This window comes from Demequina sediminis (assembly GCF_039545075.1).
In the GTDB taxonomy this organism is placed as follows: domain Bacteria; phylum Actinomycetota; class Actinomycetes; order Actinomycetales; family Demequinaceae; genus Demequina; species Demequina sediminis.
Window position 1 is genome coordinate 1 of sequence record NZ_BAABRR010000010.1, and the last position, 54723, is coordinate 54723.

Here is a 54723-nt window from a genome sequence, read left to right on the forward strand (position 1 = left end):
GGGGTACTGGTTGTGCCCCGACGCGCGGGGGTGGGGGGGGAGGTCGATGTTGGGGGGGGGTGGTTTTGTGGGGGGGGGGGGGGGGGGGGGGGGGGGGGGGGGGGGGGGGGGCCCCCCCCCCCCCACGGGGGGCGACGACGAGGCCATGAGGGCATCTTAGGCGCACTCGGTGCCACGTGATCAGCGCAGATGCTCTCCGGTGACCTCCGCGAGGCGCGCGATGAGTCGCGCGCGCAGGGCGGGGTCGTGCGCGGCCGCCGGTGCGGCCTCGGCCCGGCGCCGATGCACGTACTGGCCCCCTCGCCGCGCGATCGCCTCGTCCGACGTCGCCAGCCACACGGGGGTGTCCGCGCCGTCGGACAGCGGGAGCGCCGCGCGCGGCCCGCCCATGCGGGTGCGCACCCATCCCGGGTGGACCACGTTGATCTGGCGATCCGTGTGGCGGTGGGCAAGCTCGAACGCGAGCATCGTGAGCAACAACTTCGAGCCCGCGTAGGCCGCGTGGCCGTCCCACGGGTCGGGCGGGGCCAGGTCGACCGCTGGGCTCCCGGAGAAGGCCGCGTCCGATCCGACGAACACGATCCGTTGCGGCAGGCTCAGCATCGTGCTCAGCAGATACGGAGCGACCACGTTGACCTGCAGGATCCTCTCCAGGCCGTCCTCGGTGAGGATCGCGCGATCCTGATCCGGACCCAGCGCCGCGTTGTGGACGATCACGTCGTACGGCCCCCTGCCGCGGGCATCGTCCCCGAGCAGTCGCGTCGACGCGAGCGAGTCCAACCTGCCCGTCACCGAGGCGACGGCACCGGGGACGCGCGCCCTCGCGACCTCGGAGCGGGCGGCGTCGCGGCCGTGCACGACGACCTCGTATCCAGCCTCCGCGAGGCGGCGAGCGACCTCGGTACCCAGCCCCTGAGAGGCTCCGGTGACGAGGACGCGTGGCATGGGCTCATGGTGCCACGCCGCGGGCGCGTGGCCATAGGCCTGGCACCTTAGGCTGTGCCCACACGGCATCACTCACACGGCTGTACCCACACGGCTGTGCCCACACGTCGGGGAGGACACATGGGAATCGCGGACGAACTGCTCGCTCACAACCGCGCGTATGCGGAGACCTACACGCCGGACCGGCCGCTGCCGCCGCGCCGTCAGCTCGCGGTGGTCGCGTGCATGGACTCGCGACTCGATACGTTCGCGATGCTGGGTCTCGAGGTGGGCGACGCGCACGTCATGAGGAATGCGGGCGGCGTCATCACGGATGACATGATCCGCTCGCTCGTGATCTCGCAGCGCAAGCTTGGGACGCGGGAGATCATTCTCATCCACCACACCGACTGTGGCGCGCTCACCTTCACGGACGACGAGCTGCGCAACCAGCTGCTCGACGAGACGGGCCTCAAGCCCACGTGGAGCCCCGAGTCCTTCCGCGACCTCGACGCCGACCTGCGCCAGTCGATGGAGCGGATCCGCCGCAACCCGTTCATGGTGGACACCTCGCAGGTGCGCGGTTTTGTGTTCGACGTGCACTCGGGGGAGCTGCGCGAGGTTCGCTGACGCATACTGGAGGACATGTGGTGGTCCTTCCTCAAGGCGGTACGCAGCGGTGAGCACCGCGTCGCGCCCATGACCTGGGTCGCGGCGGTGGGCGCCCTGCTCTACGGCCTGTGGCCGGTCGACCTCATCCCCGAGCTCGTCCTGGGCCCCCTGGGGCTGGTGGACGATGCCGGGGTGTGGGGCATCCTGCTGGTGCTGGTGACGCGCGAGAAGCAGCGCTACGAGGCACGCGTGAGGGACGAGGCCATCAACGTCGCCGGGACAGTGCGCTGATCGTGCCGTAGCGTCGGAGGCATGGCTCCCGATGCTTCTCAAGGAACCGACTTCTCCGACCTCACCGCCGTGGTGGTGAACTGCACGCTCAAGCCCTCGCCCGCGCTGTCCCACACGCAGGGGCTTCTCGACAACGCGATCGCGATTCTCGAGGCCCAGGGCGTGAGCGTGGACGTCATCCGGGCGGTCGACTTCGACATCGCTCCCGGCGTCTATCCCGACATGCGTGAGGACGTGCCGGGTGGCAACCGCGACAGTGACGACTGGCCAGCGCTCGCGGACCGCATCCTCGCGGCGGACATTCTGCTGCTCGGCACCCCGATCTGGCTGGGCGACAAGTCGTCCGTGGCGACGCGCGTCATCGAGCGGCTCTACGGGCTGTCGGGTGAGACCAACGGCCGCGGCCAATACCTCTACTACGGCCGCACGGGCGGAGTGGTGGTCACGGGCAACGAGGACGGCGTCAAGCACGTCGCGATGAACGTCCTCTACTCGCTGCAGCACCTGGGGTACACGATCCCGCCCAACGCCGATGCCGGGTGGATCGGGGAGGCCGGCCCGGGGCCGTCCTATCTCGACGAGGGCAGCGGCGGTCCCGAGAACGACTTCACGCGCCGCAACACCGCGTTCATGACGTGGAACCTGCTCCATACCGCCCGATGGCTCAAGGACGGCGGCGGCTTCCCCGCGGGGGGCAACTCCCGCAAGGAGTGGGATGCGGGAGCGAGATTCGACCACCCGAACCCGGAGTACCGCTCATGACCGATTCGCCCGCCATCCTCACTGAGCCTCGCGAAGCGCTGCGCTACGTCGCCGAGCCGCTGGTGGCCTCCATCGAGGAGATGCCCCAGGTCGTGGGCGACGCGTTCGCGCGCGTCGAGGCGTGGCTGGGCGCGCGGGGCACGGCGCTGTCGCCGGGCGTGCTCCGCTACACGACGGCACGCGCCGACGGCAGCTTCGCGATCGAGGGGGGGCATATCGTCGAGGGTGACGTCGCGGTCGAGGCCCCGTTCGTCGCGGGCGAGCTGCCCGCGGGCACCTACACCGTCGCACGGCATACCGGACCGTACATGGCGGTGGGTGACGTGACCCGCGCCCTGATGGAGTCGTGGGGGCCGGCGGGCGTCGAGCCCGCCTCCGCGCGGACGTCGACTGGCGACGACTACGCGTCCTGGTACGAGCTGTATACGGACGTGCCGACGATGGGTCCGACCGGCCCCGAGGGCACGGTCGAGGTGTGCGTGCTGGTCCTGCCGGCGTCGAGTTAGGCGGCGAGCGCCCAGAGGTCACGGGCCGCCATGTCGCCCTCCTCGTCCGCCTCGCGGTAGGCGAGGGCGGTGCCGGCGATGTCGCAGCGGCCCGAGCCGTGATCGGCGACCACGAGTCCCACGGAGAGCGCAGCCGTGGCGGTCGCGTGGACGCGCCACAGGATGATCGCGTCGCCGTCGGACATCAGCGCCCAGTCGCGCCCGACCTCCATGACCGTGCGCAGCAGCGGTCGAGTGCCGTGGACGAGGACGGGCGGGTTCACGATTGCCTCCGATCGGTCGCGGCGCCCCGGGACGGGGCTCAGCCGCGCTGGTCCTCCGACTGTAATCCCTCCCGACCGGGACCTACCCCCTCGCCCGCCAGGACTTGAACGACCCCACGTTGAGCAGCCTGATGAGCCGGTCCAGGCTCGCGAGCGTGAGCTTGCCGCCGCTGGCCATCGCGATCATGCGCAGCGGCGCCTCGCGGGTCGCGGCCTCGAACATCGCGATCGTGGTGGCGTCCGCATGGGTGGTGTCGAACTGCTTGCCGGCCTCCTTCGACAGCATCGCCGCCGCCGCGCGGCCCGCGGCGGTCTCCCTGAGGTCCGCCGCGGTCGAGTCGCGGTGGAAGGGAACGCTGCGCTCGGGGGTGGGGATTTCGCCGCCCAGCATGGTGCGGAACTCGTTGTCCGTGGCGACGAAGGCCGCGGGCCCGTGGGAGGGCGACACCGCGGTGCCCTCGGTGATCGAGACCGTGCGGGTCGAGCGGATGTCGGTCGACGAGGATCCGACCCGGATCTCGAAGTCGCCCGGCTCGGTGCGCCACTCTTGCGAGCGCACGTCCCACACCGCGAAGGCACGCTGGTCGAGCTTGATCGTGACCTTTTCCGACGCGCCTGGCGTGAGGTGGACCTTGGCGAAGCCCTTGAGCTCCTGGTGCGGGCGGTAGGCCGCCGACTGCGGATCGCGCACGTAGACCTGGACCACGTCCGAGCCCTCGCGCGGCCCCGCATTGGTCACCGTGAGTGTCACGGAGTAGCCGTCTCCCGACTTGCGCACCGTCGGCGTCGAGTGGTGGAAGGCCGTGTAGCTGAGTCCGTGGCCGAACGGGAAGCGTGCGGGCATGCCAGCGGAGTCGTGGAAGCGGTAGCCCACGTAGAGGCCCTCGCGGTACTCGACCTGCTTGGGGTGGCGCGCGAAGTCGCGGTCGGAGGGCAGGTCGCTCGCGGCCATGGGGAAGGACTCGGCGAGGCGCCCGCCGGGAGCGACGTCGCCCAGGATGACGTCCGCGAGCGCGGATCCGCCGGCCTGGCCACCCAGGTAGGCCTCGAGGATCGCGGCGGGCCGGTCCGCCCACGGCAGCTCGACGGGAGAGCCGTTGAGCAGCGCGACCACGGTGCGCGGGTTCGCGTCGAGCGCCGCGTTCACCACGGCCGTGTGGCCGTCGGGCAGGCGCAGGTGCTCGCGGTCGAAGCCCTCGGACTCGAATGAGCTGGGCAGACCCGCGAGCACGATCACCACGTCCGCGCGGGACGCGACGCGGCGCGCCTCGTCGAGGAGCGCGTCCTCGGTGGCGCCGGTGGTGGGGTCGTAGCCGGGCGCGTAGTGCACCTCGGCGGCGTCTCCCACGGCAGCGCGCAGCGCGTCGAGGAAGGTGTCGAGCTGAGTGGGGTTCACCAGCGAGGACCCCGCGCCCTGATAGCGCGGTGTCTTCGCGAATGCGCCCACCACGGCGATCGAGCCGGTGCGCTCAAGCGGCAGGATGCCGTTGTTGGTGAGGAGCACGGTGCCCGCGGCGGCGGCGCGGCGGGCCAAGCGGTGGTGTGCCTCGGGGTCGACCTGCGAGGTCGCGGTGTCGTTCTGCGAGCGCAGCGCGAGGTCGATCACGCGGGTGGCCGCGAGGTCAAGTTCCGCGGTGGTGAGCAGCCCCTTCGCGTGCGCGTCCGAGACCTCCGCGTCCCACGTGCCCTTCGAGCCGGGCATCTCGAGGTCCAGGCCGGCGCACAGGCCCAGCGCGCGGTCCGACACGGCGAACCAGTCGGACATCACCAGCCCGTCGAAGCCCCACTCGTCGCGCAGGGTCTCTGTGAGGAGTCCGCGGCTGACGTCGGCGTGCTCGCCGTTGATCTTGTTGTACGAGCACATCACGGTCCACGGCGCGGATTCCTTGACCGCGATCTCGAAGCCGGTGAGGTAGAGCTCATGCAGCGTGCGGTCGTCGACGATCGTGTCGACCGACATGCGGTAGAACTCCTGGTTGTTGGCCGCATAGTGCTTGAGGCATGCGCCCACGCCCTGCGACTGGATGCCGCGCACCATCGCGGCGGCGAGTTTGCCGGAGACGAAGGGGTCCTCGGAGAAGTACTCGAAGTTGCGTCCTCCCGCGGGGTGGCGCTTGATGTTGAGTCCCGGGCCGAGCAGGACCGCGACGTCGTTCGCCCGGCACTCGCGGCCGAGCGCCGCACCCACCTCCTCGATGAGCGCGGGGTCCCACGTCGACCCGAGCGTGACCGCCGGGGGGAAGCACGTCGCGGGCACGGACTCGTTGATTCCCAGGTGGTCCGTGCTGCCCTTCTGCTTGCGCACGCCGTGCGGCCCGTCGGTGAGCATGATCGAGGGCACGCCGTGCTCGTCGAGCGCCTCGGTAGTCCAGGCGTCCCGGCCGGACACCAGCCTGATCTTCTCGTCGGTCGAGAGGCGCGAGACGATCTGCTCGGCCTTCTCATAGGTGGCGCGCATGGGGCTCCTTGATGCGGAGAGGGGGGACGTCGTCGTCGGGCAGTTTCATCCTATCCATGCAGGGTCAAGGGGCGATGCCCATGACGAGTGGGCTGTCGGGCCCGGTCCCTTCAGCGGCGCGGCGCATGCTGAGGCTTCGGGGTGCGTGGAAGCGGGCGCGTCCTCCTTGGCGGGGTGTCTGGAGCGGGTCGATGCTTGCGGGTGGGGTGAACCAGACTTCGGTGGTGGTGGCGTGGATGGTCCAGCCCTGGTGGTGGATCGTGTGGTGGCAATGGCGGCACAGCAGGACGCCGTTGGCGATCGACGTGATGCCGAGGTCGCGGCTCCACCATTCGATGTGGTGGACCTCTGCCCAGCCTGGTGGAGCTCCGCAGAAGGCGCAGCCGCCGTCGCGTTCGATGAGGGCGAGCCGTTGAGCCGTGGTGAAGAGCCGACGTTTGCGGCCCCAGTCGAGCAGTTCACTGTGGGAGCCCAGCACGGCGGGGATGACGTGAGCGTTGGCGGCCATGCGCCGTGCGGTGGAGATGTCGATCGCGTGAGAGGTGCCGTCGATCTCGGCGTTGCCCAGCCCGGTGTGGAGGTCTGTCTCATGGACGCGGACGACGACCGTAGTCGACGCGAGCGGGAGGTCGGTGGCGGTGCAGGCGAGCGCGTGGCGGGCGAGGTCCGCGAGGGCATCGGCGCGCATCTGGGCGGCTGTTCTGGTCGTGGCGGTTGTGGCGGCGAGTGGTCCCGCGCCGGCGCTGGTGCCGGTTCCTGGGTTGGCGCCGCCGGTGCCTGGGTCGGTGGCAACGTTGTCGCGGGCGCGGCGCATCGCGTCGTTGACGAGTGCGTCGAGGGCGGCGCGGACGGGGGCGGCGGTTTCGGGGTCGAGGCGTGCGTCGATCGCGAGCATGCCGTCGCGGTCCTCCCACACGTGGAGGTAGCGGTTCGCGCGCAGGCGTTCGAGGGTGGCGGGCGTCGTGTCGACCGTGAGCGCGGTGCGGAAGTGGGTGACGATGCGGCCGAACGTGGTCGCTGTCAGTCCGGGCGCGCGAGAGACGAGGTCGAGTTCGGCGCTCCGAAGGTGCTCGGTGGGGATCGTCTCGGGAAGGGCATCGAGCATGGACGTGATGGTGCTCGCGCAGTCGACGGAGAGTTCCCGAGAGTTCAGCGCCTCCGCCACGTGTGGATGGTGGCCGGGTTCACCGTCGGGCGCGGGCTCCTGTGTGAGCACCCGTCCCACGTCGAGCAGCCGGCCGGCGTGGGCGCGCGTGGAGCCCAGGACGGAGGCGATCATGTCGACGGTCCCGCGGTGTCCCAGGCGGCGCGCCACACCGCCACCGGGCTCGGTGTCGCCGTGGCGTTCGATCGCGCACGCTACCTCGGCCAGGAGGAGGTCGACCTCCCGGGCGAGTTGCCCGGCGATCTGAGCCCGCGCCGCGAGCACCGCCGCATCCACGCCCACGCCGTTGTGCCCGTCCCGCCCGTCCCGCCCGTCAGGCCCGCCAGACCCCCGCGCGGCATCCCGCACCCCGGCCACCGCCGCGATCGCCACCGCGCACGCGGCCGAGAACGCATCCACCACGACGGCAGCGCCGCCGGGTTCGCGATCGAGAAGGCCCGAAATGTCCATGGCTTCATCCCACCACCAGGGTCCGACAATCAGGACAAAAGGTACCCAAGGAGCCTGGGAATGACTCGGAAATTCCTCATTTGCCAGGCATGACGCCCGCAGGCCGACGGCTCAACTCCCCCCGGCATCGTCCCCATGCACACCACACAAGGCGCCCCTACATCTCCTCGTGACGCTCGGGATCGCCGTCGAACAGTCGCCCGTCCTCGCGCGCCAGCGCGGTGATCGCGGCAACCTCCTCGGGCAGCAGCGTGAAGCCGTCCACGGCCAGGTTCTCGGCCTGGCGCGAGGGCGTCGCGGACTTGGGAAGAGGCAGCGTGCCCCGCTCGAGGTGCCAGCGCAGGATCACCTGTGCGGGGGTCACGCCCAGGCGCTCCGCGGCCTCGACCACCACGGGCTCGCCGTACGGTGCCTGACGCTTGCCCAGCGGGCTCCACGCCTGCGTGACGATCCCGAGCTCGGCGTGCTTGGCGAGCAGGTCGACCTGGGGGAAGTAGGGGTGAAGCTCGACCTGGTTGATCGCGGGCACCACGCCGGAGTCCTCGATGATCTCGTCGAGCAGGCGCGGCGTGAAGTTCGAGACGCCGATGGTTCGCACCACGCCGCGCTCGCGCAGCTCGACCAGCGCGCGCCACGCCTCGCGGTACTTGCCCGTGATCGGGTTGGGCCAGTGGATGAGCAGCACGTCGATCCGGTCGAGCCCCAGCCTCGCGCGCGACTCCTCACCCGACGCGAGGGCGCGGTCGAAGTCGTGGTGGCGCCCGGGCAGCTTGGTCTGCACGGTGACGTCGCCGCGTGCCACGCCGGTCTCCGTGAGGAAGCCGCGCAGCGCGGCGCCGACCACGCCCTCGTTCTCGTAGTTGACCGCGGAGTCCAGCAGCCGGTAGCCGTGGTCGAGCGCCGCGCGGATGGCCGCGCCGCCCGCGTCTCCCACCAGGGGATAGGTCCCGAAGCCGAGCGCGGGAAGGGTGTGGCCGTCGTTGAGCGTGACTGTGGGAAGCGTCATGGTGTCACCCTACGACCGCCATGCGACGGGACGATGCCGGTGTGAGTGCGGATGCCGGGTCTAGGGTGGAGGAGGAAGGGAGCCTCGCGATGGCGCGCCTCATCTACTCCATGATCAGCTCGCTGGACGGCTACGTCGCGGACCAGCACGGCGGCTTCGACTGGGCCGAGCCCTCGCGTGACGAGCACGAGTTCTTCAACGAGATCTCCAGGGGAATCGGCACGTACCTGTTCGGGCGGCGCATGCACGAGGTGATGTCCGCGTGGGAGACGATGCCCGACGACCCCGCCCTGCCCGGCTACCTGAGGGAGTTCGCGCGCCTGTGGCGCGACACGGACAAGATCGTGTTCTCCTCCACGCTGGCCGCGCCCGGTACCTCGCGGACCACGCTCATCCACGCCTTCGATGCCGACGCCGTGCGGGCGCGCAAGGCCCACGACCAGCGCGACCTCGCGATCGCCGGCCCCACGCTCGCGGCACACGCGCTGCGCGCGGGCCTGGTCGACGAGCTCCAGGTGATACTCATCCCCGTCGTCGTGGGCGGGGGACTGCGCCTCCTGCCCGGGGGCGTCCACCTCGAGCTGCACCTCCTCGAGCAACGCACGTTCCCGTCCGGAGCGGTGTTCCTGCGGTATCGGGTGGGCTGAGCCGTCCGCCGGCTCTACGCCAGCCCTAGTGCGACCCGTAAGCGTGGGGCGCTCATCTGGGTCGGATCCTCGGTCTGGGGGAACGAGTTGAGCAGGCGGACCAGGTCGTCGCGCCGCGTGGGATCCGCGGCCGCCTCTCGGGGTGTGAGGCCGTCGAGCGCCGGGATCTGCTCGTCGAGCCACTGTGCCTCGTGTTGCGCCATGACCTCCGCCAGGACGGCCTTGACCGTGGCGTCTTCGACGCCGGATCCCCCGGTCGCCGGTCCACGAAGGGAAGCGCCTCCCGGCGCATCGAGCATGTCCGCGATCGGCACCCGGCGGTCCGAGAGGACCGTCAGGCCCGGGATGGCCGCGCGGAGCAGATCAAGCGCAGCGTCCAGCCGGTTGGCGCTGGAGGCCTCGAGCGTGAGGAGGTCACCGTTGAGAGTCATGCTTGCGAGGACCGTGCGCCCTCCAGCCTTGCTGCCCGAGCCCAGGTGGAGCCATGTCGGCGGGGCGTCATCGGTCCGCTCGAATCCGCGATCGAGCGCGGCCTCGGCATCGCCTGTACGCGTGACGCGCATCACGATCTCCCCCATCACCATGGCGTCGCCGTCCGAGGTCACGAGGCGTGTCGGGGCTAGGCGGACGCTGAGCGCCTCGACAAGCGCAGCGGGATCGGTGGGATCGTCAAGCAATGCCAGCACTGCGGCGCGCTGGCCCATCGCGACTGGCTCGACACCTCCGAAGATCTGCCAGGTCTCGCCCGCGGGGAGGACCCGGCAGCACACGAAGTCGCCCGCCTTCAGTGTGCGACTCGCGGTGGCCTCGCGGACGTCGACCTGGTCACCCGTCCGGACATCGCGCATCGTCATGCCGCGCGTGGGGCGTGACTCCACCACCTCCCACAGCGACCGCTCAATCATCAGCCACTGCTCCGCGAGCGCGAGCTCGTCCTCGGGAAGTAGGTCCCGACGGTCCCGGAGGAACCGCGAGAACCCACCGCCCTCGACCAGTGCGACGTCGGTGACAAGCGGGTCCCGCAGCCCATCGAGGAGCCCGCCGGGCAGGTGGCGTCCTCGCGCCACTGCGAGCGGAAGCACCGTCTCCCGACCCGTACCGCGATCAAGGTGCATGCACGCCTTCTGATACGTCCACGTCGCGCGCTCCTCCAGCGGCAAGTCCTCCAGGCCCTCGTGGCACACCTTGTACTTCTTCCCCGACCCGCACCAGCACGGCTGGTTGCGCCCCAGCGAGCGCACGCGGATTCGGCCGAGGTGGGCCAGCACGGCTGCCAGAGGATCATCGAGCGGGAGTCCAGCCCTCCGTGCCAGGGCGGTACTTTCGGCAAGCATTCCGCGGTCGGAGGCGTAGTACGCCAGGTCCGCGAGAAGGGGTGCCCACTGAGGAGACGCCTCGAGACCCTCGCGAAGCTCGTACTCGGCCTCTTCGACTGCGCCCAGGCGCTCCGACGCACGGGCGGCGAGCCATGAGATCGCGGCACGCGTATCGGCCGTCGCGGCTGTCGCTGGCTCATCGGCCGCGACGTGCATCGCCTCGGTGAGGATGCCAAGCGCGACGGCGTCGAGACCGCCACCGGTCGCCATGGTTGCGCCCAGCACGGCGGTCGCGACGTCGGGATCCGCGATCCAAGGCAGCGAGGCGATCACCGGCGCGCGCAGGTCGGCATCCCATCCGCCGGTGGCGGCGATGTCATTCGGGTCGCTCCCGAGGACGTCCTCCGTGTTCTCGAGTGCTTCGACGATGTGACGGTACGTGTCGGCCACGGCGACCACGGCCATCGCTGCGTCGAGCGAGATCCGATGATGCGTCGCGACGCTCCGCGCCTCCTGCTCCGACCGCCACGCCTCGGGGTCCGTGCCGGGAGGCAGGAGGTGCTCGCCCCAACTGACCGCGCCGGATTGCGCGACGAGGTCACTGAAGGGCGGCGTTGGCGCGCTCCACAGGTCGGCGAAGCGCGCGGCCATGGCCCACGCGGCACCCTCCGCCTGGACACTGCCGTGCCGCGGCTGCGAGGCGATCTCGCGCAGCGCATCGATGGTCTCCGAGGGATAGGGGGCGACCTTGGTGCGTGCGGTCAGCCGCGTCACGCGCATCCCTTGCGGGTGTGCCGCGACGGCCACGATGTCGCCCTCGCGCCACGCCGTCCGGCCCCGCGCTGAGGCAGGAACGGGGATCGCGCCGTCGTCGGGCAGAACCTCGGCCGGAATGCCCCAGTCGCCGTCGTCGGCCCACTCGGGATAGACCACCTCGACGGGCGACCCGTCCTCGAACGTGCCGATGGCTTCGAACGCTGCGAGCAGCGGCGCCATGTCGGGAAATGCGGCGATGAACCCGTGTGCGGCCTCCGTGGCGGAGAGCCGATGGGTGGCCACCCGGTTTCGCATGAGCTCGGCGACATGACACCACCTGCCGTCGGGAAGATGGCCCACGGCGTTGAGGAGGTTGCTGTCGAGGAGATCGTCGAGGAGGAGTCCAGCATCGATGCCGCGCAACTCGGGGCGGCGGCTGAGCGCTGTCGCGAGCGACGTGCCGGTACTGGGTCCGCTGCGTGCCAGGGTGTCCAACACGAGGTCGGCGGCCTCGGTGCGTGAGAGAGGTAGGACCATGGCACAAGCGTAGGGGGAGGCCAATGCGGGGTGACGGTCTCCACAAGAACCGCGCGGCCGGGCGCGACACGGCAGACTCGGGGGATGACCGCGCCCGCCCCGAGAGCCCCGAGAGCGCCGCGTTCCCCTCAGCCGCCGCGCGACCGCGTCACGCTGGTGGCCGACCCCTCCCGCGCGGTGCTCCCCGTGAGCGACATCCTCCTGGGTGCCTTCCTCGAGGACATCAACCACGCGATCGACGGCGGCCTGTCCGCGAACCTCATCGCGAACCACTCGTTCGAGGGCGCGTACGTGAGCCGACGCCTCCACACGAACACCATCGCGGCGGTGACGCGGCGTCGCCCGCGGCCCGTCAGCGATCCGCTCCGGCACTGGCGCGTCAGGAGCGGGACGCTCGCGGCGCCCGCCGTGGATGAGGCCGGGACCGGGGACGATGCCTCGACGCCCTTGGTGCCCGGCGCACGTTTCGCTCGCCTCACGTCCGAGGGAGCGGCGGTGGTGCGCAACGTCGGGCACGCGCGGCGCGGTGCGGGAATCGGCGCGCGGCGCGGGGTGGTCTATCACGTCGACGCGCGCGTGCGGCTCGGCTCCTTCGACGGATCCCTTGTCGCCCGACTGGTGGACAGGCGCGGACGTGCCTTGGCATCGTCCACTCTCACCCTCACCCCGGACCCCGACCACCCGGGCTGGCACGTGGCCACGGCGGCCCTGCGGCCGCCGCGCACCGCGCTCGTGGCGTTCGAGATCGCGGCGCGCGGCGCCGGGACGCTCGACCTGGACGAGGTGAGGCTGATCCCTGCCGATCACTGGGGCGCGGGCGATCCGCGGTGGAGCCAGGGCGTGCTGCGCAGGGACCTCGTGGAGGCCATCGCGGAGCTGAAGCCCAGGTTCGTGCGCTTTCCCGGCGGGTGCATCGTCGAGGGCCTGGACTGCGCCAACGCGTACGACTGGAAGCGAACCGTGGGGCCGCTCGCGGGGCGCAGGCCCGACTACAACCTGTGGGGTCTGTCGACGCGCGGAGGCGACTATTCGCAGTCCTTCCAGGTGGGGTACTACGAGTACTTCCTGCTGTGCGAGGACCTGGGGGCGAAGCCCCTGCCCGTCGTGGGTGCGGGGATGGCGTGCCAACTGCGCGCCACCGAGGTGCTGCCGCTCGACTCGCCGGAGTTCGCGGCCGTGGTGCAGGACGTGCTCGACATGATCGAGTGGGCGACGGGGGATCCGGCGAGCTCGCCGTGGGCGCGGCTGCGCGCGGAGGCGGGCCATCCCGAGCCGTTCTCGCTCGACATGATCGCCGTGGGCAACGAGAACGCGGGGCCGCAGTACCTGCACCGCTTCCGGGCGATTCGCGAGGCGGTGCGCGCGCGCCATCCGCACATGGACGTGGTGCTCTCCGCTGGGGCGCTCGCGTGGGGTGTCGAGTTCGAGCAGGCGTGGGAGGAGGCGCGGCGTGATCCGCGCGGGCTCATTGTCGACGAGCACTTCTACAAGAGCCCCTCGTGGGTGATCGACGCCGCCTCGCGCTACGACGCGTACCCGCGGGACGTGCGCGTGGCGGTGGGAGAGTACGCCGCCAATCTGCCGTCGGGGCTGGTGCCTGCGCCCATCCGGCCGGTGCCCAACACGTTCCGCTCGGCGCTCGCGGAGGCCGCGTTCCTCACGGGGGTCGAGCGCAATGCCGACGTGGTCGCGATGGCGTCCTTCGCGCCGCTGCTCAACCTGGTCGGGCACGGGCAGTGGGAGCACAACCTCATCGACTTCAACCCGTTTGCGGTCATGCCCACCGCGAACCATCATGTGCAGCGGATGTTCGCCGCGACGGTGCGCGAGAGGATCGTGCCGCTCGATCGCGACGGACTGCCGCCCGGCTTGCTGGTGTCGGCGACGGCGGGGGCCGGGCTGTCGGGGGAGGTGCCGGTGAGGGACGGACTGCCGGCGGACGATGCCGTGGCGGTGAAGCTCGTGGAGGTCGCGGGGCGCGCGGCGCGGGTGCGGCTGCGGGTGCCGGGGGCCGCCGAAGGTGCGCCGGTCCGCGTCGAGGTGCTGGCCGCGTCGGACGAGGCACGCAACCGGCTGCGGTGGGTCGGGCGCGGCAGGCACGAGGTCAGGCCGCGCGTGTCTCGGCGCGTCACGGGTCCCGACGGAGTGGTCGAGGTCAAGGTGCCGGGACGGTCCGTGACGATGGTCGAGGTTGACCTCAGCGCACCGTCACGTACGGCGGAGTGATGAAGGCATTCCTGATTGTCCTGCTCATTGTCGCCGTCGCCATCGGAATCGTGGGGTTCCTCATCGAGGCGCTGCTGTGGCTCGCCGCGATCGGAATCGTGCTGTTCCTGCTCACGAGCGCGTACTGGTGGTTCACGTTCCGCTCCTCGCGGGGCGACGCGGCGGAGGCCGGCGCCGGGAGGTAGCGGCGAGACGGAGCGGCGGGCCGTGGGCACGAGGACGAGCGACTGGCTGGCGGGTTACATCCGCGCCTGGGAGTCGAAGCGCGAGGAGGACGTCCGCGCGCTGTTCACGGACGATGCCGAGTACTGGTTCCGTCCCGACGACGACTGCCCCGCGGTGGGCATCGAGGCGATCGTCGCGAAGTGGGGCGAGCCCGAGCCGAGCTTGCCCGTGCACCACCTCAGCGTGCTGATCGAGGACGAGCGGCTCGGCATCATCACCGGCACCGTCGACTACCCCGGGCACGAGCGCTACGCGAACCTCTGGGAGGTGTGGTTCGCGCCGGATGGGCGGGCGCGCAAGTTCGTCGAGTGGTACATGACGCGCGGCGGTTCATGACGCTGACCGCGTAGCCTCACTCGCTACATGTCGCAGGCGCAGACCTCGTTGTAGGACACCACCTGCTCGCCGTCCTCGGGGCGCGCCCATGACTCGGCCTCCTCGCGGTTGGCGAAGGCGCGTGGAGCGAGACGCCCGTTCGCGAGGAGGACGCTGAACTCGATCTTCTCGCGGGGGTCCGACCACGCCGTGGGGGCGGGGTGCTCGGTGGTCATGCTTCGAGGGTACGCCTGTGGTGCGGGGGCTCTGGGGTGGGGGACTCCTGTTGGGCGGCCCGGGTGCGGCGCACGCTGTGTTCACGTTCCTGGCCATTAGCGCGCTTAATGGCCACGATCGTGACCATAGCGCGGGTGGCGCTCGGGGGGTCTGCCGCAGGAGTAGGTCACATCTGATCTGCCTTGCTCTTCGGGGCGGCCTGGGAGGATGCTGTTGTGCCTCAGCCCTACCCCCAGGAGGTCCGCGACGACGTGGTCCGCGGCCGCGAAAGCGGCGCGGCGCTGGGCGCGTGCCTCCGTGACTCCTCGGGAAGCCCTATTCCTGGTAAATCCTGGTGGGCCCCGTGGGGCTCGAACCCACGACCTACGGATTAAAAGTCCGCTGCTCTGCCAACTGAGCTAGAGGCCCGCCGCCCATGGTAGCCGCGCCGCCGCATCGGCCCCACGCCTGGCCCGCCCCACGCACACCCCCACGCCCACTCACGGCGCGGCGACCACCGCGTCCCTGCCGCCCGCCTTGGCCGCCAGCAGCCCCGGGTAACGGCCCTGGGCGATCACCATCCGGATGCGCGCCGCGAGCGCCAGGAGCTGGTCCGTGCCGGCGACCTCCGTCAACACCACGAACTCCCCGCCGCCAAAGCGAGCCACGCCATCGTCCCCACGCGTCGTGTACGTGAGGCTGCGCGCGATAGTCCGGAGCATCGCGTCGCCGGCGGCGTGCCCGGCGGAGTCGTTCACCGCCTTGAAGTGGTCCACGTCGATCATCAGCGCGCCGAACGTCCGCCGACGCGTCTCCCACTCCTCGAGCCGCCGCTCGAGGCACTCCTCGAGGTGGCGGCGGTTGCCGATCCCCGTGAGGGCGTCGGTGGCGGCGCGGCGCTCGGCCTGGTGGAGACGATGCAGGGCCGAGCTCATCGCGGAGTCGTCCGTGAAGGTCTCGACGGCCCCGATGATCTGGCCGTCCTCGTCCCGCAGCGCGGAGGCCACGACGTTGACCGGCACCAGGTGGCCCTCGCGATGGTGCAGGTAGACCCTGATGCTGCGGGTGCGGCCGTCGGTGATCGTGGCGGGCAGCGGGCAGCGGCTCCCGCACAGGGACGCGCCCGACTCGTCGACATGGTTGAGCATCCCGTCGCCGCAGAAGCGCCCGATCGCCTCGGGCTCGGAGTAGCCAGTGATGCGGGTCGCGGCGGCGTTCCAGTACGTGATGGTCCGGCTCGGGTCCGCCACGTACATGCCCTGGGTCATCGCGTCGAGGAGAGCTGCAGGGTCGATGCTCTGAGTCATCGCGCCTCCTCGCGGACGGTGGTCACCCAGTTTCGGCAGTGCGGGGCCCCGAACCGCGGGACCAGGGTCCCGCGAAAGCCGCCGCGACCAGGGCGCCCACGAGGGCACCGCCGGTGTTGAGGACCACATCGTCGACATCCGCGACCCGGCCCAGCAGAAACTGGACCGCCTCGATGGACACCGAGAGCGCCGCGGCCAGCACGGTCGCGGTCGCGATCCTGCGCAGCGCGCCGCCGCGCACCAGCAGCGCGACCACCGCGCCGAACGGCACGAACAGCACGATGTTGCCCACGAGGTTGGTCCACGGCGCGGAGGCCCCCGAGTCGAGTGCGCGCCGAATCTCCTGGCCCCAATGGAGGTTGACGGTGCCCGTGCCCAGGTCTCCCTGGACCACCGTGAGGCCGATCGTGATCCAGCCGATCACCGCGAGGCACGTGAGCAGCGCCACCCACGCGGCGGTGCGGCGCCCGTGCCCGAAGATCGCGCCGACGCCCCACGCGAGCGCGACGAGCACCGCGCCGACGAGCGCGATCGGCAGCGCTCCCTCGGTCCCGTGCACGTCGAGCGGGCTCATGTCTGTCCTCCAGGTGGTCGCCGAGTCAACGTGCAAGGGTACGCGCGCGTGCCCGGGGCGCGCACGCCCGTCACGGCGACGCGACCGACCAGAACCCGGACGCGCGCCAGCCGCACCCGGCGCAGATTCAGAAACAGCAGCGCAGCCAGGGCATGAACCACTCGGGCTGGGAGGGCCAGGGCTAGCAGTACACCGCGGCGGCCTCAGTCCTCGAGCACCCCGAGGCCTCCGAACCCTCGCCACGCCATCGCGATGTTGAGGGGCCGGTCGAGGACGGCCCAGGACGCGCACTTCGCGACCGCGATCCCGCGCAGTCGTGCCTCGAGCCCCGGGTCCTCGCACCCGGAGGCCTCCCGGTACGCGCGCACCGCCGCATCCACCCCGGTCGCGCCGAGCGCGGTGTAGAGGAACGACAGGTCGACCGCGCGCTCGCAGCCGGCCATCTTTCCCCAGTCGATGATGCCGCCAAACGCGCCTCCGTCGACCGCCAGCAGATTCGAGCCGTGGGGATCGGCGTGCGACCACACCACCTCGGCGGGGGCGGGCGCGGACAGGGCCTCGTCCCACAGTTCGCGTACCCCGGCGATGTCGAGCCGCTCGCCGTCCGGCCCCGTCGCCCCCTCCAGCAGCCCGAGCGCCCACTCGAGATTCTCGGAGCGCTCCGTGAGGGAGATCGACTGCTCCGGGTTGAACCACGCCTCCTCGCCCGCGGGGGCGTGCACCTGGGCGAACGCTCGGCCGATCTCGGGCCCGGCATCGTCCCGCAGCGGTGACGCGTCCGCGGCGGCGCCTGGCAGCCACGTCACGACGGCCCACGGCCACGGATAGTCGCCCTGGGCGACCCCGCTCGCGACCACGCGCGGGTGAGGGAAGGTCCACGCGGCGCCGACGGTCGACAGCAGCCGCGACTCGCGCGCGAGCGGACCCACGGCGGCCTCGACGCGGGGCAGGCGCAGCCCAAGGTCGGGGCCCAACCGGTAGACCACCATGTCCCAGCCGTCGAAGCGTTCGCCCACCTCGAGATGCGCGAGGCCGGGCAGCTGCGTCTCGATGAGCTCGCGCGCGAGCGGGCGCGAGATCGCGGGATGAGCGGGCGGGGGACCCGAGTCGCGGATCACGGCGCCGCCGCCTCCACGCCAGCAGGCCGGACCGCGCTCACGCGCTCCGCGTCTGCGGTCACCACCCGCAGCCCGGTCGCGCGGAACAGCGCCGCCCCCACGGCCAGCCCCGCCGCGATGATCCCCGCCACGACGACCGCGATGGACCCGTAGCCGTTCGCGGGGTCGAGGAACGGGTACGGAAACCAGCCGTCGGTGGCGCCGCGGATCAGCACCACGGTCACCCACACGCTCGGGTACACGATCACCACCCACAGCCGCCCGAGCGGAAGGGGGCGCCTGGGCCCCACGAGCAGCCAGTCGGCCAGCAGTGCGACCCCCGAAAGTTCGTGGACCACCAGGTTGGTCCAGTGCGTGACGTCATCCTCGAGCGGCGCGAGCAGGATCCAGTACACCGACACCACGATGCCCAGGTAGATCGCCGCACACACGCGCAGGTACTCCACCCACGCGGGGGCCGTGCGGCGCGCGAAGGCCGCGGCGGCGACCAGCGCGGCCACCCCGATCAGGTTGTTCTGGACGGTGAAGAAGCCAAAGAAGTTCCACACCACGAACGTGCCGGCCTCGACGCCGTCGAGCAGTAGCCGCGTCACGGCGGCGAGCATCAGCGCGGCGACCGCGAGCCTGGCGGCGGTGACGGAACGGGCCATGGCGGGACGCTATCAGCGCGATCGGCTCAGGCCTGGAAGGGGCGCACCTCGATGGGCCCGCTCACCGCCACCGAGGCGCGTTGCGCCCACGTCACGGCGGACTCCACGTCGGGGACGTCGATCACCCAGAACCCGCCGAGCGCCTTGCCCGTCGGGACCACCGGACCATCGGTAACCACCAGCTCGCCGTCGGCGACCTCGACCACCTGCGCGGTGCCCGGGGTCTCGAGGCCTCCCGCGAAGACCCACGCGCCCGTGGCCTGCAGTTCCTCGTTGAACCGCGCGACCGCCGCGTACATGGGCTCGACGTCCACGCCCGGCTCGACCAACGGTCGCGAATAGTCGTGATGAACGGACAGCATGAACTCGGGCATGGCGTCTCCTTGTCGGGGAGTCCAGCGTATGACGCGGGCCCCCGTGGGGCCCGGGGAGCGGCGCCTGCGAGGGGACGATGCCCGGGTCGGGTCGCGCTCGATCGCGCCCTACGCTGGGGGAATGGAGAACATCGAGCTCGAGGCCCTGCTGGCACGCGCGACGTGGACGGAGGAGCCGGTCGCGGCCGAGGTGCGCGACGGCCGACTGCTGGTGACGGCCCGCGAGGAGTCTGACGCGTGGCGCATCACGGCCTACGGCTTCATCCACGACAACGCTCACGCGCTGGTCGAGCCCCTGGGCGCCGAGGCCGCGATCGAGGTGTCGTGGATCCTGGACTACGACCTCCAGTTCGATCAGGCGGGAGTGATGCTGCGCGCGCGCGTCGAGGGCGAGCCGTGGCGCCTGATCCGGGTGGCTCCGCTCGCCCCGGACGCGCACGTGCTGGCGGGGCCGATGTGCTGCGCCCCGACTCACGGCGGCCTCGAGGTGACGTTCACGCGCGTCGCGGTGGGCGAGCCCGACGCGGAACTCCACCCCGAGGACTGACTAGAGCCCCGCGAGCAGGAGCGCCGCGAACGTGAGCGCGCCAGCGAGCATCGTCCATCCCGAGGACCTGCGCCACAGCGCAACCCCCACCGCGACGAGCGCCGCCGCGTGCCACGCGCCCAGCGCGCGCCACTGACCCTCGTCGAGGAGCAGCGAGTTCGCGATGATCGCGGCCATCGCGGCGGGGCCCACGAGCCGCAGCGCGCGCGTCACACGCTCCGGCAGCTCGCGGCCGTCGCCCAGCAGCATGACGCCCGAGATGCGAATCGCGTACGTGCCGATTCCGGCGGCGAGGAAGATCAGGAAGGCCCTCATTCGCCGGCTCCTTGGTCGTGAGCGAGGCCGTCGTCGGGCACCGGCCCGGCCGTGGCCGCGCGACGCTCGGGCACGAAGGACCCGACCGCGATGCCCGCGAGCGCGCCCGCGAGGACGTTGAGGCCGAACGGCAGTCCGCGCGCCGCGACCACGACGATCGTTGCCACCGCGACGGCGGTCAGCGCCGGCGCGCTGCGCAGTCCGGGCACCATCACCGCGAGGAACATCAGCGGCACGATGAACCCGATCTGCCAGGCATCGGGGATCACGGGCCCCAGCGCGATGCCCGCCGCGGATCCCACGACCCACACCGCGACAAACGGCAGCGCGCCGCCCAGGATGAACCAGCGCCGGCGCACGGGGTCGGGCCAGTCGGCGGCGCGTTCGAGAGAGACCACCGCGGACTGGTCGGTCATGAGATGCGCGAGGCCCAGCCGCCACCGCAGCGGAAAGGCCGCATAGACCGGCGCGAGCGCGGCCGAATACAACGCGAACCGCGCGTTGATGACCAGCGCGGTGATGACGGCGATCGCGGCGGGCGCGCCGGTGCGGATCGCCTCCACGATCGCGATCTGGCTCGCGCCCGCGACCACCGACACGGACGCGAAGTTGCCGGCCCACGGGTCGACGCCCGCCACGCGCACGAGCGCCCCGAACGCGAGCCCAAACAGCGCCGATCCCGGCATCAGCGGCGCGATCGCGCGCAGCCCGGCCCAGGAGTCGGCCCATTGCTGGGCGCCGATGCCGAACACGGCGCGGCGCGGAGAGCGCGCGGAGGGTGCTGGTGGGGAGGGGGGTGTGGACGGTGGGCTCACCGGCCGAGTCTCGCACGGCCGTGTGACAGCCAGGTGACGTGCGTCGCGCTATTCGCCCTGGCGCTCGGCCGCGCCCGAGCCAGGCACGGGCGTGAGGCGAGCGGAGGCCTCCCCGAGCCGGATGACCGCCGCGTCGCCCTCGCTGTCGACCTCGAGCTTGCGCCCCAGGTGCGATGCGAGCTGCTTGAGGTAGCGCTCGGGGCGGTCGGTGGGGAAGCGGCCGGTGGTGGCGAGTGTCATGGGGACTCCTGTCGGTGTCAGGCGAGGATGGAGGATGCCCTGGTGGCCAGAGATGGCGCGAGACGGGAACAAATCCCGCCTTGGCATCGTCTTCAAGGGTGTACCCACCACGGCGCGAGCCGCGCGGGACAATCAGGTGAGAACGCGTGGCGTCCGACCTCCTCCCCCCTCGGAGGTCGGGCGCCTCGCGTCTTCCCCAGGAGCAGGCTCGGTGCGCTGTTCGGGCGCGCGCCGCCCCCGTACCCTGGGAGCGAAGGAGGCAAGCATGAGCCCCAACAAGATCGTCAAGACCGACGCCGAGTGGCGCGCCCAGCTGAGTGACATCGAGTATCAGGTGCTGCGACACGCGGCCACCGAGCGGCCGTGGACCGGCGAGCTGATCGACGAGAAGCGCGAGGGCGTGTTCCGCTGCCGTGCGTGCGGCGCGCAGCTCTTCCCGTCCGGCACCAAGTTCGACTCGCACTGCGGGTGGCCGAGCTTCTACGACGCCGACGAAGGCGCGGTGACCCTCCACGAGGACCTCGCGCACGGCATGGTGCGCACCGAGGTGCGCTGCGCCGCGTGCGACTCTCACCTGGGACACGTGTTCCCCGATGCGCCGCAGACCCCGACGGGGGAGCGGTACTGCATCAACTCGGTGTCACTGGTGTTCGACGAGTCGGAGCCCGCGTAGTGGTCGAGCCCCGCTTCCACAGGCCCGCCATGCTCGACATGGAGATGGCGGATCAGCTCGAGGGAGACATCGACCCCGCCGACCGCGGGCTGATCGCGCACGAGACCGCGGCCGCGATCGTGTCGCAGGCGCGCGAGTCGGGAGACCCCGAACTGGTCGAGCGCCTGGTGCGCCTCGTGGACGAGGAAGGCATCGACACCGTCGCGATGATGTGGTCGAAGGCCGGCGCGCACACGCTGCCCGGCGCGCTGTGGCGTATCTACATGATTCGCGAGTGGGTCAAGCACGATGCCGCAGCCGTCGCGCGGTCGTATCACCAGGGCGTCCACGCCGCGCACGTGCGGCACGCCATCGCGGGTGTCGAGGACCCTCCGGGCCCCGATGAGGTGCGCACGCTGGCCGACGCCGTGCTGTCCGGGGTGTTCGCGGGTGACCTCGCCGTGGCGCTCGACCGTGCGGGCGCGTTCTGCCGCGTGGTCGCGACGGGTGCGGCCTTCGAGGCGGGCTCGGACGAGGGCCACGCCGACGCCAGGGCCCACCGCACCACGCTGCGTGCCGCGCAGCTCCTGCGCACCGGCGAGGATCTCGAGCGCTGCGCCGCGATGTGGCGCGAGGGGCGGCTGGACTAGCGTCCGCTGCGGCCCGCCTGCCTTCGCGCCCCCTTTCCGCTCCGGCTCCGCCACACGCTTTCGCGGCTCCGCCACACGCGCATCGGCGTGTCGCCGGCGTGTCGCGCCTCGCGGGGGCTCAGAGGGGCCGATGCCGGGCTACCCGTGTGGCGGAGCCGCGGGTAGGCGCGGGGCGAGGAGCCGCGGGTGGGTGCGGGGCGAGGAGCCGCGGGTGGGTGCGGGGCGAGGAGCCGCGGGTGGGTGCGGGGCGAGGAGCTGCGGGTAGGCGCGGGGCGAGGAGCCGCGGGTGGGTGCGGGGGAGAGGGAGACTCGCGCGTCCCCGAGGGCGTATGGTGGAGTCGACGTCGGACCGCGGTAGCCCCGGGCTCCAACACAAGCCGCCACGAGCGGCCTTCGCGCCGACTGGCGCTCCCGGTCCGACGTCGCTTCTCCCCCTTGAGGTCCCGCGCGTCAGCGCCGAATCCGGAGCCTGAGCCCCAAGCCCGGCGCCGTGTCAGACGTGGACGCGCAGCAGGTGGGTCTCCACCGCGACCACCACGGGACCCGACTCCCAGTCCGCGACGTGCGCGACCAGCACTCCGCCCGCGGGCAGATACGGGTTCTTCCGCGGCAAGGCTCCGCGCGTGTACGGCCGCACCGCGGCGCGCAGCATCTCGACGATGGTCGGCAGCGTGGGCCGGTGCACGCACACCGCGCGGGGCGAGGTCTTGCGGAACAGCGCGGTGAAGGTCTTCGCCGTGTCGAGAGGCCGCTCCGCGTGGCCGGTCTCCGTGAGGGAATCGTGGGTGCGCACCGTGGTGCCGATCGCATCGGCATACGGCTTGACCGAGTCGAGGCACCGCTTGGCGGGTGAGGAATCCACCTTGGTGATCCCGAAGCACGCGATGAGCGGAACCAGATCGAGCGCGCGACCCACCCCGTTGCGGGTCAGGGGACGGCGGTTGTCGGGCAGTCGCCACGCCTTGCGGCGCTTGGCGCGCGCGTGCCGCACGAGCATGAACGGCCTGGTGTCGAGCCGGTCCGCCGCGTACGCGTCGATCAGCGCGTCGAGCGGGCGCAGGTCATCGGGGAACGTGATGATCTTGTGCGCCTCGCCCACGGGCAGCCAGCGCACCCGGTCGATCTCGTGCTTCGCGGTGCTCTTGACCGGCTTGCGGCCCCGCAGGGACGGCGAGGTGTGCGGAAGCACCTGCGCGGCCCAGTACTTCACGACCTTCTGCTTCTCGCCGATCGGATAGCGGATGGTCGGCAGCGGCTGGCCCAACTCGATCTGCTTGCCGGTCTCCTCCGCGACCTCACGCACCGCGCACTCGGGCAGCGACTCTCCGGGGTCGAGCTTGCCCTTGGGCCACGACCAGTCGTTGTAGCGGGGACGATGCACGGCCAGGACCTGGAGCTCGCCGTCACGAACGCGCCACACGATGGCCCCGGCCGCGACGACCGTCCCCTCGGGGTGGTGACTCACTTGCCCTTGATCCTGCGCTTCGGCTGACGCCGGATATAGATCTCCTGCAGGTCCTTGAGACGGGTGCCGTTGCCGTCCGTCACCGTGCGGCCCCACGAGCCGTCCTCGTGAAGCTCCCACCCGATCACGTGATCGCTCATCGCCATGTCGATGTTCTCGATGAGGTTCGCGATCTGCTGCGGCTCCTTGACCGAGATGAGCGCCTCGATGCGGCGATCGAGATTGCGGTGCATGAGGTCGGCCGAGCCGATGAACACGTCCGGCGAGCCGTCGTTCGCGAACGCGTACACGCGCGAGTGCTCGAGGAAGCGGCCCAGAATCGAGCGCACGCGGATGTTCTCGGACAGCCCCGGCACTCCCGGACGCAGCGCGCAGATGCCGCGCACGTTGACGTCGACCTTCACGCCGGCACGCGCCGCGCGGTAGAGCGCGTCGATGGTCTTCTCGTCCACGATCGAGTTGACCTTGATCTTGACCCAGGCCTCCTTGCCCGCGGCGGCGTTGCGGGCCTCGTTGTCGATGCGCTCGATGAGGCCCATCCGCACGCCGGTGGGCGCGACGATCAGGCGGCGAAACTTCGCCTTGGGTGCGTAGCCCGAGAGCTGGTTGAACAGCTTCGTAAGGTCGGCGCCCACGTCGGGATCCTTGGTGAGCAGTCCGTAGTCCTCGTAGAGCCGGGCCGTCTTGGGGTGGTAGTTGCCGGTACCGATGTGGCTGTAGCGCTGGAGTCCCTCGTCCTCCTGGCGCACCACGAGGGACAGCTTGCAGTGCGTCTTGAGGCCCACCAGGCCGTACACGACGTGCACGCCGGCCTGCTCGAGCTTGCGCGCCCACGAGATGTTGCGCTTCTCGTCAAAGCGCGCCTTGATCTCGACCAGCGCAAGCACCTGCTTGCCCGAGTGGGCCGCCTCGATGAGCGCGTCGACGATGGGCGAGTCGCCCGAGGTCCGGTACAGGGTCTGCTTGATCGCGAGCACGCGCGGGTCGGCCGCGGCCTGCGCGAGGAAGGCCTGCACCGACGTCGAGAACGAGTCGTACGGGTGGTGCAGCAGCACGTCGGAGCGGCTGATCGCGTCGAACACGTTCTGCTCGTCGGCGGTCTCGACGGGCGCGAGCTTGTGGTGCGTCGTGGGCCTGAACGGCGCGAACTGGAGCGACGGCCTGTCGAGGTCCGCGATCACGTGCAGGCCGGTGAGGTCCAGCGGCGCGGGCAGGTGGAACACGTCGTTGTCGGTGATGCCCAGCTCGCGCACCAGCAGCTCGCGGATCTTGGGAGGGAGGTCGTCCGCGACCTCGAGGCGCACCGCGGGGCCGAACCGGCGCCGCAGCAGTTCCTTTTCCATCGCCTTGAGGAGGTTCTCGGCATCGTCCTCCTCGACCTCCACGTCCTCGTTGCGTGTCACGCGGAACGTGTAGTGGTCGATCACCTCCATGCCGGGGAAGAGGTAGTCGAGGTGCGCGCCGATCACGTCCTCGAGCGGCACGAAGCTGCGCGGCTCGTCCGACAGCGCCGCGGCATCGGTCACCTGCCCCACGTGGCCCGCCGCGTCGACGGACAGGAAGCGCGGCAGCGTCTCGGGGACCTTGACGCGCGCGAAGTAGTCCTTGCCGGTGTCGGGGTCCCGGATCTCGACCGCGAGATTGAGCGACAGCCCGGAGATGTACGGGAACGGGTGGGCGGGGTCGACCGCGAGCGGCGTGAGCACGGGGAAGATGTCCGAGCGGAACAGCTTGCGCAGGCGCTCCTGCTCGGGGTCCTCGAGGGCGTCGTAACGCACCAACTGGATGCCCTCGTTGGCGAGCGCGGGCCGCACCTGGTCCTCGAAGGTCTCGGCGTGGCGGTCCATGAGCTCGTGCGAGCGTTCGATGATCGCCTCGATCTGACGCGACGCGCTCATGCCGGTCGCGGCGGGCACCGCGAAGCCCGCGGCGATGCGCCGCTTGAGGCCCGCGACGCGCACCATGAAGAACTCGTCGAGGTTGGAGGCGAAGATTGCGAGGAAGCGCGCGCGCTCGAGCAGCGGCGTCTGCGGGTCCTCTGCCATCTCCAGCACGCGCTCGTTGAACGCGAGCCACGAGAGCTCCCTGTCGAGGTAGCGGTCCTCGGGCAGGGGTGACGGCGACTCGTCCTCCTCGAATGCGACGGTCGGGAGCGGGTAGGTCTCCTCGGACTCGACGCTGGGGTGCTCGTGCGGGGCGGGCGGGGACGCCGGTGCGGCGTCGTTGAGGTCGAGGCTCTCGGACATGGTGCCCATGCTTGCATGCGCGCACCCCTGGTGCCAGCCCCGTCCGCACTCCCTCGCGCGGGAGACGCCGGGTTCCGGTGGGCATGCGGCACCGGGATTCGAGATGATCGAAGGGTGGGCGTGGACGATGCCCGGCTCGCCTTCGCCCCGCCGCTCGGGGCCGCGCGGCGCGGCCCCCGGAAGGGACCGTCATGACCGCCACCCCGCGATCGAGACCGTGGGCCTCACCGAGCACTTCGGGAACGTGATCGGGGTCGAGGACGTGTCGCTGCGCATCGAGCCGGGAGAGGGCGCCGACCCCGAACAACGCGCCGGCCTCGTCGCGCGCAGCGACGTCGGGCGTGGCGGGATCCGTCGTTAGGCGGTGCACGGCGCGATTGTCGCATCCGCGTTTAGGGTGGACCGCATGACCAGCCCCCGCCTGCGACCGTCCGAAGCCGTCCTCGCCCTGTGGCCCGCCGTGGTGCTCATCCTGCTGGGTGCCGGCGGATTCGCGCTCCTGCTCGAGAGCGTGAACGAGGGCGAGTACCTGTCCGCGTTCGACCAGCCGCTGGTCGAGTGGCTCGCGGACAACCGCACGGACACGCTCACCACGGTGCTGACGTTTGTGACCAACATGTTCGGTTCCCTGGTGTTGCCGATCATCGTCGCCGTGATCGCGCTCGTGTGGTGGCGCGTCACCAAGTCCTGGTGGCATCCCGCCCTGCTCGTGGGCGCGATGCTGCTGTCGACGGGGCTGTCCAACCTGCTCAAGCACCTCATCAGCCGCGACCGCCCCGACGCGACGCTCATGGTGGTCCCCGGCTACGAGACCACGTACTCGTTCCCCTCGGGGCATACGATCGGCGCGACCACCCTCGTGTTGGTGGTGAGCTACCTGCTGTGGCACGACGACGCGCAGGCCTCGTGGCGCCTCTCCCTGTGGTCGGCCGCCTCGGTCCTCATCATCGCGACGGTCGCCTTCAGCCGCATGTACCTGGGTTTCCACTTCCTGACCGATGTCCTGGCCGGCGCATGCGTCGCGGTCGTCGTGCTCGGGGTGGTCGTGGGGGCGGAGCGTTGGCATGACCTCGCCCTCGAACACCGTGACCCACCGGCACGGTCGACGCCGCTCGCACGCACCTCGGGTGACGCGGTGGGCACGTACGAGGAGGACCTCGCCGCCCGATGGGATGAGGACGACGACGATGCGCCAGCGTCGCGCGAGGAAGACGAGGGAGCCCGGAGCCAGTAGCGGCTCGCACGGGCGGTGGTGGGCGTCGGTGCCGAGAACCGTCAGGGCCCAGAAACACAGGTGCCCCGGGCGGGCGGCCGCGCTGGGGGGCACCGCGGCCGCCCCCTCCCGGGGACGTCTGTGAGCGTTCAAGGCCGGTAGTCCAGCCCGTCGCCGTTGATCAGTGTAGGGGGTCAGCCGCGGCTCGGCAACGGTTGAGGCGGCACGGCGTGGCGCAATCTTCATCATGCCTGGTGGCACCGGGTGTCGGTACTGCGGACTGTGACCGCTCACCCAAATACGTGACTGGCGCGTCGCGAAAATCGCGGCTACGCTCCCCGCGTACCCCACCTCCCCTTACCCCTCGGAGAACTCATGGCTCACGTCCGCACGCTCGGCGCAATCGCGCTCCTCGCCACCGTCACCCTGACCGCCTGCGCGGGCGGCGACGAGTCCGGCGACGCGACCCCGAGCGGCTCGACTACCGCGGCACCGACGGCGGAGGCCGACGGCACGCTGACGCTCTACTCGGGACGCGAGGAGGAGCTCATCCAGCCGTTGCTCGACCAGTTCACCTCGGAGACCGGCATCGAGGTCGAGGTCCGCTACGCCGGCACCACCGAGCTCGCCGCGCTGCTCCAGGAGGAGGGCGACGCGACTCCGGCCGACGTCTTCCTGTCGCAGGACGCCGGTGCGCTCGGCGCCGTCTCCAAGGCGGGCCTGTTCACGACCCTCCCCGCCGAAATCGCCGACACCGTCGCGGCCGGCTTCACGTCCACCGATGCGTCGTGGGTGGGCGTCACGGGCCGCGCCCGTGTGCTCGCGTACGACAGCGAGGCGCTGACCGCGGACGAGGTGCCGAGCTCGGTGCTCGACCTGGCTGAGCCCGAGTGGGCGGGCAAGGTGGGCATCGCGCCGTCCAACGCCTCCTTCCAGTCCTTCGTGACGGCACTTCGCGTGCTTGAGGGCGAGGACGTCGCGCGCGAATGGCTCGAGGGACTGGTCGCGGGCGGCGCGCAGATCTACCCCAAGAACACCGCGATCCTCGAGGCGGTGCAGGCCGGTGAGATCCAGATCGGCCTCATCAACCACTACTACTGGTTCCGCGCGCTCGCGGAGCAGGGCGAGGGCGCGATGCGCGCGCAGCTGTCCTTCCCCGAGGCCGGCGACGCCGGGTCGATCGTCAACGTGACCGGAGCGGGCCTGCTTTCCGGCGCCGCGAACGACGCCGACGCTCTCGAGTTCATCGAGTACCTCGTCTCCGACGCCGGCCAGCAGTACTTCGTGGACCAGACCTTCGAGTACCCGCTCGCGGGTGACGTCACGGCACCCGAGGGCCTGCCCGCCCTCGACACCCTCACCAACCCCGAGCTTGACCTGTCCGACCTCGACACCCTGGGCGAGACCACCGCGCTCCTCACGGAGACGGGTCTGCTCTAACCCGTGTCCCGCCAGGCGACGCTGCGCACGGGGGTCGGGCCGCGACGGCCCGGCCCCCGTGCGCGCGCGTCCGTCGCGCGGGCGGTGCTCACGGCATCGGCCACGGTGGCCGCGGGACTCGCGGCAATCCCCCTGGTGTACCTGCTCATCAGGGTGCTGGGTGCGGATGCCGATGCCGTGCTGGCCGCGCTGGTGCGTCCACGCACCCTGGAGTTGGCCGTGTCGACGGTGGGCCTCACCGCGGCGGTCGCGGCGGCATGCCTGGTCGTGGGCGTCGCGACCGCGTGGCTGCTGAGCGCGACGGACCTTCGCGGACGTCGCGCCTGGGTGGTCGTCACGACGCTGCCGCTCGCGGTGCCGTCCTACGTCGCGGCATTCGGCTGGGTCGCGCTCACCCCCGTTCGCGGGTTCTGGGGTGCGTTCCTGGTGCTCACCGTCTGCAACGTGCCGCTCGTCACGCTGCCCACGCTCGCAGCCCTGCGGCTGTCCAATCCCGCGCACGAGGACGTCGCGCGCACCCTGGGCCGCAGCCGCGCTCGCGCGTTCCTCGAGGCGACCTGGCAGCAGATCCGGCCCGCCGCTCTCGCGGGCACGCTTCTTGTGGCGCTGTACGTTCTCAGCGACTTCGGCGCGGTCGCGCTCATGCGCTTCGAGGCCTTCACGTGGGCGATTCACTCGGCGTACACGAGCCAGTTCGACCGCACGCTCGCCGCCGCGCTGTCCACGGTGCTGGCCGCGATGGGTATCGCCCTCGTGTGGGCGGAGCGCCGGCTGCGCGGCGCTCACGCCCGGCATGGGTCGTCGGTCGCGTCGCGTGCGCCGCGCACTCCCGTGGTCCTGGGCCGATGGAGGGTCCCGGTGCTGCTCGCCCTCGCCACCGTGCCGGTGGGTGCCGTCGCGGTTCCGGGCTTTGCGCTCGGGAGGTACCTGCTCGGGCGCGCGGGAACCGCGACGAGCGTGGACGGTGCGGACCTGGTCGGCGACGCCGCCACGACGGTGGGCTTCGCCGCGGGTGGCGCTCTCGTGGCGCTCGCGCTCGCGCTGCCGATCGGCCTGCTCGCGTCCCGCTACCGCTCGCGCGTCTCGGCCGCCCTCGAGTCCGCGAGCTATGTCGGACTCGCGCTGCCGGGCATCGTGGTGGGCCTGTCGCTCGTGTTCTTCTCGCTCGCGGTGGTCCCCGCGCTGTACCAGACCGCGTGGATGCTCGCCTTCGCGTACGGCGTCCTCTTCCTGCCCAAGGCTGTGGGGGCCGTGCGCGCGAGCGTCGACCAGGTCGAGCCCGGCCTCGAGGACGTCGCGCGCTCGCTCGGCTCGACGCGGGCCGCGGTGTGGTCCAGGGTGACGGCAAGGATCGCCTGGCCGGGGATCGGGGCGGGCGTGCTCTTGGTCGCGCTCACCGCGATGAAGGAACTGCCCGCGACGCTGCTGCTGCGCCCCACGGGCACGGATACGCTGGCGACGTCCCTGTGGCGACTCACCGAGAGCGCGGCCTACGGCGCCGCCGCACCCTACGCGCTCGTCCTGGTCGCGGTCGCCGCGGGACCGGCCGTGCTCCTCACCAGGGACGCGGTAGCCACGGTCAGGGAGAGGGGCGAGGCGGCGTGAGCGAGCTGCAGGTGCGCAAGGTGGTCGCCGCGTACGACGGCGCGCCCGTGCTCCACGGGGTTTCGTTCACCGTCCCATCGGGCGCCTTCGCCGCCGTGTTGGGGCCCTCGGGCTCCGGAAAGTCGACCCTACTGCGGACCATCGCGGGGCTGCATGCACCGCTCGAGGGCGCGATCGTCGTGGGCGGGCGGGTCCTCACCGGACCCCGGGTGGCGATGCCGCCCGAGCGCAGGAGGATCGGCATCGTCCCTCAGGACGCGGCGCTGTTCCCACACCTCGACGTGCGCGCCAACGTTGCGTTCGGCCTGCCGCGCGCGCAGCGCGGCGGTGCCCGGCCCGACGAGCTCTTGGAGATGGTGGGGCTCGCTGACCTCGCCCACCGCATGCCGGGTGAACTGAGCGGCGGGCAGCGTCACCGCGTCGCGCTCGCTCGCGCGCTTGCGCCCGAGCCCGACGTGATCCTGCTCGACGAGCCGTTCTCCGCGCTCGACGCGTCCCTGCGTGCCGAGGTCCGCGCCCAGATCCGTCAGGTGTTGCGGCGCGCGCGCACCACTGCGGTACTCGTCACTCACGATCAGGACGAGGCGTTGTCGATGGCTGACATCGTCGCGGTGCTCGACCAGGGACGGCTCGTGCAGGTGGGTCCGCCCGAGGAGATCTACCAAGAGCCTCGTTCGCGCTGGCTCGCGCAGTTCGTGGGCGGAGCCGTGGTGCTTCCGGGCGCGTGGCGGGGCGATGCGGTCGAGTGTGCGCTGGGCGACGTGCCCGCGCACCTGGGAGCAGGGGAGGTCGCCCGCGAGGGTGACGCCGTCGAGCTCGCAATCAGGCCCGAGCACCTCACGCTCGCGCCCGTGGGGGAGGGCCTGGGCGGCGTCGCGGATGCCAGCGTGGATGCCGGGGCCGATGCCGGGACCGTCGCGCTCGTGCGCCACGTCGCCTACTTCGGCCACGACGCCGTGGTCACCCTGGACCTGCCGGGCCTCGACGAGCCCATCGAGGCTCGCGTGCTGGGCGTCCACCACATCCGGCCCGATGCCGAGGTGCGGGTGTCCGTCACCCGGCCGGGCATCGCCTTCGCGGCGCGCTAGTCTCGCGCCTCGCCCGCCCCTCCCACCTCGCCTCGCCTCGCCCCGCCCCACCCTGCCCCGAAGCCCGCGGCTCCGCCACACGGTTGCCCCGGGCATCGGCCCTCGCCCCGCCCCGAAGCCCGCGGCTCCGCCACACACCTGCGCCCGACATCGGCCCTCGCCCTTTCCGAAGCCCGCGGCTGCGCCACACAGTTGCCCCGGGCATCAGCCCTCAGCGGTCCCCGTGAGAGCGACACGCCGGTGACACGCCGATGCTCGTGTGGCGGAGCCGTGATTCCGTGTGGCGGAGCCGCGGCTGCGCCACACAGTTGCCCCGGGCATCCGCCCTCGCCCTTTTCGAAGCCCACGGCTGCGCCACACGGTTGCCCCGGGCATCGGCCCTCAGCGGCTCGTACGCGCGCGACACGCCGGCGACACGCCGATGCTCGTGTGGTGGAGCCGTGATTCCGTGTGGCGGAGCCGCGCTGGGTGCGGGGAGTGCGGGGGGAGCAAGCGGGCCCAGGTCAGTCTCCCGCGCCCCCCTCGAGCCCCGAGCGGATCGCGTCCATGACGGACGAGTCCGCGAGGGTCGTGACGTCACCCACCTCACGGTGCTCCGCGACGTCGCGCAGCAGTCGCCTCATGATCTTGCCCGAGCGCGTCTTGGGGAGCTCCGCGACCACCAGGATGGTGCGCGGCTTCGCGAGCGCCCCGATCTGCCTGCGGACGTGCTCGCGCAACGCGGACGCGACCTCGTCGCCGTCGGCGGGGATGCCGTCGGCGTCGGAGCGCACGATCACGAAGGCGACCACCGCCTGACCCGTGACCTCGTCCGCCGCTCCCACGACCGCCGCCTCCGCGACCCACGGGTGTGCGACCAGCGCGTGCTCGATCTCGGTCGTGGTGAGGCGATGGCCCGAGACGTTCATGACGTCGTCGACCCTGCCCAGCAGCCACAGGTCGCCGTCGACGTCCTTCTTCGCGCCGTCGCCGGCGAAGTACAGCCCGTCGAAGTGATTCCAGTACGTGGAGACGTAGCGGTGGCGGTTGCCCCAGATGCCGCGCAGCATCGAGGGCCACGGCTCGGTGACCACGAGGTAGCCGCCCTCGCCGTTCGCGACCGGACGCCCGGCATCGTCGACCACGTCGATGCTGATGCCAGGCACGGGCGTCATCGCGCTGCCCGGCTTGGACGCCGTCACGCCTGGCAGGGGCGAGATCATGATCGCGCCGGTCTCGGTCTGCCACCACGTGTCGACCACGGGGCAGCGGTCGCCCCCGATCACGCGGCGGTACCACATCCACGCCTCCGGGTTGATGGGTTCGCCGACGCTGCCGAGCAGGCGCAGCGAGCTCAGGTCGTACTGGTTCGGAATCGTCTCGCCCCACTTCATGAACGTGCGGATCGCGGTGGGCGCGGTGTAGAGGATCGTGACCTTGTACTGCTCGACGATCTCCCACCAGCGGCCCTCGTGCGGGGAGTTGGGAGTGCCCTCGTAGAGGACCTGGGTCGCCCCGTTGGTCATGGGCCCATAGACGATGTATGAGTGGCCAGTGACCCATCCCACGTCCGCGGTGCACCAGTAGACGTCGGACTCGGGCTTGAGGTCGAACACGATCCTGTGGGTGTGCGCGACGCCGGTCAGGTAGCCGCCCGTCGAGTGGAAGAGCCCCTTCGGGGTGCCGGTGGTGCCGGACGTGTAGAGGATGAACAGCGGGTGCTCGGCCTCGACCCACGCGGGCTCGTGCTCGGCGCTCTGGTGATCGACGGCATCGTGCCACCAGACGTCTCTGCCCTCGACCCACGCGGTGTCCTGGCCGGTGCGACGCACCACCAGCACGTGCTCGACGGATTCGCACACGCCGGGGTGCGCCGAGCCCTCGCCGTGGCTCGCGAGGGCCTCGTCGACCAGGGGCTTGAGTGCGAGGTGCTGGCCCCGGCGGTTGCCGCCGTCCGCGGTGATGACCAGCTTGGCCTCGGCGTCGTCGATGCGCTGCCGCAGGCTCTCCGTGCTGAAGCCGCCGAACACGACCGAGTGGATCGCCCCGATCCTCGCGCACGCGAGCATCGCGACCACGGCCTCGGGGATCTGAGGCAGGTAGATCGCGACCCGGTCGCCCTTGGTGAGCCCCAGGCTCACGAGCGCATTGGCGGCCTGCTGGACGCGCACGTGCATGTCCGCGTACGTGAGCGTCTGGGTGTCCCCAGGCTCGCCCACGAAGTGGAACGCGACGCGATCCCCGCGGCCCTCGCGGACGTGCCGGTCGACGGCGTTGTCGCACGCGTTGAGGGTCCCGTCGTGGAACCACCGCGACACGGGAGCGTCGGACCAGTCGAGGATCTCGGTGAACGGGGTCTTCCATGACAGACGCAGCGCCGCCTCGCGCCAGTACTCGAGCCGGTCGACTCCGGCCTTCTTGTATTCATAGCTCGTGGCGTTCGCGTGGGCCGCAAAGGAGGCGGGCGGCTTGAAGGTGCGGCGCTCGGTGTGCAGGTTCTCGAGAGTATGGGCGACGTTGACCATGCGGGCCAGCCTAGGACCTTGGTCCCTGGCGCGGAACCCTTTGTTAGAAGGGCTGGTAGATCGCGGGGTGGCGCGGCCGGGCGGCCGCGTGGGCGCCGCGCCGCGGGGGGACGATGCCCTGGTTGCGTTCGCCTTTCGCGCCGCCACGTGCGAGCCTGGGCCTATGTCAGCTCCCGAAGGTTACGACTACCGCACCCGCACCAACGGCGAGGTGCACATCTTCCATCACGGTCGGCTCGCGAAGATGCTTAAGGACGAGCCGGCGCAGGCGTTCCTCGCGGCCGTCAAGGATGGCGACGCGCAGTCCGTGATGGCGGAGGCGGCGGGCAGCAGCTCGCACAGCAGCGGCGTCCATGGCAACACCACCGGGCCCAGCGCTCACCTGCACGGCAACGGTGCCGCCCACGGTCAGAAGGAGTTCCGCCGCAAGAGCGGCTGAGCACCACGAGCGGCTGAGCGCTACTCGACCGTGAACTCGGCCGCGAGCGAGAACGCGACGGCCGGCGGGATATCGGCGATGTACTCGACGGGCACGTCGCGCGTGAGGATCTCGGCGAGCACGTCCGCGGGGACGTCGCAGTTGCGCGACAGCAGGTTGCCCTCGGCATCGGTCTGATCCGTGCAGTGCTCCTGCACTCGCGGGTCCTGGTACAGCGAGGTGTAGCCGATCGTGTACTGCAGACCCGCAAGCCCCGTGATGCCCTCCTCGGAGAGCACGCGCGCGATCGCGGCCGGCTCGCCCAGCACGATCGGCGACCACTGATACACCTTGTAGTCACCCGCGGGCAGGGTCTCGTGCGCGGCGTTGAAGGCCTCGGTCTCGGCCTGCTTCGCGGCGATCTCCTCGGGCGTCGCGGTGCCCCAGTCGAAGCCGTCCCAGATCGCGGCGAGCTCGGCGGCCACGTCGCACAGCGTCGCGCCCGTGAACTCGACGTTGTTCTGCGTGAGGGTCGTCTCTCCCGGCGACGCGACAAAGTACTCGGGCACGAACTCGGCGCCCCACTCGGGGGTGACCACGACATCGTCCCTGGTCACGATGATCGCGCCCTCATTCGCGAGGAAGCCGAGCCCCGCGGTGGGCGTCGTGTAGCCCGGTACCACGGTCACCGTGTCGACGCCGGCGACCTGGCGCAGCGAGGCGTCGACCGCGGGCAGGACGCCGTTCGCCTCGGACGAGGGCGGGGTCCACTCGGCCCCGCATTCCGGAGGGCTGAAGAGGTCCGCGACGGACGCGTTGACATCCGCGACGCGGAACGCGAGTTCGACGGTCTCGCCGCTCGGCTGCGCGGACTCCGACACCGTGGGCTGCGCGACCGGGGCCTCCTGCGAGGAGCGCCACGCCTTGACCCCGAACCAGCCGGCCGCGGCCGAGCCGATCGCGATCGTGAGGGCGGCGAGCGTGAGCAGGATCTTGCGCATTGATGTCCTCGGGAAGGGGTGGCTCAGCCCTCCGTCATCGCGAGGGGGCTGTGCCGAGGATACGTCATCGAGAAGGGCCCGACGGAGCGGCTCGCCCGTACCAGGGGTGCCCCATTTGTGGGGTCTTGTGCGGCCGTCCGGCGCGGGTTAGGACGATGCCGCAGGGGAGGGGCTGGTCGAGGTCGAGGGGCCCTCGGTGCCGGTCGAATTCGCGGCGTCGCCGCCGCTGAATTCGTCCCACACCCAGCCCGCTCCGAAGCCGAGTGCGAGGCCGAGCACGCCGACGAGCGCGGCGATGATCGCCTTGTTCATGGTGAGTCCCTCGTTCCGCCCGGTGCCCTAGCCCGGAGGTTTCCGGCTATCCACTGTACTGCAGGCGTGCGGCCGGGTGCCGGGCGGGGGCTCGTCAGGCCTCGCGGTCGCGGCGCGCGAGCACCGCAAGGGCCCACACGCCCACGACGGCTCCCACCGCGATCGCGGCGACGATCGCGGGCCGGGTGGCGTTGCTCGACCGCAGACCCACGGGTCGCTTGAACGTGAGGACGCCCCAGCCGTGGCGATGAGCCGCGCGGCGCATCGTGCGGTCCGGGTTGACCGCGAAGCCGTGGCCGACGGCGTCGAGCATCGGGGCATCCGTGATCGAGTCGGAGTAGGCGTACGAGGCGCGCAGGTCGTAGCCGCGCGCGGCGGCGAGCTCGCGGATCGCGGCCTCCTTCGCCGGGCCATACGCGTAGAACGAGATCTCGCCCGTGAAGCGACCGTCCTCGACCTCCATGCGGGAGGCGACCACGGCATCGGCTCCCAGCAGTTCCGCGATCGGCTCGACCACCTGCGCCGCCGACGCGCTGACAATCACGACGTCGCGGCCGTTGGCCTGATGACGGCGGATGAGGTCGAGCGCCTCTTGATAGACGATCGGGTCGATGTGCTCGTGGAGGGTTTCGGCGACGATCGCGTCGACGTGCGCGACGTCCCAGCCCGCGATGAGCTCGGAGAGCGCGTCGCGCAGTCGCGTGGTCTGGCGCTCGTCCGCGCCTCCCACCTCGAAGAGGAACTGCGCGAACGCGGTGCGCAGCGCCTTGGTGCGCGTGATGAGTCCGCCCTCGTAGAACGAGCGCGAGAACGCCATCGACGAGGACCTCGCGATGATGGTCTTGTCGAGGTCGAAGAAGGCCGCGCTGCGCCGCGGTCCGAAGGCGTCCATGCGGACCAGCCTAACGGGGAGCTATGACGGTGCGGCGGGCGCGGGCGCGGCCGATGCCCACGGGTCTTCCGAGGGACGGTGTCCTCCACGGTCGAGGGCCTCGTCGTGGCGTGGGCTCGGGCGGAGTGCGACGGTCGAACGGTGATGCCCGACCCCGAGACAGCGCGCACCGAGACAGCCGGCGCAGAGACAGCCGGCGCAGAGACAGCCGCCTCGCGTCCCGACCCCGCGGGCCGGCTCGCTCCGCTGCTCGCGATGCCGGGCGTGACGGACGTGCTCGTCAACGCCCCTGATCGCGTGTGGGTGGACAGGGGCAGAGGCCTCGAGCGCGCGCCGGTGATGCTCGGCGGGCCGGAGGAGGTGCGCGCGCTCGCGGTCGCGCTCGCGGCGAGCGCGGGCAGGCGGCTCGACGACGCCGAGCCCACGGTCGACGCCCGGCTCCCCGATGGCACGCGGCTCCACGCCGTGCTGCCGCCCATCGCCGAGTCGTGCGCGGCGATCTCGCTTCGTCGCGTGCGCGCGTCGCCGCTGTCGATGCGCGACCTCGTGACCCGCGGGACGCTCACGACCGACACCGCGGACCTGCTGTCCGGGCTGGTGGCGGCCCGCGTGCCGATCCTCATCTCGGGCGGGACGGGTGCGGGCAAGACCACGCTGCTCGCGTCGCTGTTGTCGCTCGCCGACCCCGGCGAACGCATCCTGCTCATCGAGGAGGCGGGCGAGATCGTCACCGCCCATCCGCATGTGGTGAGGCTGGTCGAGCGGCGTCCGAACGTCGAGGGGGCGGGGGGCGTGGGACTTGCGCGACTTGTGAGGGAGGCGCTGCGCATGAGGCCCGATCGGATCGTGCTGGGGGAGTGCCGGGGCGCGGAGCTGCGGGAGGTCCTGGCCGCCGCGAACACGGGCCACCGCGGCTCGCTCACGACGGTGCACGCGAACTCCGCGCAGGCCATTCCCGCGCGGCTCGAGGCGCTGGGCCTGCTCGCGGGGCTCACCCCCGCCCAGCTGGCGGCACAGGCGCGCGCGGCCTTCGCGGTGGTGGTTCACGTCGAGCGCGCCCCGCAGGGTCGGCGCGTGACCGAGATGGGCGTGGTCGAGGCCGACCGTGACGAGCTGCGCGTGGTGACGGGCGTGGAGGCGGCCGGGGTGGGGGTGCGTTACGGACCCGCGTGGCCCGCGCTGCGCGCCATGGCGACACGGAGCGCGGCGTGAGAGAGGGTTGGGACGAGTCGCTGCCGCGCGTCGTGGGCCTGCTGCGCGCGGGCCTGCCCGCCGAGGAGGCGTGGCGGCGCGCGGGCGTGACCCCTCCCGAGTCGCCCGCGACGGCGATTGACCGGGCGGTCGCGGCGGCCGGACACCTCGCGCGGCGGACCGGTGCGCCCCTCGCCGCCATGCTGCTCACGCTCGCGCGCACCGCGGCCGACGAACGCGAGGCGCAGGCGCTGCGCGAGGCCGCCCTCGCCGGCCCGCGGCTCAGCGCGCGCGTGCTGCTGTGGTTGCCCTTGGTCGGTATCGCTCTGGGGGCGCTCGTGGACGTGCGGACGCTTCGGGTGCTCGCGTTGACGCCCGTGGGCTGGGTGCTGGTCGCGCTAGGCGCGGTGCTGACGTGGGCCGGGCGGGCGTGGACGCGGCGCATCGTCGAGGGGGCGGCGGCTGCCGGGGGTGGGGCCGATGCCGTGGTCACCGGCGCCGCCCTGGTGGCGGCCGCTCTCGGGGCGGGGTCCACGGTGGCAGACGCGCTACGCGAGGTGGGTCAGGCGCTAGATGAGCCGGGTCTCGAGGCGCTGGCGACTCGGGGCGCGGCGGTCGATCCCGCGTGGCTCCCGGTCGCTCGCGCGCTCGCGCCGGCGATCGATGCCGGGGCAAGTCCTGCGGCCTCGCTCGAGGCCGTATCCGTCTCCGCCGCGCGGCGGGTCCGCACTGACGCCGCGATCGCCGCGGGGGAGATGGGAGTAAGGGTCGCGCTTCCCCTCACGCTGTGCCTCCTGCCCGCGTTCCTTGCGGTGGGCCTGGCGCCGTTGCTCGTGGCAGTGATGGGCGGAGCGTTCGCAGGCGTGCCCTAGGTGCCGTGCCCGTGCCGCCAGAGGGGGAGAACGACTCTCGAGGCGTCAGCCCGCAGGAGGCGGACTCGCCACGGCGACGCCTCCCGCACCTTCGCCGGGGGCCGCATCGCCGATGCGCGTCCACCCACCGCAGCCATCGGAGCGGAACTGTTGACCGGTCTCGATGACTGTCTCGAGATCGTCCTTGTTGGCGATCCTCATATCGAGGATCTCTGCCTCCCAGTCGCGCCAGTGGGAGTCGATCTCCCACGCACACCATGCATCGGGATCATCGGGATTGCCGTAGGAGTGTGCGCGCCACCTGCCAGGCGCAAGGTCCTCGCCCACGAGCCAGATGCCGTCGCCAATCTCCGTGGGCGCTGCATCAGGTGCCGTGAAGAGCGCGTCCTCATCGACCCGCGACCACCGTCCACAGCGCTTGGAGGAGAACTCCTGGCCCTCGGCGATGGTCATGGTGGGGCGTCCCGCGTCGTTCTCTCCTACGGAAAGCACTCCCTCAAAGCCGCTGGAACCGCCCTCGCGCAGTCCCCACACACAGGAGTGGTCAAAGAGGAGTCCGCGGCTGCCGTCGGGTTCGATCGTCAGCGGATCGGTGCGATACGTCCCCGGCGAGATATCGACGCCCGCGACGACCGTGAGCGCCTCCAGCCCCGGGTCGGCACCCGTCACGACGAAGTCGTCAAACTCGACAGCGAGACCGCTGACAGGGTCGACGGCCGCGGGGCGTGCTGCCGCCTGACGGGGAGATTCCTCGGGGGCTGCTGTCGGCAGGCGCGTCTGACCTCCGTCGAGAGTCGAGGGATCCCCACCGCATCCCGTCAGGGCGACCACGGCCACCGCACTTATCGCTATCGTCACGCGCCCCACCAGCATGGGCACACGGTAGCGCGTGATGTCCCCAACCCCCGCGCAAGATGCGCCCATGCACGGAACCGTGTGGGGGCCTGGCCGGGCCCTGCCTCGCCAGGGAGCGTGGAGGGACCGGAGAGAAAGGGAGAAGGGCATGGAACACCGCTACGACGACGAGGGGATGGCGACCGTCGAGTACGCACTCGTCACGGTGGCCGCGGCGGGCTTTGCGGGCCTGTTGGTGGTCATCCTCAAGTCGACCGAGGTGCGCGAGCTGCTGCTCGACATCCTCCGCGGCGCGCTCGGCGGTTGAGCGTGTCACGGGACCGTGGATCCGTGGCGGTCGAGCTCGCGCTCGCGTTGCCCGCCGTGGTCCTGCTGCTGGCCGCCATGTTGGCGGGCGTGCGGGTCGCGGCCGTGGGGACAGCGCTCCCCGCGGCCGCGGTCGCGGGCGCACGGGCGGGTGCCATCGCGGGGGATGACGCCGCCTTGGCGGCCGCGTCCCGCGTCGCGGGGGCGGGGGCGCGCGTGGGGGTCGACCGCGGTGGGGGGTGGGTCGACGTCACGGTGACGCTCGACCTGGGCTGGCCGTGGGGAGAGCGCGTCGCGCGGGCGTCGCTCCCGCTCGAGCCGGGTGTGGGGTGACGATGCGTGCGGCGCAACGTGGCCGGGCGCGGCACGGCCGGGCGCGGCAGGACGATGCCGGGGCGGGCACGGTGCTCGCGCTCGGCGTCGCCGCGGTGGTGATGGTCGCGGTGATCACGGTCGCGACCATGGCGGGTCTGGTCGTGAGGCAGGCGGCGGCGCAGGGCGCCGCGGACGGGGCCGCACTCGCGGGAGCGATCGAGGCGCGTGCGCGGCAGGCCCGTGCCGAGCCGGCGAGCCCGGCGCAGGTGTGTGCGGTGGCCGCGGAGGCGGCGGCGCGCGCGGGTGGCATCCTGCACGGCTGCCACGTGAGCATGGACGGCGACGTGACCGTGTCGGTCGCGCGGGACGGGAGGGAGGCGGCGGCCCGCGCTGGAAGGTTGTCGGCGGCGGCCCGAGCTGAGGGGATTCGGACCGCCGCCGACGTCATTCCTGAAAGCGGACGGCTGAGGGATCGTGCCGCTGTCAGGAAATCCAGCGCGGCGCCTCGCGGCGCCTATGCCCCGATTCAATACGGGGCCAGACACCTATGCCACCACCTCGACGGCCATTTCGTGGCCTTCAGGCGCGAAATGTGACAGATTCCACAGCCTCACATCGCCGTGCGAGGGGTCTAGCTGACCCGAATCTCGCCCAGCGCGGTCCACACCTGGAAGTCGACCGCGTCGTACGACTCGGGTGCCGGAAGGATCGCCGCATCGCTACCGCTCGCCTCACGGTCGAGCCCACTGCCCAGGTCCACGGGCGCATCCCCGAGCGAGCCGGCGGAGCCGTCCGTGAACGCGCCGTCGGCGGGAGAGGGCTCCGTGAAGTCCTCACGGGGAAGCGCCTGGGGCACGTCCTCCATGATCACCATGCCTCCGCCCACGGACAGGTAGTGCATCGCGAGCAGCGTGTAGGTGCCGGGCGTGACCTCAGCCTGACCCGACTCTCCCCAGCATCCGCTGACGTCGCGCCACAGGTACGTGCCGCCCACCGAATCGCCCGCGGCGAGTCTGGTCTCGGGAGCGGGGAAGCTGGTCATCGCGGCATCGCCCGACGCCATCGCCGCTGCGTCAGCCTCGGCCTGCGCGGCCATGTCGCCGCGGCCCATGTCGGGGTCGACGGGATAGCCCTCGGCCACCACGCGGCCGTCGCGCACCAGCACCAGCTGCACCGAGTCGCGACCCCAGAAGTCGGTGAGGTCCCACTCGGAGGTGTTGGTGACGCGCGCGGTCAGCTCGGGGTTGCCCTCGACGATCCATCCGTAGCTCACGTCGATCGCGGACGGCGCGTCGACCTCGACACCCAACAGGTCCATGACGGAGGACTCGGCGGGGAAGGTCCCGTCGCCCTCGAATCCGCATCCGTACCAGGCGGACCCCAGTTCGCCGCGCGAGTCGCTCGACACCAGCCAGCGCTGCGAGCCGGGAGCCATGTCCCAGGCGCCCGTGAGCCCGGCGAGGTACATGTCGCGAGCCATCAGCGGGTTGAGCGCGCCGTCGGGGAGCTCGGCGACGGGCGGCTGCGGGTCGACCGGGCTCGGCTCGACAGGTGCGCCCAGGTAGGCGCCGAAGGGGTCCTCGACGGGATCGCCCGCGACCGCGAATCCGACGGCGGGTGCCACGACGCGTGCGCCGCCACCCGACGCGATCCCGGAACCGGCGGATCCGGCCCCCGTCGACTCCTCCGTGGGCGTCGCGCTCGGCTCGACCGGCTCGACCGGCTCGGTCGCGACCGCCCACAGCTCCTCGGTCACCACCAGCTCGTACTTGCCTGCCGGGAGGGCCGCACCGTCCCAGCAGTTGACCAACGGCACGGTGAGGCTGGTGGTCGTCTCCTCGCCTGCCGCGAACTCGAGCGTGGTCGGCTCGGCCGCCACGGCATCGTCGCCCGATCCCCCGAGCGTGCCCACGACGAGCCCGTCCCAGAGGATCACCCCGTCGAGGCCGAAGGTCTCGAAGGTGCCATCGCCGAGAGCGACGGTCGTGACGGTCGCCTCGACCGACTCCCCGGACACCTCGTCCGCAGCGAGCGAGGTCGCGAGCGTCACCGGCCCCGCGATCTCGGGCATCGCGGGCAGCGGCTCTCCGCACATCCCCCACGCGAGCGAGGAGCCCGCGGCGCTGCCCGCGGCGTCCTCAGCGGAGGACGTCATCGCCCCCTCGCGCCCGCCGGCACCGCCGGACTCGGGCGCGTCGAGTGCGACGGTGCCGGCCCCCGGGCCGACCACGCCCACCGCGAACACGGCGACCATGCCCGCGCCCAGGACGCCGCTCGCGCCGGCGCGCAGCCCGCGCTGGGCCGACACGCGTCGGCGGGCACGCCCGGCGTCGACCGCGAGGCCGTCGAGGGGAGCGCGGTCCGCGGCGCCACGCAGCGCATCGGAGAGCTTGACCATGTCAGTCGCCTTTCGTCTGCCGACGCATCACGTCGGCGGTTTCGTCACCACGCGCGTCCTCGACCGGGCCGAGCAGCAGCTCGAGCCGGCCGAGACCATCGTGGAGATACCTCTTCACTGAGCCGGGCGCGAGGCCCAGGTGCTGCGCGATCGCAGGCACCGTGAGGTCGTCGAAGTAGCGCAACACCACGCAGGCCCGCTCGCGCGGGGTCAGCGTGGACAGCGCCTCGATCACGTCCGCTCCCGCCTCGACGCCCGCGAGCGGGTCGGGACCGGACTCGGCGGGCCGGAACAGGTGAGACACGCGGCGCCATCGCTGCTCGCGCCGGTAGCCGTCGACGTACACCGTGGTGATCGCCCGGCGGACGTAGGCCTCCGCCTTGAGCGACGTCAGCCCCGGCCGCGGACGCGAGAACGTGCGCACGAGCGCGTCCTGCACGAGGTCCTGAGCGACCACGCGGTCGCCGCACACCAGGTACGCGTAGCCGAGCAGCGCGCGCTCGCGATCCCTCACGAGCTGCGCCATCACGTCGCGCCAGTCGCTCATGCCCCGCCCCTTCGCCGTGGTCCCGCCCGTGCCGTCTTCCCGGTCCTGCAGTGTCGACGCTTGGCCCGGGTGAAACGTTGGGGCGTCACCCGGCCCCGCCCGAGCATCGTCCCCTAGAGTGGCCTGGTACCCCTTGCGGGCGCGACAACGAGGTCGTGCCGGGGAGGACGTCGAGGAGGACGTATGCACGCGACCCGTGCCGCCGTAGAGGTCACCTCCGGCAGCCTGACCATCGTCGTGGTGATCGGACTGATCGCCGCCGCCGCGCTGCTCGCCTCGTGGCTGCTGCGCGCCCAGGTGCTCAAGGCACCGGCGGGCACCGAGAAGATGAATGAGATCGCGACCGCGGTCCAGGAGGGCGCGAGCGCATACCTCAGCCGCCAGTTCCGTACCCTCGCGCTCTTCGCCGCCGTGGTGTTCGCGCTGCTCTTCCTCCTGCCGGGCGACACCGGCGTGCGCGTGGGGCGGTCGATGTTCTTCCTGCTCGGTGCGGGATGCTCGGCGACCATCGGCTACATGGGCATGTGGCTCGCGGTGCGCGCGAACGTGCGCGTCGCGTCCGCCTCGACGCGCGCCGGAGGGCGCACCGAGGGTGCGCGCATCGCGTTCCGCACCGGCGGCGCGGTGGGCATGTCCGTGGTGGGCATGGGCCTGGGTGGCGCGGCGGCCGTGGTCTTCCTGTATCGGGACGATGCCGCGGCCGTGCTGGAGGGATTCGGCTTCGGGGCCGCGCTGCTCGCGATGTTCATGAGGGTGGGCGGCGGCATCTTCACCAAGGCGGCCGACGTGGGGGCGGACCTGGTGGGCAAGGTCGAGCAGCACATCCCCGAGGACGATCCGCGCAACGCCGCGACCATCGCGGACAACGTGGGCGACAACGTGGGCGACTGCGCCGGAATGGCGGCGGACCTCTTCGAGTCCTACGCCGTGACGCTCGTGGCCGCGCTCATCCTGGGCAAGGCGGCGTTCGGCGAGCAGGGGCTGGTGTTCCCGCTGATCGTGACCGCGATCGGCGCTCTCGTGGCGGGGCTCGGCGTGCTCATCACGCGCATCCGCGGCGCCGAGCCCGGCCTCGCGGCCATCAATCGCGGCTTCTATACGTCGGCCGCGGTGGGCGCGGTGCTCGCCGCGATCGCGTCCTTCGTCTACCTGCCGTCGACCTTCGCGGGCCTCACCGGGGGATCGCTCGTGGGGGAGGACGGCGACCCGCGCATCGTCGCGACGCTCGCCGTGTTCGTCGGGATCGGCCTCGCGGGGCTGATCCTGTGGCTCACCGGCTACTTCACCGACACCGCCTCGCGCCCCACCAAGCGCGTGGCACGGTCCTCGCTGACGGGAGCGGCCACCGTGGTGCTGTCCGGGATCGGCGTGGGCCTCGAGTCCGCGGTCTACACCGCGACGGTCATCGCGGGGGCGATCGTGGTGCTGTTCACGATCGCGGGAGGGTCCGTGCCGCTCGCGCTGTTCCTCGTGGCGCTCGCGGGCTGCGGACTGCTCACTACCGTGGGCGTGATCGTCGCGATGGACACATTCGGGCCGGTGTCCGACAACGCCCAGGGCATCGCGGAGATGTCCGGAGAGGTCGACGAGGAGGCCGCGCAGACGCTGACCGACCTCGACGCCGTGGGCAACACGACTAAGGCCATCACCAAGGGCATCGCCATCGCGACCGCGGTGCTCGCGGCGACGGCCCTGTTCGGCAGCTATTCCGACGCCGTCACCCAGGCCTTGTCGGACGCCGCGGCGACCGCGGCATCGTTCTCCTACGAGATCATCCACCCGCTCACGCTCGTGGGACTGATCATCGGCGGCGCGACGGTGTTCCTGTTCTCGGGCCTCGCGATCGACGCGGTCACGCGCGCGGCGGGCGCGATCGTGTTCGAGGTGCGGCGCCAGTTCCGCGAGATGCCGGGGATCATGACCGGCGCGCAGCGGCCGGAGTACGGGCGGGTGGTCGACATCTGCACGCGCGACTCGCTGCGCGAGCTCGCCACTCCCGGGCTGCTCGCGGCAATGGCGCCGATCTTCGTGGGCTTCGCGCTGGGCATCGGGGCGCTCGCGGGATTCCTCGCTGGGGCGATCGGCACGGGCGTGCTCATGGCGGTGTTCCTGGCGAACTCGGGTGGCTCGTGGGACAACGCGAAGAAGATCATCGAGGACGGCCACTATGGCGGCAAGAACTCGCCCGCGCACGAGGCCACGGTGATTGGCGACACGATCGGTGACCCGTTCAAGGACACCGCGGGGCCCGCGATCAATCCGCTTATCAAGGTGATGAACCTGGTCGCGCTGCTCATCGCGCCAGCCGTCGTGATGCTGTCCTACGGCGACGATGCGAACGCTTGGCTGCGCGCGTTGGTGGCAGGGGTCGCGGGGCTGGTCGCGGTGGGCGCCGTGGTCGCGGCGTCGCGTCGCGCGCATCAGGGCGGGATCGCGAGCGAGGCCGATGCCGCGGCGGCCGAGGAGGCCGGGCGCGTCGCACGGGGTGAGTCCCGGGACGCGGCGCACGACGCTCCCGTGGGCGGGGCTGGCGAGGGCTGACGGGCCGACGAGGGATAGCCCGCGCGGCGACTCACCTCTCTCGCTTCGTGCATAGGATTTTGCGATTCTCGAGCCCGAATGGGCCTTAGCGCATCGGATTTTGCGACGCGTTAGTCTCGAGCCATGCATCGCTGGGCGCTCTGGGGCATCGTCCTTGGCGCCCTCGTGGTGTGGGCCGGGCTTGTCTCGCTTCTAGCCGAGAGTGTCCCGACCTGGGTGTGGTGGCTGCTCTTCTGGGTTCCGTTGCTCGCGCTCCCGGGCACGGTGCGCCGATTCGTGGGGCCCGACGCCGAGAGGACATCGCCAGGGCGCGAGCCTGGGTCCTCCCAGATCGCCGTGATCTCATGGCGGCCGCGCGCGATCGAGGTCGTGAAGGCGATCCGCGAGGAGCAGGAGAGTCCGTCGGCAACCATCCTCCTCGAGGCGATGCGGCGGGCAGAGTCGCTGACGGTCTTCTCCGGCCTCTCTCGCGACTCCGCGCGCGACGTCGCGGCCGTGCTCGAGGCCCGGGGTGCGACCGTGGCGATCGAAGACGCGGAGTCCTGAGTGTCCCGAACGGTGGGCGGGGGCGGGAAGGGCGCCACGGGCCGCGCGCTGCTCACCTCGGAGCGACTCGGCTGAGCCGCGCTAGCCTCGAGCCGTGACACCGCGACTCGTCCCCACCCTCACGCCCGCCTCCGCCGGCGCCCTGCGCGCGGCCCTCGAGGGCTGGACCGTCGACTCGGTCGAGGCGGTGATCGGCGAGCGCGCCGCGCGTGCCTTCGCGCGCGAACAGGTGCTGCCCGCGCGCCTCGCGGCCAGGGCATCGTCCCTCCCGGCGGCCGTCCTCACCCGGCTCTTTCTGCTGGGCGACGCGGTCACGCGCGCCGAGCTCGATCGCACCCTGCCGGGCGTGGGCACCGCGGGAGCGGTCGAGGCCGGCCTGATCGAGACGGCGGGCGAGGGAAGGGACGATGCCGTGCGCGCCCTGGTCGACCTGCGCCCCTACGCGGCGGTCGGGGCCGGGGGAGAGGCACGCTGGTGGGTCGCGTCGGATCGCGGCGAGGCCGTGACCGGCGCGCGGCTGCGCGAGGATCACGTGCTCGGGATCGGCGGCGCGTCCCTCACGCTCGCGGGGATGACGATGCGCACGCCGGTGGGCCGCGTGCTGGACCTGGGGACGGGGTGCGGGGTGCAGGCGTTGCATGCCTCGCTACACGCGCGTGAGGTGGTCGCGACCGACGTGTCGCGCCGCGCGCTGGCCTTCGCCGCGTTCAACCAGGCCCTCAACGCCGAGGCGCTCGGCGCCGCCGCGCTCGACACCCCGTGGGACCTGCGCGAGGGGTCGATGCTCGACCCCGTCGAGGGGGAGCAGTTCGACCTGGTGGTGTCGAACCCGCCGTTCGTCATCACGCCCCCCGGGGCGCCCGCCTTCGAGTATCGCGCTGGCGGCGAGGCGGGCGACGGGATCGTGGCGGGGCTCGTGTCGCGCGTGGGGAGCGTGCTGGCGCCGGGAGGCGTCGCTCAGCTGCTGGGCAACTGGGAGGTGCGCGGCGAGGACTGGTCGGAGGGGCTGGAGGCGTGGCTCGATGCCTCCGCCGCGGCCGGTCGACCGCTCGACGCGTGGGTCATCGAGCGCGACAGGCTGGACGCTGCGGAGTATGCCGAGACGTGGCTGCGGGACGCCGGCGTGATCCCCGAGCGCGGGCGCGCCGAGTTCGAGGCCGCCTACCGGGCCTACCTCGAGGACTTCGACGCGCGCGGCGTGCGCTCGGTGGGTTTCGGTATGGTGCTGCTGCGCCGGCCCGTGTCGGGGACGCCGACCCTGCGCAGGCTTGAGCAGCACGAGGGAGCGCTGCAGGAGCCCTTTGGCGCCTACCTCGTGGACGCCCTTGCCGCTCACGACCGCGTCGCGGCCATGAGTGACGGGGACGTGCTCGCGACCGCATGGACCGCGGCGCCCGACGTCACCCGCGAGTCCTACGGCCCGGTCCTGCAGGCCGACCCCAGTCACCTGTTGCTGCGCCAGGGCGCGGGGCTGGGGCGCTCGGTGTCGATGGACACCGCGCTCGCGGGATTCGTGGGCGCGTGCGACGGGGACCTCACCGCGGGGCAGATCGCGCACGCGCTCGCGGCACTGCTGGACGTCGAGTCCGACCGCATGGTCGCGGGACTGGTGCCCGCGATTCGCGAGCTGGTCAAGGACGGCTTTCTCGCGTAGTTCGGCCCCATTTTGCCGGGCCTTGGTCAGGCCCTGACGGAGGCCTCACCAGACTCGGGACCCTGGTCCGGGACCGTGGTCCCGGGGTGCGACGTAGCGTGGAGAACGTGACATCGACGTTCGCAGCCGGCCCCGGAGAACCCGGGGTCTTTGACCGCCACGGTGGGTCCTGCGATGCGGTCTCAACCTTCACCCCTCTCGACGCACGGGCGCCTCGCGTCCGGGCGTTCGCCATGCCCGTAGGAGCGGGCGACACCCGAGGGCGGCACGCGGCGATCCCGCACACGCCGTCCGCCACAGGAGGCACACCCCATGTCCACCACTGAGCTCGACCTCACCGCAGTCCCCGGCATCGCCGCACACGCGCTCTCGATTGCCGCCTTCACCCCGTCGGGGTGCTTCGACTGGCCCGGCCGCATCGCCGCGACCGTCACGCTCCAGGGCTGCCCGTGGAAGTGCGCGTACTGCTCGAACCCCGAGGGGCACGACCCCGCCGCTCCGGGCCGTCTCGCGTGGTCCGAGGTGCGCGACCAGCTCGAGGCGCACCGGGGCACGGTCGAGGCCGTGGTGTTCGGCGGCGGAGAGCCCGCGCGTCAGGACGGGCTGGTCGCCGCGGTGCGCGAGGCGCGCTCCCTCGGATACGCGGTGGGACTGCACACGATGGGCGCGCACCCCGGGCGCCTTGCCTCGGTGCTGCCCGAACTCGACTGGGTGAGCTTCGACCTCAAGGGCACGCCCGAGATGTACACGCGCATCACGGGCGAGGACACCGCGGGTTACCAGGCCTGGGCGTCACTCGAACTGATCCAGCACTCGGGCGTGGACTATGAGGTGAGCTTCACGGTCGACCCGACGGTGCACACGCGCGAGGACGTCTTCGCGACGGTGCGTCACGCGATTCGTGGAGGCTTCCACGCGCCCGTGCTCGAGGGGCCGCGCGCCCGCCGTGCGTCTCGGGAGTACCGCGCGGCGCTCGGCGGACGTGGACTCTACGACGTCATCGCGCACGACGACCTTCCAGACCTCGCGCGTCGCTGAGCTCCCTCAGACCTCCCTTCGCGTTCTCAGACGCCCAGGTGGCGTGCGAGCACCTCGCGCACCGACTCCCATCGGTCCGTGCGCGCCGCGAGCAGTGGTGCGCCGCTCTCGATTGCGGGCCGGTAGCCGCTGCCATCGATGCGTCCCACGGTGAAGCCTGCCTCGGCCGCAATCGCCGCGCCAGGGACGTGATCCCAGGGCTTGGCGCGCGTGTAGAGGAGATAGCCCACCTCCTGCGTCACCAGGTCCGCGTAGTCGAATCCGGCGCACATGCGCAGGTCCACGTAGCCGCCCAGTTCCGCCTCGGCTCCCAGCAGCCCGTCCCGCACCGAGTCCACCGCGTACTTCACCGACACCGCACCCCGGGGGTGGCCCTCCAAGGCCGCCCTGGCATCGTCCCCGCGCGAGCGCTCAACGGCCGCCGCGAGCGACTCGCCGTCGAGTGACGCCCCGACCCCGCGCAGTCCCTCGAACATGCGTCCCTGTTCGGGCTGGTAGATCCACCCGCCCACGGGCTCGCCGCCCTCGACGAGGCCCACCATCACCGCATACGTGTCGGAGCCCGCCACGAAGTTCGCGGTGCCATCGACAGGGTCCACGGTCCACGCGGCCTCGCCGGTACTCAGCACCTCCGTGACGCTCGGGTCGAGGGACGATGCCTCCTCACCGACCACGGGCACGTCCAGGATCGCGCGGAGGAGGGGAGTGAGGGCACGCTCGGCCTCGATGTCGGCCTCGGTGACGTAGTCGCCCGGCCCCTTGAGGCGAATGTCGCCCTCCGCGAGGGCACGGAATCGGGGGCGGATCTCGGCATCGGCGACGGCGCGCATCGCGTCGCCGACGGCCGCGCGGGCGGTGGCGTCGAGGAGGGGCTCCATGCGCCCATCGTTCCATGACGATGCGGGGGTCATGGCCGCCCGCACGGGCACCGTTGTCCCCAGGTCCCGGTGGACGCGTCGTGCCCCCTATGTATATTGAGTGCGTCTCAGGCCGCCACAGGCGCCGGGGCGCGAGTCCCACGGCCGTCCGGTACGGCCCCAGAGAGAAGGTTTCATGGCCCGCAAGCTCGTGATCGTCGAGTCGCCCACCAAGTCGCGCACGATCGGCGGCTACCTGGGCGACGATTACGACGTCGTGTCCTCGGTGGGTCATATCAGGGATCTCGCGGAGCGATCCGAGCTGCCCGCGGAGCTCAAGAAGTCCGACATCGGCAAGTTTGCGATCGACATCGACGGCGGCTTTCAGCCGTACTACGTCGTCAACGCGGACAAGAAGAAGATCGTCGCGGACATCAAGAAGCGCCTCAAGGAGGCCGACGAGCTCTACCTCGCGACTGATGAGGACCGCGAGGGCGAGGCCATCGCGTGGCACCTGCTGGACGTGCTGAAGCCCAAGGTTCCCGTGAAGCGGCTGGCGTTCCACGAGATCACCCGCGAGGGGATCGCGAGGGCACTCGAGCACCCCCGCGAGGTCGACATGGAGCTGGTCGAGGCGCAGGAGGCGCGCCGCTTGCTCGACCGCCTGTACGGCTACGAGGTCTCGCCCGTGCTGTGGCGCAAGATCCAGTCGGGGCTGTCCGCCGGCCGCGTGCAGTCCGTGACGCTGCGGCTCGTGGTCGACCGTGAGCGCGAGCGCATGGCCTTCCAGTCCGCCGAGTACTGGGACCTGCGCGGCACCTTCGTCGCCACCGAGGGCAAGGACGCGGGTCGCTCGTTCGACGCGCGGCTGACCACGGTCGACGGCAAGCGCGTCGCGACCGGCAAGGACTTCGACGACCGCGGCGTGCTGACCAACGACCGTGTGGTGCACGTGCACGCGGCGCTCGCGGGCGCGCTCGCCGCGGGTCTGGCCGACGCCGCCTTCACGGTCGCGGGCGTGGACTCGCGGCCCTACAAGCGCCGCCCCGCCGCTCCGTTCATCACGTCGACCCTGATCCAGGAGTCGAGCCGCAAGCTGCGCCTGGGCGCGCGGCAGGCGATGGGTGTGGCGCAGGCGCTGTACCAAAAGGGCTACATCACCTACATGCGTTCGGACTCTCCCGTGCTGTCGGGTGAGGCCGTGCGCGCCGCGCGGTCGCAGGCCGCCGAGCTCTACGGCTCGGACTCGGTCGCGGCGAGCCCGCGCATCTACGCGACGCAGGACTCGAACGCGCAGGAGGCTCACGAGGCCATCCGTCCCGCGGGCGACCGCTTCCGCACCCCGGACTCGGTGCGCGCGGAGCTCACGGGCGACGAGTTCCGCATGTACGAGATGATCTGGAAGCGCACGCTCGCGTCGCAGATGGCCGACGCCACGGGCACCACCTCGACGGTGCGCATCGGCGCCACCACCGCCGCGCACCATGCGGTCGAGTTCTCCGCGTCAGGCACGATCCTCACTAGCCCCGGCTTCATGGCGCTGTATGAGGAGTCGCGCGACAAGGCACGCTACGAGGAGGACGAGCAGAAGGTCGAGAAGGAGTCGCGACTGCCGGTGCTCGCGGAGGGCCAGAAGGTCGACGCCTCGGGCGTCGAGCCGCTGACCCACGCGACCACGCCGCCGCCGCGGTTCACGCAGGGCTCGATGATCAAGGAGCTCGAGGACCGCAAGCTGGGCCGACCGTCCACGTATGCCCAGATGGTCGACACGATCATCGACAAGGGATACGTGCGCGTCGAGAAGCAGGCGCTCATCCCCACGTGGCTCGCCTTCGCGATGATCCGCCTGCTCGAGGAGCACTTCGCGTGGCTCATCGACTACGCCTTCACCGCGGACATGGAGGAGGACCTCGACAAGATCGCCTCCGGCCAGCTGTCGCGCCTCGACTGGCTCACCGCGTTCTACTTCGGTTCCGGGGCCTCGGACGACGACGGCCGTGCGCAGGGGCTCAAGCGCCTGGTCGAGGACCTGGGCGACATCGATGCCCGCGCCAACTCGACGTTCGAGATCGGCGACGGCATCGCGCTGCGGGTGGGCAAGTACGGCCCGTACCTGGAGCGCGAGGTCGACGGCGAAAAGCAGACCGCATCCGTTCCGGACGAGCTCGCTCCCGACGAGCTCACCGTGGCGAAGGCCGAGGAGCTGCTCGCGAACCAGGGCGGCGACGAGCGCGTGCTGGGCACGCACCCGGTCAGTGGGCTCGAGATCGTGGCCAAGGCGGGCCGCTTCGGTCCGTACGTGACCGAGGTGCTTCCCGAGGACGCGAAGGGCCGGCCCAAGACGGCGAGCCTGTTCGCCTCGATGTCGATCGACACCGTCACGCTCGAGGATGCGCTGCGGCTCATGAGCCTTCCGCGCGTGGTGGGCACGGACCCGGCCACCGGCGAGGAGATCACCGCGCAGAACGGCCGCTTTGGTCCGTACCTCAAGAAGGGCACGGACTCGCGCACCATCGCGAGCGAGCAGCAGCTGCTCGACATCACGCTCGAGGAGGCGCTCGCAATCTACGCCGAGCCCAAGCGCGGGCGCGGCCGGGCCGCGACGCCGCCGCTCAAGGAGTTCGGCGACGACCCGACGTCGGGCAAGCCGATCGTCGCGAAGTCCGGGCGCTTTGGCGACTACCTCACGGACGGCACCACCAACGTGACGATTCCGCGTGGCGAGACGCTCGACGCGATCACACCCGAGCGCGCGATCGAGCTGCTCGCGGAGAAGCGTGCCAAGGGACCGGCGAAGAAGCCCGCGAGGCGTGCCGGAGCCGCGGCCAAGTCGGGCACGAAGTCCGCCTCGACGTCGCGGGCGCGCAAGAAGTGACGTCGCGTCCCGAGTCGTGGCGGGAGGTGCCGGTGGCGTCCCTGCTGCTGACGCTGCTGGGCATCGCGGTGGGCCTCGGCCTGATCTTCGTGGGCGCTGGCATGGAGCCCATCACGATGCTCGGCGTCGAGGTGCGGCCCGCGGTGCCGCTGCTGCTCGTGTACCTCGCGGGCATGCTGGTGGGGCGGTTCGGCAACACTCGGCGATAGGGTGGCCGAGGTCGAGAGGAGACCCGCCATGACCGACAAGAACCCTCCCGCAGGCGCGACGTCCGTGAATCTGCGCTGGCTCGGGTACCTGGGGCTCGCGCTGGGCCTGGGGGCCGTGGTGCTCACGGTCGACTCGGGCTCGGTGAGCGTCGCAGGGCTGGGCCTCGACGTGGCCGTTCCGATCATCGCGGCCGTGGCCTTCCTGGGTGGGCTGCTCGGCGGCCGCTACGGGCCGACCAAGGGCGACCTGTAGCGGCAGAGCTCGTGTCGGGACCACCCCGCGCCACCTCGCTAGGCTGACCCCATGAGTGCACCGCTGCCCATGTCCGCGCCTGCTGTCCGCTGGGGAATCCTCGGCGCAGGAGGCATCGCCCACAAGCTGGCCGAGGCCGTCACCGAGTACACCGCGTCGACCGTCGTCGCCGTCGGCTCGCGTGACCTCGCCAAGGCGCAGCACTTCGCCGACGAGTTCGGCATCCCGACCGCGCACGGCTCCTATGAGGAGCTGGTGGGCGACCCCGAGGTCGACGTGATCTACGTCGCGACCCCGCACAGCCACCACCACGAGCACGCGTTGCTCGCGATCGAGGCGGGAAAGCACGTCCTGTGCGAGAAGGCCTTCACGCAGAACGCCGCGCAGGCACGCGAGGTGGTCGCCGCGGCGCGCGCCAAGGGCGTCTTCCTCATGGAGGCCATGTGGACGCGCCACCTGCCTCACATGTACGCGATCCGCGAGCTCATCGCGCGCGGCGAGATCGGCGACATCGTGTCCGTCCAGGCCGACCACGGCCAGGCTCTCACTCACGTCGAGCGCATGTTCCGTGCGGACCTTGCCGGCGGCGCGCTGCTCGACCTGGGCGTGTACCCGATCGCCTTCGCTCACGACATCCTGGGTGTCCCCGATCGCATCACGGCCGCCGGCCGCCTCCGCGACACGGGAGTCGACGGTCAGATCGGCATGGTGTTTGACTACGCGACCGCGCAGGCCTCCCTCACCACCACGATGGAGGCGCGCACGCCGTGCACCGCGCACATCGCGGGCACTGAGGGTCGCATCGAGATCGACGACACCTTCTACACGCCCACGTCCTTCACCGTGACGCGTCACGACGGCACCTCGTGGTTCTACGACGGTGACGTGCCCAACGGGTTCCAGTTCGAGGCCGCCGAGGTCGCGCGCCGCATCCACGCCGGCGACACCGAGAGCGCGCTGCTCACGCTCGACCAGTCGCTCGAGATCATGGAGATCATGGATGAGGTGAGGTCCCAGATCGGCCTCGTCTACCCCAACGAGTCCTAGCGGGTCGGAAGCCCCCAGACACAGCGAGGGCCGCATCCCGTCGGGATGCGGCCCTCGCTGCGAGACGGCTGGATCAGCCGGTGAACGTCGGCTCGGCGACGACCGGCTCGGCCACCGGGGCCTCCTCGACCTCGTCGTCCACGTCCGTGGTGGGCTCCTCCTCGACGAGAGAGAAGACGAACGAGCTCACACCGTCCATGTCCAGCGCGGGCGCCTCCGAGTCGCACCACGCGGCCTCCTCCTCGGCGGCAGGCGAGATGGTGCCGGTGGGCGATGGGGAGGGCTCGGGCTCCTCGTCCTCGAGGACCAGTCCGCAGGTCGACCAGTACGCGTCGAAGATGCCGCCCTCGATGCCGTACCACTCGAGCAGCGACTCGCCCTCGAACAGCGTGTCCTCGGTGACCTCGGCCTCGAGGTTGTTGAGGACAGTGCCGCCGTAGAGCTCGACGGCCAGGTAGGCCTCCTGGAAGTCGCAGTAGTCCTCGCCGCCGGTGAAGGTGATGGTCATCGCGGTGAGGTCGATGTCGACCTCGGCGTCGCCGCACCACCCGGAGGGGTTGGCGATCTCGTCATCACCGGTGAGTTCGGGGCCGTCGCCAACGAGCACGTCGAGTGCCTCGAACTCCATCGGGCCGCCGTCGCTGTAGTCGGGAAGGTCGATCGCGACGTAGATGTTCGCGTAGGTGGGCTCGTCCTCGGCGGCGCCTGCGGCGGTCGCGGTGGCGAGAAGCGCCGCGGTCGCGGCAGCCGCGCTGGCGGCGGTCAGGAAGGTGCGCTTGTGCACGATGGATCCCCCTCGGATCAGGTGATAACCCTGGTGATCCCTCGCATCCGCGCGAGGGCAGGCTGGCTTGAGACGAGCGCAACGGGTGCCACGGGGGAAGGATGGAGGGCGGCCTCTCGAGGTCGGAGGCGAACGGTAGATTCGTGCCCATGGCAAACGCTGGCTTCTGGGTGGTCTTCGAGGGCGCCGATGGCGTGGGCAAGACCACGCAGATCGACCTTCTCGCGGGGTACCTTCGCGGTCCCGCGGGTGGTGGCCGCGACGTGCTGACCACGCGCGAACCAGGGGGGACGCCTCTCGGGGTCGAGTTGCGCCAGGCCATCATGCACGGCGA

Annotated in this window: 57 protein-coding genes and 1 tRNA gene (1 of these 58 only partly in view); 31 read left to right on the forward strand and 27 right to left on the reverse strand. The window is 71.5% G+C overall.

Going from position 1 to position 54723, the window contains the following annotated elements:
* Window positions 1-180: 180 nt before the first annotated feature.
* On the reverse strand, window positions 181-945 hold the full coding sequence (locus tag ABEA62_RS09555; protein WP_286214240.1) for an SDR family NAD(P)-dependent oxidoreductase: 765 nt from the start codon (window positions 943-945) through the stop codon (window positions 181-183).
* A gap of 120 nt (window positions 946-1065) precedes the next feature.
* Here ABEA62_RS09555 and ABEA62_RS09560 point away from each other — a divergent pair, with 120 nt between their 5' ends.
* The 4 genes from ABEA62_RS09560 to ABEA62_RS09575 are packed head-to-tail and all read left to right on the forward strand — an operon-like array spanning window position 1066 to window position 3095.
* On the forward strand, window positions 1066-1554 hold the full coding sequence (locus tag ABEA62_RS09560) for a beta-class carbonic anhydrase (RefSeq protein WP_286214239.1): 489 nt from the start codon (window positions 1066-1068) through the stop codon (window positions 1552-1554).
* A gap of 15 nt (window positions 1555-1569) precedes the next feature.
* A complete protein-coding gene (locus tag ABEA62_RS09565) occupies window positions 1570-1827 on the forward strand; it encodes a DUF1232 domain-containing protein (protein ID WP_286214238.1) in 258 nt (85 codons plus the stop codon).
* Window positions 1828-1848: 21 nt separating this feature from the next.
* Window positions 1849-2589 (forward strand): flavodoxin family protein, encoded by a 741-nt coding sequence (locus tag ABEA62_RS09570; protein WP_345379834.1) that lies wholly within the window; start codon window positions 1849-1851, stop codon window positions 2587-2589.
* The gene (locus tag ABEA62_RS09575; protein ID WP_345379836.1) at window positions 2586-3095 is read left to right on the forward strand and encodes a GyrI-like domain-containing protein; all 510 of its coding nucleotides are present in this window, start codon (window positions 2586-2588) and stop codon (window positions 3093-3095) included. Before ABEA62_RS09570 ends, ABEA62_RS09575 begins: the two co-directional genes overlap by 4 nt.
* Here ABEA62_RS09575 and ABEA62_RS09580 read toward each other — a convergent pair.
* From ABEA62_RS09580 to ABEA62_RS09595, 4 genes are all read right to left on the reverse strand, one after another.
* Window positions 3092-3358: a hypothetical protein gene (locus tag ABEA62_RS09580; protein ID WP_286214235.1), complete on the reverse strand. Its 267-nt coding sequence runs from the start codon at window positions 3356-3358 to the stop codon at window positions 3092-3094. The genes ABEA62_RS09575 and ABEA62_RS09580 overlap by 4 nt on opposite strands.
* Before the next feature lie 82 nt (window positions 3359-3440).
* Complete coding sequence (locus tag ABEA62_RS09585; protein ID WP_345379839.1) at window positions 3441-5816, reverse strand: glycoside hydrolase family 3 C-terminal domain-containing protein; 2376 nt, start codon at window positions 5814-5816, stop codon at window positions 3441-3443.
* A gap of 64 nt (window positions 5817-5880) precedes the next feature.
* A complete protein-coding gene (locus ABEA62_RS09590; protein WP_286214234.1) occupies window positions 5881-7431 on the reverse strand; it encodes an HNH endonuclease in 1551 nt (516 codons plus the stop codon).
* Window positions 7432-7588: 157 nt separating this feature from the next.
* Window positions 7589-8437, reverse strand: a complete 849-nt coding sequence (locus ABEA62_RS09595; protein WP_286214233.1) for an aldo/keto reductase — start codon at window positions 8435-8437, stop codon at window positions 7589-7591.
* An 89-nt stretch (window positions 8438-8526) separates the two neighbouring features.
* Between ABEA62_RS09595 and ABEA62_RS09600 the strand changes: the two genes are divergently transcribed.
* Window positions 8527-9084: a dihydrofolate reductase family protein gene (locus ABEA62_RS09600; RefSeq protein ID WP_286214232.1), complete on the forward strand. Its 558-nt coding sequence runs from the start codon at window positions 8527-8529 to the stop codon at window positions 9082-9084.
* A 14-nt stretch (window positions 9085-9098) separates the two neighbouring features.
* On the opposite strand, the gene ABEA62_RS09605 is transcribed toward ABEA62_RS09600, so the two are convergent.
* A complete protein-coding gene (locus tag ABEA62_RS09605) occupies window positions 9099-11693 on the reverse strand; it encodes an SEC-C metal-binding domain-containing protein (protein WP_286214231.1) in 2595 nt (864 codons plus the stop codon).
* A 186-nt stretch (window positions 11694-11879) separates the two neighbouring features.
* On the opposite strand from ABEA62_RS09605, the gene ABEA62_RS09610 reads away from it, so the two are divergent.
* The 3 genes from ABEA62_RS09610 to ABEA62_RS09620 are packed head-to-tail and all read left to right on the forward strand — an operon-like array spanning window position 11880 to window position 14480.
* Entirely contained in the window at window positions 11880-13919 is a 2040-nt protein-coding gene (locus ABEA62_RS09610; RefSeq protein WP_286214230.1) for an alpha-L-arabinofuranosidase C-terminal domain-containing protein, read from the forward strand.
* Complete coding sequence (locus ABEA62_RS09615) at window positions 13919-14104, forward strand: hypothetical protein (RefSeq protein WP_286214229.1); 186 nt, start codon at window positions 13919-13921, stop codon at window positions 14102-14104. Before ABEA62_RS09610 ends, ABEA62_RS09615 begins: the two co-directional genes overlap by 1 nt.
* 22 nt (window positions 14105-14126) lie before the next feature.
* Entirely contained in the window at window positions 14127-14480 is a 354-nt protein-coding gene (locus ABEA62_RS09620) for a nuclear transport factor 2 family protein (protein ID WP_286214228.1), read from the forward strand.
* A gap of 23 nt (window positions 14481-14503) precedes the next feature.
* On the opposite strand, the gene ABEA62_RS09625 is transcribed toward ABEA62_RS09620, so the two are convergent.
* The 7 genes from ABEA62_RS09625 to ABEA62_RS09655 form a co-directional block, all read right to left on the reverse strand.
* Entirely contained in the window at window positions 14504-14695 is a 192-nt protein-coding gene (locus ABEA62_RS09625) for a hypothetical protein (RefSeq protein ID WP_286214227.1), read from the reverse strand.
* A 333-nt stretch (window positions 14696-15028) separates the two neighbouring features.
* Window positions 15029-15104, reverse strand: a tRNA-Lys gene (locus ABEA62_RS09630).
* Window positions 15105-15175: 71 nt separating this feature from the next.
* Window positions 15176-15982: a sensor domain-containing diguanylate cyclase gene (locus tag ABEA62_RS09635; protein ID WP_286214225.1), complete on the reverse strand. Its 807-nt coding sequence runs from the start codon at window positions 15980-15982 to the stop codon at window positions 15176-15178.
* A gap of 22 nt (window positions 15983-16004) precedes the next feature.
* Complete coding sequence (locus tag ABEA62_RS09640; RefSeq protein ID WP_286214224.1) at window positions 16005-16556, reverse strand: VanZ family protein; 552 nt, start codon at window positions 16554-16556, stop codon at window positions 16005-16007.
* A 203-nt stretch (window positions 16557-16759) separates the two neighbouring features.
* Entirely contained in the window at window positions 16760-17674 is a 915-nt protein-coding gene (locus ABEA62_RS09645; RefSeq protein WP_286214223.1) for a phosphotransferase, read from the reverse strand.
* A complete protein-coding gene (locus tag ABEA62_RS09650; protein WP_286214222.1) occupies window positions 17671-18324 on the reverse strand; it encodes a Pr6Pr family membrane protein in 654 nt (217 codons plus the stop codon). The genes ABEA62_RS09645 and ABEA62_RS09650 overlap by 4 nt, the downstream gene beginning before the upstream one ends.
* 26 nt (window positions 18325-18350) lie before the next feature.
* Window positions 18351-18698 carry a YciI family protein gene (locus ABEA62_RS09655; protein ID WP_286214221.1) on the reverse strand — a complete coding sequence of 116 codons (348 nt, stop codon included), beginning with the start codon at window positions 18696-18698 and terminating at the stop codon, window positions 18351-18353.
* A 121-nt stretch (window positions 18699-18819) separates the two neighbouring features.
* Between ABEA62_RS09655 and ABEA62_RS09660 the strand changes: the two genes are divergently transcribed.
* The gene (locus ABEA62_RS09660) at window positions 18820-19245 is read left to right on the forward strand and encodes a DUF1349 domain-containing protein (protein WP_286214220.1); all 426 of its coding nucleotides are present in this window, start codon (window positions 18820-18822) and stop codon (window positions 19243-19245) included.
* Here the strand turns inward: ABEA62_RS09660 and ABEA62_RS09665 are convergent, their stop codons facing one another.
* Genes ABEA62_RS09665 through ABEA62_RS09675 form a run of 3 tightly spaced genes read right to left on the reverse strand, consistent with a single transcriptional unit; the run spans window position 19246 to window position 20615 of the window.
* Entirely contained in the window at window positions 19246-19560 is a 315-nt protein-coding gene (locus ABEA62_RS09665) for an AzlD domain-containing protein (RefSeq protein WP_286214219.1), read from the reverse strand.
* Window positions 19557-20375 (reverse strand): AzlC family ABC transporter permease, encoded by an 819-nt coding sequence (locus ABEA62_RS09670; protein WP_345379850.1) that lies wholly within the window; start codon window positions 20373-20375, stop codon window positions 19557-19559. The genes ABEA62_RS09665 and ABEA62_RS09670 overlap by 4 nt, the downstream gene beginning before the upstream one ends.
* Before the next feature lie 48 nt (window positions 20376-20423).
* Entirely contained in the window at window positions 20424-20615 is a 192-nt protein-coding gene (locus ABEA62_RS09675; RefSeq protein WP_286214217.1) for a DUF2218 domain-containing protein, read from the reverse strand.
* A gap of 265 nt (window positions 20616-20880) precedes the next feature.
* On the opposite strand from ABEA62_RS09675, the gene msrB reads away from it, so the two are divergent.
* Window positions 20881-21288, forward strand: a complete 408-nt coding sequence (gene msrB / locus ABEA62_RS09680; protein WP_286214216.1) for a peptide-methionine (R)-S-oxide reductase MsrB — start codon at window positions 20881-20883, stop codon at window positions 21286-21288.
* Between the two features lie 29 nt (window positions 21289-21317).
* Window positions 21318-21917, forward strand: a complete 600-nt coding sequence (locus tag ABEA62_RS09685) for a hypothetical protein (protein ID WP_286214214.1) — start codon at window positions 21318-21320, stop codon at window positions 21915-21917.
* Window positions 21918-22410: 493 nt separating this feature from the next.
* Here ABEA62_RS09685 and ABEA62_RS09690 read toward each other — a convergent pair whose 3' ends face one another.
* Window positions 22411-23382, reverse strand: coding sequence for an NUDIX domain-containing protein (locus tag ABEA62_RS09690; protein WP_286214213.1), 972 nt, complete (start codon window positions 23380-23382; stop codon window positions 22411-22413).
* Window positions 23379-25628: an RNA degradosome polyphosphate kinase gene (locus ABEA62_RS09695; protein ID WP_345379854.1), complete on the reverse strand. Its 2250-nt coding sequence runs from the start codon at window positions 25626-25628 to the stop codon at window positions 23379-23381. Before ABEA62_RS09695 ends, ABEA62_RS09690 begins: the two co-directional genes overlap by 4 nt.
* 103 nt (window positions 25629-25731) lie before the next feature.
* Between ABEA62_RS09695 and ABEA62_RS09700 the strand changes: the two genes are divergently transcribed.
* The 5 genes from ABEA62_RS09700 to ABEA62_RS09720 all read left to right on the forward strand — a co-directional run bounded on the left by ABEA62_RS09700 (window position 25732) and on the right by ABEA62_RS09720 (window position 30974).
* Window positions 25732-25989 (forward strand): hypothetical protein, encoded by a 258-nt coding sequence (locus ABEA62_RS09700; protein ID WP_286214211.1) that lies wholly within the window; start codon window positions 25732-25734, stop codon window positions 25987-25989.
* Window positions 25990-26034: 45 nt separating this feature from the next.
* Window positions 26035-26862, forward strand: a complete 828-nt coding sequence (locus tag ABEA62_RS09705) for a phosphatase PAP2 family protein (protein ID WP_286214209.1) — start codon at window positions 26035-26037, stop codon at window positions 26860-26862.
* A 354-nt stretch (window positions 26863-27216) separates the two neighbouring features.
* A complete protein-coding gene (locus tag ABEA62_RS09710; protein WP_286214208.1) occupies window positions 27217-28281 on the forward strand; it encodes an iron ABC transporter substrate-binding protein in 1065 nt (354 codons plus the stop codon).
* Between the two features lie 3 nt (window positions 28282-28284).
* Window positions 28285-29886 (forward strand): ABC transporter permease, encoded by a 1602-nt coding sequence (locus tag ABEA62_RS09715; RefSeq protein ID WP_286214207.1) that lies wholly within the window; start codon window positions 28285-28287, stop codon window positions 29884-29886.
* Window positions 29883-30974: an ABC transporter ATP-binding protein gene (locus ABEA62_RS09720; protein WP_286214206.1), complete on the forward strand. Its 1092-nt coding sequence runs from the start codon at window positions 29883-29885 to the stop codon at window positions 30972-30974. The genes ABEA62_RS09715 and ABEA62_RS09720 overlap by 4 nt, the downstream gene beginning before the upstream one ends.
* 503 nt (window positions 30975-31477) lie before the next feature.
* Here the strand turns inward: ABEA62_RS09720 and acs are convergent.
* Entirely contained in the window at window positions 31478-33478 is a 2001-nt protein-coding gene (gene acs, locus ABEA62_RS09725; RefSeq protein WP_345379858.1) for an acetate--CoA ligase, read from the reverse strand.
* Between the two features lie 163 nt (window positions 33479-33641).
* Here acs and ABEA62_RS09730 point away from each other — a divergent pair, with 163 nt between their 5' ends.
* Window positions 33642-33917, forward strand: a complete 276-nt coding sequence (locus ABEA62_RS09730) for a hypothetical protein (protein ID WP_286214203.1) — start codon at window positions 33642-33644, stop codon at window positions 33915-33917.
* A 20-nt stretch (window positions 33918-33937) separates the two neighbouring features.
* Here the strand turns inward: ABEA62_RS09730 and ABEA62_RS09735 are convergent, their stop codons facing one another.
* The 3 genes from ABEA62_RS09735 to ABEA62_RS09745 all read right to left on the reverse strand — a co-directional run bounded on the left by ABEA62_RS09735 (window position 33938) and on the right by ABEA62_RS09745 (window position 36101).
* On the reverse strand, window positions 33938-34897 hold the full coding sequence (locus ABEA62_RS09735) for a hypothetical protein (RefSeq protein ID WP_286214202.1): 960 nt from the start codon (window positions 34895-34897) through the stop codon (window positions 33938-33940).
* 147 nt (window positions 34898-35044) lie between these two features.
* On the reverse strand, window positions 35045-35209 hold the full coding sequence (locus ABEA62_RS09740) for a hypothetical protein (RefSeq protein WP_286214201.1): 165 nt from the start codon (window positions 35207-35209) through the stop codon (window positions 35045-35047).
* Window positions 35210-35303: 94 nt separating this feature from the next.
* Window positions 35304-36101, reverse strand: a complete 798-nt coding sequence (locus ABEA62_RS09745; RefSeq protein ID WP_286214200.1) for an HAD family hydrolase — start codon at window positions 36099-36101, stop codon at window positions 35304-35306.
* 144 nt (window positions 36102-36245) lie between these two features.
* Between ABEA62_RS09745 and ABEA62_RS09750 the strand changes: the two genes are divergently transcribed.
* The gene (locus ABEA62_RS09750) at window positions 36246-37313 is read left to right on the forward strand and encodes a TadA family conjugal transfer-associated ATPase (protein WP_286216741.1); all 1068 of its coding nucleotides are present in this window, start codon (window positions 36246-36248) and stop codon (window positions 37311-37313) included.
* A complete protein-coding gene (locus ABEA62_RS09755) occupies window positions 37310-38164 on the forward strand; it encodes a type II secretion system F family protein (RefSeq protein ID WP_345379862.1) in 855 nt (284 codons plus the stop codon). The genes ABEA62_RS09750 and ABEA62_RS09755 overlap by 4 nt, the downstream gene beginning before the upstream one ends.
* Window positions 38165-38209: 45 nt before the next feature.
* Here the strand turns inward: ABEA62_RS09755 and ABEA62_RS09760 are convergent, their stop codons facing one another.
* Window positions 38210-39037, reverse strand: a complete 828-nt coding sequence (locus tag ABEA62_RS09760) for an Rv1352/Rv1906c domain-containing protein (protein ID WP_286214197.1) — start codon at window positions 39035-39037, stop codon at window positions 38210-38212.
* Between the two features lie 130 nt (window positions 39038-39167).
* Here ABEA62_RS09760 and ABEA62_RS09765 point away from each other — a divergent pair, with 130 nt between their 5' ends.
* Genes ABEA62_RS09765 through ABEA62_RS09775 form a run of 3 tightly spaced genes read left to right on the forward strand, consistent with a single transcriptional unit; the run spans window position 39168 to window position 40236 of the window.
* On the forward strand, window positions 39168-39326 hold the full coding sequence (locus tag ABEA62_RS09765) for a DUF4244 domain-containing protein (protein ID WP_286214196.1): 159 nt from the start codon (window positions 39168-39170) through the stop codon (window positions 39324-39326).
* A 23-nt stretch (window positions 39327-39349) separates the two neighbouring features.
* Complete coding sequence (locus tag ABEA62_RS09770) at window positions 39350-39658, forward strand: TadE family type IV pilus minor pilin (RefSeq protein ID WP_345379865.1); 309 nt, start codon at window positions 39350-39352, stop codon at window positions 39656-39658.
* Window positions 39659-39660: 2 nt separating this feature from the next.
* The gene (locus ABEA62_RS09775; protein WP_345379867.1) at window positions 39661-40236 is read left to right on the forward strand and encodes a hypothetical protein; all 576 of its coding nucleotides are present in this window, start codon (window positions 39661-39663) and stop codon (window positions 40234-40236) included.
* Between the two features lie 35 nt (window positions 40237-40271).
* Here ABEA62_RS09775 and ABEA62_RS09780 read toward each other — a convergent pair whose 3' ends face one another.
* A complete protein-coding gene (locus ABEA62_RS09780) occupies window positions 40272-42038 on the reverse strand; it encodes a hypothetical protein (protein ID WP_286214193.1) in 1767 nt (588 codons plus the stop codon).
* 1 nt (window position 42039) lies between these two features.
* Window positions 42040-42585: a sigma-70 family RNA polymerase sigma factor gene (locus tag ABEA62_RS09785; RefSeq protein WP_286214192.1), complete on the reverse strand. Its 546-nt coding sequence runs from the start codon at window positions 42583-42585 to the stop codon at window positions 42040-42042.
* A 183-nt stretch (window positions 42586-42768) separates the two neighbouring features.
* On the opposite strand from ABEA62_RS09785, the gene ABEA62_RS09790 reads away from it, so the two are divergent.
* From ABEA62_RS09790 to ABEA62_RS09805, 4 genes are all read left to right on the forward strand, one after another.
* Window positions 42769-45126: a sodium-translocating pyrophosphatase gene (locus ABEA62_RS09790; protein ID WP_286214191.1), complete on the forward strand. Its 2358-nt coding sequence runs from the start codon at window positions 42769-42771 to the stop codon at window positions 45124-45126.
* Between the two features lie 123 nt (window positions 45127-45249).
* The gene (locus tag ABEA62_RS09795) at window positions 45250-45672 is read left to right on the forward strand and encodes a hypothetical protein (RefSeq protein ID WP_286214190.1); all 423 of its coding nucleotides are present in this window, start codon (window positions 45250-45252) and stop codon (window positions 45670-45672) included.
* A 94-nt stretch (window positions 45673-45766) separates the two neighbouring features.
* The gene (locus ABEA62_RS09800) at window positions 45767-47326 is read left to right on the forward strand and encodes a DUF7059 domain-containing protein (RefSeq protein WP_345379871.1); all 1560 of its coding nucleotides are present in this window, start codon (window positions 45767-45769) and stop codon (window positions 47324-47326) included.
* Between the two features lie 312 nt (window positions 47327-47638).
* Window positions 47639-48364: an anaerobic ribonucleoside-triphosphate reductase activating protein gene (locus tag ABEA62_RS09805; RefSeq protein ID WP_286214189.1), complete on the forward strand. Its 726-nt coding sequence runs from the start codon at window positions 47639-47641 to the stop codon at window positions 48362-48364.
* A 26-nt stretch (window positions 48365-48390) separates the two neighbouring features.
* Here ABEA62_RS09805 and ABEA62_RS09810 read toward each other — a convergent pair whose 3' ends face one another.
* Window positions 48391-49242, reverse strand: coding sequence for an inositol monophosphatase family protein (locus ABEA62_RS09810; RefSeq protein ID WP_286214188.1), 852 nt, complete (start codon window positions 49240-49242; stop codon window positions 48391-48393).
* 175 nt (window positions 49243-49417) lie between these two features.
* Here ABEA62_RS09810 and topA point away from each other — a divergent pair, with 175 nt between their 5' ends.
* From topA to ABEA62_RS09830, 4 genes are read left to right on the forward strand one after another with little or no spacing between them, the layout of a single operon-like run.
* Complete coding sequence (topA, locus tag ABEA62_RS09815; protein ID WP_286214187.1) at window positions 49418-52096, forward strand: type I DNA topoisomerase; 2679 nt, start codon at window positions 49418-49420, stop codon at window positions 52094-52096.
* Between the two features lie 32 nt (window positions 52097-52128).
* Window positions 52129-52305 carry a hypothetical protein gene (locus tag ABEA62_RS09820; protein ID WP_286214186.1) on the forward strand — a complete coding sequence of 59 codons (177 nt, stop codon included), beginning with the start codon at window positions 52129-52131 and terminating at the stop codon, window positions 52303-52305.
* A gap of 28 nt (window positions 52306-52333) precedes the next feature.
* Window positions 52334-52558 (forward strand): hypothetical protein, encoded by a 225-nt coding sequence (locus ABEA62_RS09825; protein ID WP_286214185.1) that lies wholly within the window; start codon window positions 52334-52336, stop codon window positions 52556-52558.
* 51 nt (window positions 52559-52609) lie between these two features.
* On the forward strand, window positions 52610-53605 hold the full coding sequence (locus tag ABEA62_RS09830) for a Gfo/Idh/MocA family protein (protein WP_286214184.1): 996 nt from the start codon (window positions 52610-52612) through the stop codon (window positions 53603-53605).
* A gap of 73 nt (window positions 53606-53678) precedes the next feature.
* Here ABEA62_RS09830 and ABEA62_RS09835 read toward each other — a convergent pair whose 3' ends face one another.
* Entirely contained in the window at window positions 53679-54389 is a 711-nt protein-coding gene (locus ABEA62_RS09835; RefSeq protein WP_286214183.1) for a hypothetical protein, read from the reverse strand.
* A 149-nt stretch (window positions 54390-54538) separates the two neighbouring features.
* Between ABEA62_RS09835 and tmk the strand changes: the two genes are divergently transcribed.
* On the forward strand, window positions 54539-54723 hold the 5' end (the start) of the coding sequence (gene tmk, locus ABEA62_RS09840; protein ID WP_345379877.1) for a dTMP kinase. Its footprint extends 472 nt past the window's final position; the window shows 185 of its 657 coding nt (coding positions 1-185); the start codon lies at window positions 54539-54541; its stop codon lies beyond the right edge, outside the window.

What these genes read in the sequence shown, in the direction of transcription:
- ABEA62_RS09660 (WP_286214220.1), top strand. Translation starts at nt 18,820, where the DNA reads ATGGAGAACATCGAGCTCGAGGCCCTGCTGGCACGCGCGACGTGGACG.
- ABEA62_RS09825 (WP_286214185.1), top strand. Translation starts at nt 52,334, where the DNA reads ATGACCGACAAGAACCCTCCCGCAGGCGCGACGTCCGTGAATCTGCGC.
- ABEA62_RS09695 (WP_345379854.1), bottom strand. Translation starts at nt 25,628, where the DNA reads ATGTCCGAGAGCCTCGACCTCAACGACGCCGCACCGGCGTCCCCGCCC.
- ABEA62_RS09570 (WP_345379834.1), top strand. Translation starts at nt 1,849, where the DNA reads ATGGCTCCCGATGCTTCTCAAGGAACCGACTTCTCCGACCTCACCGCC.
- ABEA62_RS09735 (WP_286214202.1), bottom strand. Translation starts at nt 34,897, where the DNA reads ATGCGCAAGATCCTGCTCACGCTCGCCGCCCTCACGATCGCGATCGGC.
- ABEA62_RS09585 (WP_345379839.1), bottom strand. Translation starts at nt 5,816, where the DNA reads ATGCGCGCCACCTATGAGAAGGCCGAGCAGATCGTCTCGCGCCTCTCG.
- ABEA62_RS09675 (WP_286214217.1), bottom strand. Translation starts at nt 20,615, where the DNA reads ATGACACTCGCCACCACCGGCCGCTTCCCCACCGACCGCCCCGAGCGC.
- ABEA62_RS09745 (WP_286214200.1), bottom strand. Translation starts at nt 36,101, where the DNA reads ATGGACGCCTTCGGACCGCGGCGCAGCGCGGCCTTCTTCGACCTCGAC.
- ABEA62_RS09595 (WP_286214233.1), bottom strand. Translation starts at nt 8,437, where the DNA reads ATGACGCTTCCCACAGTCACGCTCAACGACGGCCACACCCTTCCCGCG.
- ABEA62_RS09555 (WP_286214240.1), bottom strand. Translation starts at nt 945, where the DNA reads ATGCCACGCGTCCTCGTCACCGGAGCCTCTCAGGGGCTGGGTACCGAG.
- ABEA62_RS09700 (WP_286214211.1), top strand. Translation starts at nt 25,732, where the DNA reads ATGATCGAAGGGTGGGCGTGGACGATGCCCGGCTCGCCTTCGCCCCGC.
- ABEA62_RS09575 (WP_345379836.1), top strand. Translation starts at nt 2,586, where the DNA reads ATGACCGATTCGCCCGCCATCCTCACTGAGCCTCGCGAAGCGCTGCGC.
- msrB (WP_286214216.1), top strand. Translation starts at nt 20,881, where the DNA reads ATGAGCCCCAACAAGATCGTCAAGACCGACGCCGAGTGGCGCGCCCAG.
- ABEA62_RS09605 (WP_286214231.1), bottom strand. Translation starts at nt 11,693, where the DNA reads ATGGTCCTACCTCTCTCACGCACCGAGGCCGCCGACCTCGTGTTGGAC.
- ABEA62_RS09830 (WP_286214184.1), top strand. Translation starts at nt 52,610, where the DNA reads ATGAGTGCACCGCTGCCCATGTCCGCGCCTGCTGTCCGCTGGGGAATC.
- ABEA62_RS09655 (WP_286214221.1), bottom strand. Translation starts at nt 18,698, where the DNA reads ATGCCCGAGTTCATGCTGTCCGTTCATCACGACTATTCGCGACCGTTG.
- acs (WP_345379858.1), bottom strand. Translation starts at nt 33,478, where the DNA reads ATGGTCAACGTCGCCCATACTCTCGAGAACCTGCACACCGAGCGCCGC.
- ABEA62_RS09795 (WP_286214190.1), top strand. Translation starts at nt 45,250, where the DNA reads ATGCATCGCTGGGCGCTCTGGGGCATCGTCCTTGGCGCCCTCGTGGTG.
- ABEA62_RS09640 (WP_286214224.1), bottom strand. Translation starts at nt 16,556, where the DNA reads ATGAGCCCGCTCGACGTGCACGGGACCGAGGGAGCGCTGCCGATCGCG.
- ABEA62_RS09780 (WP_286214193.1), bottom strand. Translation starts at nt 42,038, where the DNA reads ATGGTCAAGCTCTCCGATGCGCTGCGTGGCGCCGCGGACCGCGCTCCC.
- ABEA62_RS09710 (WP_286214208.1), top strand. Translation starts at nt 27,217, where the DNA reads ATGGCTCACGTCCGCACGCTCGGCGCAATCGCGCTCCTCGCCACCGTC.
- ABEA62_RS09590 (WP_286214234.1), bottom strand. Translation starts at nt 7,431, where the DNA reads ATGGACATTTCGGGCCTTCTCGATCGCGAACCCGGCGGCGCTGCCGTC.
- ABEA62_RS09650 (WP_286214222.1), bottom strand. Translation starts at nt 18,324, where the DNA reads ATGGCCCGTTCCGTCACCGCCGCCAGGCTCGCGGTCGCCGCGCTGATG.
- ABEA62_RS09810 (WP_286214188.1), bottom strand. Translation starts at nt 49,242, where the DNA reads ATGGAGCCCCTCCTCGACGCCACCGCCCGCGCGGCCGTCGGCGACGCG.
- ABEA62_RS09740 (WP_286214201.1), bottom strand. Translation starts at nt 35,209, where the DNA reads ATGAACAAGGCGATCATCGCCGCGCTCGTCGGCGTGCTCGGCCTCGCA.
- topA (WP_286214187.1), top strand. Translation starts at nt 49,418, where the DNA reads ATGGCCCGCAAGCTCGTGATCGTCGAGTCGCCCACCAAGTCGCGCACG.
- ABEA62_RS09790 (WP_286214191.1), top strand. Translation starts at nt 42,769, where the DNA reads ATGCACGCGACCCGTGCCGCCGTAGAGGTCACCTCCGGCAGCCTGACC.
- ABEA62_RS09665 (WP_286214219.1), bottom strand. Translation starts at nt 19,560, where the DNA reads ATGAGGGCCTTCCTGATCTTCCTCGCCGCCGGAATCGGCACGTACGCG.
- ABEA62_RS09685 (WP_286214214.1), top strand. Translation starts at nt 21,318, where the DNA reads ATGCTCGACATGGAGATGGCGGATCAGCTCGAGGGAGACATCGACCCC.
- ABEA62_RS09785 (WP_286214192.1), bottom strand. Translation starts at nt 42,585, where the DNA reads ATGAGCGACTGGCGCGACGTGATGGCGCAGCTCGTGAGGGATCGCGAG.
- ABEA62_RS09565 (WP_286214238.1), top strand. Translation starts at nt 1,570, where the DNA reads ATGTGGTGGTCCTTCCTCAAGGCGGTACGCAGCGGTGAGCACCGCGTC.
- ABEA62_RS09805 (WP_286214189.1), top strand. Translation starts at nt 47,639, where the DNA reads ATGTCCACCACTGAGCTCGACCTCACCGCAGTCCCCGGCATCGCCGCA.
- ABEA62_RS09760 (WP_286214197.1), bottom strand. Translation starts at nt 39,037, where the DNA reads ATGCTGGTGGGGCGCGTGACGATAGCGATAAGTGCGGTGGCCGTGGTC.
- ABEA62_RS09730 (WP_286214203.1), top strand. Translation starts at nt 33,642, where the DNA reads ATGTCAGCTCCCGAAGGTTACGACTACCGCACCCGCACCAACGGCGAG.
- ABEA62_RS09765 (WP_286214196.1), top strand. Translation starts at nt 39,168, where the DNA reads ATGGAACACCGCTACGACGACGAGGGGATGGCGACCGTCGAGTACGCA.
- ABEA62_RS09600 (WP_286214232.1), top strand. Translation starts at nt 8,527, where the DNA reads ATGGCGCGCCTCATCTACTCCATGATCAGCTCGCTGGACGGCTACGTC.
- ABEA62_RS09705 (WP_286214209.1), top strand. Translation starts at nt 26,035, where the DNA reads ATGACCAGCCCCCGCCTGCGACCGTCCGAAGCCGTCCTCGCCCTGTGG.
- ABEA62_RS09615 (WP_286214229.1), top strand. Translation starts at nt 13,919, where the DNA reads ATGAAGGCATTCCTGATTGTCCTGCTCATTGTCGCCGTCGCCATCGGA.
- ABEA62_RS09635 (WP_286214225.1), bottom strand. Translation starts at nt 15,982, where the DNA reads ATGACTCAGAGCATCGACCCTGCAGCTCTCCTCGACGCGATGACCCAG.
- ABEA62_RS09625 (WP_286214227.1), bottom strand. Translation starts at nt 14,695, where the DNA reads ATGACCACCGAGCACCCCGCCCCCACGGCGTGGTCGGACCCCCGCGAG.
- ABEA62_RS09750 (WP_286216741.1), top strand. Translation starts at nt 36,246, where the DNA reads ATGCCCGACCCCGAGACAGCGCGCACCGAGACAGCCGGCGCAGAGACA.
- ABEA62_RS09775 (WP_345379867.1), top strand. Translation starts at nt 39,661, where the DNA reads ATGCGTGCGGCGCAACGTGGCCGGGCGCGGCACGGCCGGGCGCGGCAG.
- ABEA62_RS09560 (WP_286214239.1), top strand. Translation starts at nt 1,066, where the DNA reads ATGGGAATCGCGGACGAACTGCTCGCTCACAACCGCGCGTATGCGGAG.